A 50,410-nucleotide genomic window follows, 5' to 3' on the forward strand; every position below is an offset into this window, starting at 1 on the left:
GAGCGGAACGACCGGACGGAATAAGACCGGTCGTTCACAGCGTCCTCGCTGTGTAATTGCCCACCGGGTCAGTGACCCCGTGGGACTTTCAAAGGAACCTCCAACCTGCCGAAGCAGGCCGGGGTATCAACATATTTGGCGTTGACTTTTGGCACGCTGTTGAGTTCTCAAGGAACGGACGCTTCCTTTGTACTCACCCTCTCGGGCTTTCCTCCGGGCTTTTCCCTTCGGTCTTGCGTTTCCGACTCTATCAGACTCTTTCGTGTCCGATTCCCGGTCGAAGCGGGTCCTGCTCCGCTTTCCAGTTCTTCGCTTTCGCGTTTCCCTTTCCGGCACTTCCAATCTTACCAGACTCATTTTCGTTCCGTTTCCGGTCCGAATTTGAATTCCGGTGGCCTTTGGATTGGCCTTGCCTTTCGGCGGACCCGACTTTATCAGAAGTTCTGAGTCGGAATTCCCGCCCCGTCGGGAGGCTCACTGCACACAGGTGTGCGCGGTGCTTCCCGGTCAGGCGGAGCCGTAAACGTACTGGAGCGGGGCGCCCCAATGCAAATCGGGGGCCCCGCTCCTCAGTTCACACCGGACGGCGTCAGACCTCGACGACGACCGGAAGGATCATCGGGCGCCGACGGTAGGTGTCGGAGACCCACTTGCCCACCGTGCGGCGGACCAGCTGCTGGAGCTGGTGGGGCTCCAGCACACCGTCCTGGGCGGACTTGTTGATCGCGTCCTCGATCTTCGGCACGACGGCGCCGAATGCCGAGTCGTCGATGCCGGAGCCACGGGCGTGGATGTCCGGGCCGCCCACGATCTTGCCGGTGGAGCTGTCGACCACGATGAAGACCGAGATGATGCCTTCGTCACCGAGGATGCGGCGGTCCTTGAGCGAGGTCTCGGTGACATCGCCGACCGAGAGGCCGTCGACGTACACATAGCCCGCCTGGACCTTGCCGACGATCTTGGCCTTGCCGTCGATGAGGTCGACGACGACGCCGTCCTCGGCGATGACGATGTGGTCCTTGGGTACGCCGGTGAGCGCGCCCAGTTCGGCGTTGGCCCGCAGGTGGCGCCATTCGCCGTGGACCGGCATCAGGTTCTTCGGCTTGCAGATGTTGTAGAAGTACAGCAGCTCGCCGGCCGAGGCGTGGCCCGAGACATGGACCTTGGCGTTGCCCTTGTGGACGACGTTGGCGCCCCAGCGGGTCAGGCCGTTGATCACTCGGTAGACCGCGTTCTCGTTGCCCGGGATCAGGGACGACGCGAGGATCACCGTGTCGCCCTGGACGATCCGGATCTGGTGGTCGCGGTTGGCCATCCGGGACAGCGCGGCCATCGGCTCGCCCTGGGATCCCGTACAGACCAGCACGACCTCGTCGTCCGGCAGGTCGTCGAGGGTCTTCACGTCGACGACCAGGCCCGCGGGGACCTTCAGATAGCCGAGGTCACGGGCGATGCCCATGTTGCGGACCATCGAGCGGCCGACGAAGGCGACCCTGCGGCCGTACTCGTGTGCCGCGTCGAGGATCTGCTGGATGCGGTGGACGTGGCTGGCGAAGCTCGCCACGATGATGCGCTTCTGGGCGTTGGCGAAGACCGTGCGCAGGACGTTGGAGATGTCCCGCTCGGGCGGTACGAAGCCGGGGACCTCGGCGTTCGTCGAGTCGGAGAGGAGGAGGTCGATGCCTTCCTCGCTCAGCCGGGCGAAGGCGTGCAGGTCGGTGAGCCGGCCGTCCAGCGGGAGCTGGTCCATCTTGAAGTCGCCGGTCGCAACGGCCATGCCCGCGGGCGTGCGGATGGCCACCGCGAGGGCGTCCGGGATGGAGTGGTTGACCGCGACGAACTCGCAGTCGAACACGCCGATGCGCTCGCGCTGGCCCTCCGCCACTTCGAGGGTGTACGGACGGATGCGGTGCTCCTGGAGCTTCGCCTCGATCAGCGCGAGGGTCAGCTTGGAGCCGATGAGGGGGATGTCCGGCTTCAGGCGCAGCAGATACGGGACACCACCGATGTGGTCCTCGTGGCCGTGCGTGAGGACGATGCCATCGATGTCGTCGAGACGGTCCCGGATGGTGGTGAAGTCCGGCAGGATCAGGTCGATTCCGGGCTGCTCCTCCTCGGGGAAGAGGACGCCGCAGTCGACGATGAGCAGGCGGCCGCCGTACTCGAAGACCGTCATGTTGCGGCCGATTTCGCCGAGGCCGCCGAGCGGGGTGACGCGGAGGCCGCCCTTCGGGAGCTTCGGCGGGGTGCCGAGTTCGGGATGCGGATGACTCAAAAGACTCTCCTTACCACGCACGCCACGTACCGCTTGGGCACGTGGCGCGCATGTCATTCGTGCACTTGCTGTTGTCTGTGATGTCGCTCTTGCGAATGTTCTTCGCTTATTCAGTTGTGAAGTCTGTGGTTACAGCTCTACCCCGCCGGCCGCGAGATCGATCTTGAGCTGTGCCGTCTCCTGAGCGGTGAGTTCCACCAGGGGGAGGCGCAGCGGGCCCGCGGGGAGGCCCTGCAGGGCCAGTGCGGCCTTGGTGGTGATCACGCCCTGGGTGCGGAACATGCCGGTGAAGACCGGCAGGAGCTTCTGGTGGATCTCCGTGGCCTTCTGGACGTCTCCGCCGGTGTACGCCTCGATGAGGGCGCGCAGGTCGGGAGTGACGACATGGCCGACGACGGAGACGAATCCGATGGCACCGACCGAGAGCAGCGGAAGGTTCAGCATGTCGTCGCCGGAGTACCAGGCGAGGCCGGAGCGGGCGATGGCCCAGCTGGCGCGGCCGAGGTCGCCCTTGGCGTCCTTGTTGGCGACGATGCGCGGGTGCTCGGCAAGCCGGACCAGCGTCTCCGTGTCGATCGGCACACCGCTGCGGCCGGGGATGTCGTAGAGCATCACCGGCAGACCGGTGGCGTCGGCGATGGCCGAGAAGTGGCGGAAGAGGCCTTCCTGCGGCGGCTTGTTGTAGTACGGCGTCACCGCGAGGAGTCCGTGGGCACCGGAGCGTTCGGCCGTACGGGCGAGCTCGATGCTGTGACGGGTGTCATTGGTGCCGATGCCTGCGACGACGTGGGCCCGGTCCCCCACGGCTTCCAGTACCGCCCTTACGAGCTGGTCTTTCTCCGCGTCGCTGGTGGTCGGGGACTCGCCGGTGGTGCCGTTGACGACCAGGCCGTCATTGCCAGCGTCCACGAGATGGGCGGCGAGCCGCTGGGCACCGTCGAGGTCGAGTGCGCCGTCCGCCGTGAAGGGCGTGACCATAGCGGTGAGGACCCGCCCGAAGGGGGTCTGCGGAGTGGAGATCGGAGCCATGGGTAACACGCTACTCGCTGCTCAGCGCCCAATGCCCCCTCGGGGGGACAAGCGATAGGAGCCCGGCACTGCCTGCTCGGGGGTTCAAGCAGTGCCGGGTCCGTTTGATCAGCCTAGATGAACTTCACGAAAGGCTGCAATACGGACACCGCTTACGGGGCTACGCGTCCGTTTTTGTTGAAGGCTGCATGGGTGAGCGGCATGAGCCGGGCCCAGTGCTCCTCCATCTGCTGGCCGACCATCTCGATCTCGCGCTGCGGGAACGACGGCACCTTCGCCAGCTCGTGCTGGGTACGCAGGCCGAGGAAGTGCATCAGCGAGCGGGCGTTGCACGTGGCGTACATCGAGGAGAAGAGGCCTACGGGGAGCACGGCGCGGGCGACCTCGCGGGCCACTCCCGCGGCGAGCATCTCCTGGTACGCCTCGTACGCCTGGCGGTAGGAGTCCTCCATGACGCGGCCGGTGAGCTCCTGCTGGGCCTGGGTGCCCTCGACGAACTCGTACTTGCCGGGCCGACCCTGCTGGACGAGCTTGCGGGACGCGTCGGGGACGTAGAAGACCGGCTCCAGCTCCCGGTAGCGGCCCGATTCCTCGTTGTACGACCAGCCGACGCGGTGCCGCATGAACTCGCGGAACACGAAGATCGGGGCACTGATGAAGAAGGTCATCGAGTTGTGCTCGAACGGGCTGCCGTGGCGGTCGCGCATCAGGAAGTTGATCAGTCCCTTGGAGCGCTCGGGGTCCTTGGTGACCTCCTCCAGGGACTGCTCACCGGCCGTGGAGACGCGGGCCGCGAACAGGACGTCGGAGTCGCCCGCGGCGTGTTTCACCAGCTCAACGGTTACATCGCTGCGGAAGCTGGGCTTTGCGGGCTCGGGGGTCTCGGTCACCGGCGGGGTCCTTCCAGTTGCGTCGCTCGGGCGGCGTCCACTCTACGGGCCGCCACTGACAACCGGGTCCGGAAGGGCCTTCCAGGGATTTCTTCGACGAATTCGGCGATTCGGGGCACCTAACGGGCCTGTTGTGCGTCTGACTCATTAGCAGCATCCGAAACAGAGTTCAAGGAGACCTTCCTCATGTTCCGCCGGCGTGAAGCCGTCCCGTTCTCGTTCGTGGCCGAGAGCGACCGATTCCGCAGCAACGTCACGCCGCCCCCGCGGGAGCGCGCCAGCGTCTCCCAGCTGGCCGGCCGTTCCCTCGTCGGGCTGACGATCGTCGCCGGCCTCGTCGGGTCGCTGATCCTCGGCCTGCCGGCGCTCAGCCCCGCCCAGAGCTCCTCGCACGCCGAGCAGACCGAGGCCGCCCACGGGCACTGACTCGTACGGGCCCCCTGGGGTGGTCGGGTCGGTGATCTCCTCGGTAGCCTCACCGGGCACAGCAATCGAGCGTGTTTGTGAGTGAGGATCAGTCGTGCCCCTGCCCTTTCTGACGGCCGACCGCGCGTTTGACGCGAGCGCCGAGGACATCGCGCTGCCGTTCGACGACCACGACAGCTGGCGGCGTCCGTACCGTCCCGGCCCCTGGCGGGTCGCGGCTGCGGCCTTCCTGCTGCTGCTCGCGTCCTTCGTCCTGCTCGCGGGAATGGTCATCGCGTTCGCCGGGGCGTTGCCGGGCGCGGTCGTATGCCTGGCGGTCGCCGCCGTGGTCATCGTCTGCGCACTGCGGCTGCTGCGGGTCGGTACCTGGGTCAGCCAGCACGGCGTACGCCGGGTGGGCTTCTTCACGACGAAGACCGTGCCGTGGAACCAGGTCACGGCCGTCCGCACGGTGCAGCAGCCCGTGAAGTGGCTCGGGTTCCCCCGCACCGTGCAGGGACAGGCGCTGATCGTCGTACGCCAGGGTGGCCAGGCGATTCCGCCGCTGCTCACCGACAGCAACGCCGACTTCCTGACGCGGGCCGAGGCCTTCGACCGCGCGGCCGACACGGTGGAGGCGTGGGGGGACGAGTACCGGCGGGTCTGAGCCCCCTTCGAACGACCGGGACGCCCGGTCCGGCACGCCCGTTCAGGACGTGCTGGGCCGGGCGTCCTTCATGTGCAGGGCGATGGCCCGCTGCATGGCCTTCCGGGCCCGCGGGGTGTCCCTGGCGTCCTGGTAGGCGACCGCGAGGCGGAACCAGCAGCGCCAGTCGTCCGGGGAGTCCTCGGTCTCCTCGCGGCGGCGGGCGAACACCGCGTCGGCCGAGTCGCGGTCGATGCGGCCGGACGGGGTGCGGACCAGTTCGTCGACCGGCAGACCGCCCTCCGCGTCGAGTTCCGCGGCCAGCGCGTTCGCCCGCGACACGAACTGGGTGTTCTTCCAGAGGAACCAGACGCCGATCACCGGCAGGATCAGCACCGCGACCCCGAAGGTGACCGTCAGCAGTGTGCCGTGCCGGATGAGCAGCACGCCACGGCTGCCGACCAGGACGAAGTAGAAGACCAGGACGGCGGCGGTGACGAAGTAAGTGATCTTTGCGCGCATGGCAGGGCTCAGTCAGTTCAGGTCGAGGAAGTGTTCCAGGCCGAACGTGAGGCCGGGAGTGGTCACCACACGGCGTGCGCCGAGCAGGATGCCCGGCATGAAGCTGCTGTGGTGCAGGGAGTCGTGGCGGATGGTGAGGGTCTCGCCCTCGCCGCCGAGCAGCACTTCCTGGTGGGCGAGGAGGCCGCGGAGCCGGATCGCGTGGACCGGGACCCCGTCGACGTCCGCGCCGCGGGCGCCGTCCAGGGCCGTGGTGGTGGCGTCCGGCTGCGGGGCGCAGCCGGCCTTCCTGCGGGCCTCGGCGATCAGCTGGGCGGTGCGGGTGGCGGTGCCCGACGGGGCGTCGGCCTTGTTGGGGTGGTGCAGTTCGACGACCTCGACGGACTCGAAGTAGCGGGCGGCCTGCTCCGCGAACTTCATCGTGAGCACGGCGCCGATGGAGAAGTTCGGCGCGATGAGCACACCGGTCTCCGGGGAGTCGGCGAGCCAGGTGTTCAGCTGCGCGAGCCGTTCCTCGGACCAGCCCGTCGTACCGACCACGGCGTGGATGCCGTGCCGGACACAGAAGTCGAGGTTGTCCATCACGGACGCGGGGGTGGTGAGCTCGACGACGACCTGGGCGCCGGATTCCGTGAGGGTCTCCAGCTTGTCGCCGCGGCCCAGCGCGGCCACCAGCTCCATGTCGTCGGCGGCCTCGACGGCTCGTACCGCCTCGGATCCGATCCGGCCCTTGGCGCCGAGAACGGCCACGCGCAGCTTGCTCATTGCTCTGCTTCCTTAACGGTGGGGTTAGGAGACCGCTTCTTCGAGGCGGTCGGCCTGCTTGTCCTTGAGCGGGCCGATGACGGAGAGGGAGGGACGGTGTCCGAGGACCTCGTCCGCGACGGCGCGGACGTCGTCGGGGGTGACCTGTGCCATCCGGGCCAGCATGTCGTCGACCGACATCTGGTCGCCCCAGCACAGCTCGCTCTTGCCGATGCGGTTCATCAGCGCGCCGGTGTCCTCCAGGCCGAGGACCGTGGAGCCGCAGAGCTGCCCGATCGCGCGGCCGATCTCCTCGTCGTTCAGTCCCTCGGACGCCACCCGGTCGAGTTCGTCCCGGCAGATCTTGAGGACGTCGTGGACCTGGCTGGGCCGGCAGCCGGCGTACACCCCGAAAAGTCCGCAGTCGGCGAAGCCCGAGGTGTACGAGTACACGCTGTAGGCGAGGCCGCGCTTCTCCCGTACCTCCTGGAAGAGACGTGAGCTCATGCCGCCGCCGAGGGCGGCGTTGAGGACGCCCAGCGCCCAGCGGCGCTCGTCGGTGCGGGCCAGGCCGGGCACGCCGAGGACGACGTGGGCCTGCTCGGTCTTGCGGTTCAGGAGCTCCACGCGGCCCGCGGTGCGCAGCTTGCGGGAGCCGTGGCGCGGGGCGACCGGGACGGCGTCGGTGCGGGACAGGGCGTCCGCCCGCTCGAACGCCTTGCGGACCTGGCGTACGACCGTGGCGTGGTCGATGTTGCCGGCGGCGGCGACGACCAGGTGCGTGGGGTCGTAGTGCTTCTTGTAGAAGCGGGCGATCCGGCCGCGGTCGAGCGCGTTGATGGTGTCGACGGTGCCGAGGACCGGGCGGCCGAGGGGGGTGTCGCCGAGCATGGTGTGCGCGAACAGGTCGTGCACGCAGTCGCCCGGGTCGTCCTCGGTCATCGCGATCTCTTCGAGGATGACGCCGCGCTCGGCGTCGACGTCCTCGGCGGTGATCAGCGAGCCGGTCAGCATGTCGCAGACGACATCGATGGCCAGCGGCAGGTCGGTGTCGAGGACCCGCGCGTAGTAGCAGGTGTACTCCTTCGCCGTGAAGGCGTTCATCTCGCCGCCGACCGCGTCGATCGCGGCGGAGATGTCGAGGGCGCTGCGCTTGGCGGTGCCCTTGAAGAGGAGGTGTTCGAGGTAGTGCGTCGCGCCGTTCAGCGTGGGGGTCTCGTCGCGTGATCCGACGTTGGCCCAGATGCCGAAGGTGGCGGAGCGTACGGAGGGCAGGGTCTCGGTGACGACCCGGAGGCCGCCGGGCAGGACGGTGCGGCGGACCGTACCGATGCCGTTGGTGCCCTTGAGAAGCGTTTGGGTACGGGCGACGGCCCGCGCCTCGGAGGAGGCGCGGGCCGTCGTCACGGAACTACGGGACGTCACTTGGCGGCGTCGTCCTTCTTCTCGTCTTCTTCACCCTCGATGACCGGGATCAGGGAGAGCTTGCCGCGGGAGTCGATCTCGGCGATCTCGACCTGGACCTTGGCACCGACACCGAGCACGTCCTCGACGTTCTCCACGCGCTTGCCACCGGCGAGCTTGCGGATCTGCGAGATGTGCAGCAGGCCGTCCTTGCCCGGCATCAGGGACACGAACGCACCGAAGGTGGTGGTCTTGACGACCGTACCCAGGTAGCGCTCGCCGACCTCCGGCATGGTCGGGTTGGCGATCGAGTTGATCGTGGCGCGGGCGGCCTCGGCGGCCGGTCCGTCGGCGGCACCGATGTAGATGGTGCCGTCGTCCTCGATCGTGATGTCGGCGCCGGTGTCCTCCTGGATCTGGTTGATCATCTTGCCCTTGGGGCCGATGACCTCACCGATCTTGTCCACCGGGATCTTGACGGTGATGATCCGCGGGGCGTTCGGGGACATCTCGTCCGGGACGTCGATGGCCTCGTTCATCACGTCGAGGATGTGGAGGCGGGCGTCGCGGGCCTGCTTCAGCGCGGCGGCCAGGACCGAGGCGGGGATGCCGTCGAGCTTGGTGTCGAGCTGGAGCGCGGTGACGAACTGCTTCGTACCGGCGACCTTGAAGTCCATGTCACCGAAGGCGTCCTCCGCACCGAGGATGTCGGTGAGGGCGACGTAGTGGGTCTTGCCGTCGATCTCCTGGGAGATCAGGCCCATGGCGATACCGGCGACGGCGGCCTTGAGCGGCACACCGGCGTTCAGCAGCGACATGGTGGAGGCGCAGACCGAGCCCATGGACGTCGAGCCGTTGGAGCCCAGCGCCTCGGAGACCTGGCGGATCGCGTAGGGGAACTCCTCGCGCGTCGGCAGCACCGGCACGATGGCGCGCTCGGCGAGCGCTCCGTGGCCGATCTCGCGGCGCTTGGGCGAGCCCACGCGGCCGGTCTCACCGACGGAGTACGGCGGGAAGTTGTAGTTGTGCATGTAGCGCTTGCGGGTCACCGGGGAGAGGGTGTCCAGCTGCTGCTCCATGCGGAGCATGTTGAGGGTGGTGACGCCCAGGATCTGGGTCTCGCCACGCTCGAACAGCGCCGAGCCGTGCACCCGCGGGATGGCCTCGACCTCGGCGGCGAGCGTACGGATGTCCGTGACGCCGCGGCCGTCGATGCGGACCTTGTCCTTGATGACGCGCTCGCGGACCAGCTTCTTGGTCAGCGCGCGGTACGCGGCGGAGATCTCCTTCTCGCGGCCCTCGAAGGCCGGGAGGAGCTTCTCGGCGGCGATCTCCTTGACGCGGTCCAGCTCGGCCTCGCGGTCCTGCTTGCCGGCGATGGTGAGCGCCTGGGCCAGCTCGGACGTCACGGCGGCGGCGAGCGCCTCGAAGACGTCGTCCTGGTAGTCCAGGAAGACCGGGAAGTCGCCGGTGGGCTTGGCGGCCTTGGCGGCGAGGTCCGACTGGGCCTTGCAGAGGACCTTGATGAAGGGCTTCGCGGCTTCCAGACCGGCGGCGACGACCTCCTCGGTGGGGGCCTCGGCGCCGTCCTTGACGAGCTGGATGGTCTTCTCGGTGGCCTCGGCCTCGACCATCATGATCGCGACGTCGCCGTCCTCCAGGACGCGACCGGCGACGACCATGTCGAAGACGGCGTCCTCGAGCTCGGTGTGCGTCGGGAAGGCGACCCACTGGCCCTTGATCAGGGCGACACGGGTGCCGCCGACCGGGCCGGAGAAGGGCAGGCCGGCCAGCTGCGTGGAGCAGGAGGCGGCGTTGATCGCGACCACGTCGTACAGGTGGTCGGGGTTGAGCGCCATGATCGTCTCGACGATCTGGATCTCGTTGCGCAGGCCCTTCTTGAAGGAGGGGCGCAGCGGGCGGTCGATCAGGCGGCAGGTGAGGATCGCGTCCTCGGAGGGCCGGCCCTCACGACGGAAGAAGGAGCCGGGGATCTTGCCGGCGGCGTACTGCCGCTCCTCGACGTCCACCGTGAGGGGGAAGAAGTCGAGCTGGTCCTTGGGCTTCTTGGAAGCGGTGGTGGCCGACAGCACCATGGTGTCGTCGTCCAGGTACGCAACGGCGGAGCCGGCGGCCTGCTTGGCCAGGCGGCCCGTCTCGAAGCGGATGGTGCGGGTGCCGAAGGTTCCGTTGTCGATAACGGCCTCGGCGTAGTGGGTCTCGTTCTCCACTAGCGTTTTCTCCGATACATAGCGTCTTCGCGCCCCCACGCCCGTGTGGCGGGGGACGGTAGCGGAGAAGCCCTCCATCGGCGGGCCGGTCTTCGATCGAAGCACCCGGGTCGATGAGTCCGGGGGCCACTACCGAGGACCGGCGGCGGGGAGGTCTGCTTCTCGCTCGTCTGTCGGTCGTTCTCCGACCAGGTTACTGAGATTCGGTTCTGCTTGGCATTCCGGCCGTGCGGGCGGGCCCGTCACATCCCGTACATGCGCGCGTACGCACCATCGTACGTACAGCAAAGGGAGCGGCCCCCCTCAGTGGTGGGAACCGCTCCCTTCACGGCGAACTACTTGGCGCCGCCGGCCGCACCGCGGCGGATGCCGAGGCGGTCGACCAGGGCACGGAAGCGCTGGATGTCCTTCTTGGCCAGGTACTGAAGGAGGCGGCGACGCTGGCCGACCAGGATCAGCAGACCACGACGGGAGTGGTGGTCGTGCTTGTGCGTCTTGAGGTGCTCCGTCAGGTCCGAGATCCGGCGGGAGAGCATCGCGACCTGGACCTCGGGGGATCCGGTGTCACCCTCCTTCTGGGCGAACTCGGACATGATCTGCTTCTTCGTAGCGGCGTCGAGCGGCACGCGTACTCCTCTTGATGTTCGATGCGCCCACGAGTGCCCCTGGTCTGGATCGCAGGGGAGCTTCCATGACTCGGAGGCGAAGGTCCGATGAGCGCAGCTCCCAGAATGATCCGGGAGGGCGTACACAAACGGCCGTCACACAGCGTACCAGCCCCCGCGGCTCAGCTCGTCAGGGCCCTTGCCCTGGTGAAGACGTCCAGTACCGCCAGGCAGAGCGGGACCAGCGAGAGCAGGACGGCACTCTCGGTCAGGTCGAGCAGCCGGCCCCAGAACGGGGAGAGGCCCTTGCGCGGAATGATCAGGCCGATCGCGGTGAGCAGCGCGGCCCCGGCGGCGACGGCCGCGGAGAGCCAGATCGTCCGGATGTCCAGGGAGCTGCGGTCCCCGTACCTGACCAGGTCGAAGAGCAGGTCGGTCGGCGGGTTCAGGGAGAGGCCGAGGACCAGCAGGGCGACTGTGCCGATGCCCGCCACCAGTACGCAGGCGACCTGCGAGGTGTACCGGAACAGGCGGGCGCGCAGCAGCATCGCGAGTCCGGCGGCCAGGGCCAGGAGCTGGCCCCAGACGTTGTCCGAGAAGCCGAGCACGGCCCCGCACCCGACGACGACCGCCGCGCAGCCCCCGACCAGGCCGAGCAGCATCTCGTGGCCCCGGCGGGCCTGGGCCGCGATGCGCTCGGCGTCGACGGGGGTGCCCTGGGCGGAGGGCTCGGCGTACGGGTCGGCGAGGCTGTCGTCGTAGCCGCCGGGGGCGGTGCGCGGCGACGCGTAGCCGATGGGCAGCCGGGCGAAGCGGGCGGAGAGGCCGGGCAGGAAGGCGACCAGGCCGAGGGCGACCGGGGCGCAGACGGCGGCCGTCTGCGTGGCCGACGCCTCGGTGAGGATGGCGACGAAGGTGGCCAGGGTGCCGACGGTGGCGAGGAAGGTGGCCGCGACGAACGGGGCGTCGCCGCTCGGGGTGAGGGCGACCAGGGCGACCGAGGCGATCAGGACGACGACGCACCCGAGCAGGAACTGGAGCCTGCCGGGGCCCTGGCCGGCGTCCGGGCCGATGATGCCGGAGCCGGCGATGAGTACGAGGGGCAGTGCGCCGAGGCCGAGGGCGACGGCGGTGGAGCGGTCGGCGTAGACCCGGGCGCGCACCCCCGCGAACGCGGTCAGCAGCAGCCCGGCGGAGCCCGCGATGATGCCGGGCAGGCTGTGCATGTCGTGCCTGACCGGGTCGGCGAACCAGAGCACGAAGCCCATCAGCACGAGCAGCAGCACACCGCCGACCAGGCCCGCGCCGCGCAGCAGTTCGTCGCTCCACAGGTGGCGGTCGCGGGTGACGGCCGAGGCGACGGCGTCGGAGACGTCGTCGAAGACGGCGGGCGGCAGGGACTGGGCGAAGGGGCGCAGGCTGAGGAGTTCGCCGTCGAGGACCTGCTGGGCGGCGAGGGTGCGCGCCCCGTCGAGGACCGTGCCGTCACGTCGTACGAGGTGGTATCCGGTGGGGGTTCCGGCTGCCTGGGTCTGGCCGGTGAGACGGAGGATCTCCGGGTAGACGTCCGCGACGGCGATGTCCTCCGGCAGGGCCACATCGATCCGGCTGTCGGGCGCCACCACGGTCACCCGGCAGAAGCCCGTCGCTGCAGTCGAACTCACGTGTCTGGTCCCCCTGATTCGCGGTTGCGCACGGTGCGCGCGCCACCCTACCGGGAGGGGGGCAGGTCATCTGCAAGTAGGATCGCCGTCGCGCGGAGTGACGTCCGCGAGCAATGGCAGCCACGGGGGCTTCGGTGCGCATTCGGCCGGTCTTGTGCCCGTCCGTACCGAGGGATTGGTGTTTCGGTGAGCCAGATCGTCGTGAAGCGACCTCCGAGGGCACTGCCACCGGAAGTCCCCGCTGACGAGTTGACGTTGGAGTCCCCTCCGGAACTGCCCCGCGGGCAGCAGGAGGGCATGCTGATGCAGATCCTGCCGGTGCTCGGCATGGGGTCGTCGGTGGTCTTCTTCTTCTCGCCGCAGGCACCTCCGTTCATGCGGATCATGGGTGTGCTGATGCTGGTCTCGACCGTCGGGATGGTGGTCGCGCAGCTGGTCCGCTACCGCCGCGGTACGCAGGGGCAAATGGCCGATGTCCGGCGCGACTACCTCAAGTACCTGGCGCAGACCCGGCGTACGGTGCGCCGGACGGCGCGTACCCAGCGGGATGTGCAGCTGTATCTGCAGCCGGCCCCGGAGCAGTTGTGGTCGGTGGTCGCCGAGGGCAGCCGGGTGTGGGAACGGCGCGTCGGTGACAAGGACTTCGGGCAGGTCCGGGTGGGACTCGGGGCGCAGCAGCTGGCTACTCCGCTGATCGCTCCCGACACCGCTCCGGTGGACGAACTGGAGCCGATGTGCGCGGGTGCGATGCAGCGGTTCCTCGCCGTGCACGGGTCGTTGGACGGGCTGCCGATGGCCGTGTCGATGCGGGCGTTCTACCACGTGACGGTCTCCGGCCGGCCGGAGGAGGTGCAGTCGGCCGCGCGGGCGCTGGTCGCCCAGCTCGTGACGCTGCACTCCCCCGAGGACCTGATGGTCGCCGTGGTGGCGGCGCGGGGTGCGGTGGAACGCTGGGACTGGACGAAGTGGCTGCCGCATATGCAGCTGCCGGGTCAGGTCGACGGGGCCGGTACGAAGCGGCTGTTCGGGGACGACCTGGGGGAGCTGGAGCAGTTGCTGGCGGGCCGGCTGGAGGGGCGGCCGCGGTTCGGCCGGGAGAGCCAGCCGCTGCTGGACCAGCCGCACATCGTGGTGGTGCTGGACGGTGGGATGGTGCCGCCCGACTCGCTGTTCGCGGCGGCCGAGGGCATCCAGGGCGTGACGATCGTCGAGGTGGTGCCGGGCGAGCTCGACGAGCCGCGCGGCTCCCTGTCGGTGGTGGTGCGGCCGGGGCTGCTGCGGCTGGAGTCGGGTGCGGGGATGGCGTACGAGGGTGTGCCGGACGGGATGTCGCTGCCCGCGGCCGAGGCGCTGGCGCGGCAGCTGGCACCGCTCCGGATGGGCGGGGGCGACGACGACGAGCCGCTGCTGGCAAATCTGGACTTCACGGATCTGCTGAATCTGGGCGACGCGGCCTCGGTGGATGTGGCGCGGACCTGGCGGCCGCGGTCGGTCTCCGAGCGGCTGCGGGTGCCGATCGGGATCGGCGAGGACGGTCAGCCGGTGATGCTGGACTTGAAGGAGGCCGCGCAGGACGGCATGGGTCCGCACGGGCTGTGTGTCGGTGCCACGGGTTCCGGCAAGTCCGAGCTGCTGCGGACGCTGGTGCTGGGGCTCGCGGTCACGCACTCCTCGGAGACGCTGAACTTCGTGCTCGCGGACTTCAAGGGCGGGGCGACCTTCGCCGGGATGTCGCACATGCCGCATGTCGCGGCCGTCATCACCAACCTCGCGGACGACCTGACACTGGTCGACCGCATGGGGGACGCGATCCGCGGTGAGCTCCAGCGCCGGCAGGAGCTGCTGCGCTCGGCCGGGAACTACGCCAACATCCACGACTACGAGAAGGCACGGGCGGCGGGTGCGGCGCTGGAGCCGCTGGCCTCGCTGGTTCTGGTCATCGACGAGTTCTCCGAACTCCTCACCGCCAAGCCCGACTTCATCGACATGTTCATCCAGATCGGCCGGATCGGGCGTTCGCTGGGTGTGCATCTGCTGCTGGCCTCGCAGCGTCTGGAGGAGGGCAAGCTGCGCGGTCTCGACACCTATCTCTCGTACCGGATCGGGCTGCGGACCTTCTCCGCCGCCGAGTCGCGTACGGCGCTCGGTGTGCCGGACGCGTACCACCTGCCATCGGTGCCCGGTTCCGGCTATCTGAAGTTCGGTACGGACGAGATGACCCGGTTCAAGGCGGCCTATGTGTCGGGGACGTACCGTACGGGCGGCCCGGAACTGCCGGTGGGGGCGCTGCCGATCGAGCGGCGTCCCGCGCTGTTCAGCGCCCTTGAGGTGCCGGTGGTGTACGCGGCGCCCGACCCGGCGCATCTGGTGGCCGCCCGGGCCGGCGCGGACGACGACGCGCTCGCCGACACGGTGCTCGATGTGATCGTGCGCCGGCTGGAGGGGCAGGGGGTGCCCGCCCATCAGGTGTGGCTGCCGCCGCTGGACCGGGCGCCGACGCTGGACCAGCTGCTGCCGGGGCTGGCGCCGACCGCCGAGCGGGGCTTCACGGCGACGGAGTACACCCGTCCGGGCGGACTGACCGTGCCGCTCGGGCTGATCGACAAGCCCTTCGAGCAGCGGCGCGAGGTGCTGTACCGGGACTTCTCGGGCGCGGCGGGCCACATGATGGTCGTCGGCGGTCCGCAGTCCGGCAAGTCGACGCTGGTGCGTACGCTCATCTCGTCGTTCGCCCTCACCCACACCCCGCACGAAGTGCAGTTCTACGGGCTGGACTTCGGCGGTGGCGGTCTGGTCTCGCTGGCGGATCTGCCGCATGTCGGCGGGATGGCCTCGCGGCTGGACCCGGAGCGGGTGCGGCGTACGGTCGCCGAGGTCGCGGGAGTGCTGAACCGGCGTGAGGAGTTCTTCCGCGCCCACTCCATCGATTCCATCGCCACCTACCGGCGCAGGCGCGCCCTGGGCGATCTGCCCGGCGAGCCCTGGGGCGATGTCTTCCTGGTGGTGGACGGCTGGGGCGGTTTCCGGTCCGAGTACGAGATGCTGGAGCAGGTCGTCACCGACATCGCCGCGCGCGGGCTCGGTTACGGCATCCATGTCGTGATCACGGCCGCCCGTTACATGGAGGTGCGGGCCGCGCTGAAGGACCAGATGCTGGGCCGTCTTGAGCTGCGGCTCGGCGATGTCATGGACTCCGAGTTCGACCGGAAGGTCGCGGCCAATGTGCCGGCCGGTGTCCCCGGCCGGGGTCAAGTGGCGCAGAAACTGCACTTCATGGGCGCGCTGCCGCGTATCGACGGTTCCAGCAGCGCCACGGATCTCTCCGACGGCACGGCCGCGTTCGTCGCGGCGGTGAAGGCGAACTGGGCGGGGCCCGCCGCGCCGCCCGTGCGGCTGCTGCCGCGCAAGCTGCCGGCCGATCAGCTGCCGAAGGGCTTCGAGTTCCCGCAGCGGGGCATCGCGATCGGCATCGACGAGACCGATCTGGAGCCGGTGTTCGTCGACTTCGAGACCGATCCGTTCTTCCTGGTCTTCGGGGAGAGCGAGTCGGGCAAGACCAATCTGCTGCGGCTGATCGCGAAGCAGATCTCGGAGCGCTACTCCCCCGACGAGGCGAAGCTCGTCGTCGGTGACTACCGGCGGGGGCTGCTTGGTGCGCTGCCGGAGGGCCATCTGCTGGAGTACGCGCCGATGGCGAGCTCGATGCAGATGCACATGGAGGCACTGGCGGGTGTCTTCGCGCGCCGGCAGCCGCCGACCGATGTCACTCCGCAGCAGCTGCGCGACCGCAGTTGGTGGACCGGGCCGCAGATCTTCATCATCGTCGACGACTACGACCTGGTGGCGACGAACGCGGGCAATCCGCTGGCCCCGCTGGCGGAGTACCTGCCGTTCGCCCGGGACACCGGGGTCCGCTTCGTCATCGCGCGGAACTCCGCCGGGGCCTCGCGGTCGATGTACGAGGCGTTCATGCAGCGCATCAAGGAGCTGGGCGCGCAGGGGGTCGTCCTTTCCGGTGACCCGGGCGAGGGCGATCTGATCGGTACGGTGCGCGGGCACGCGATGCCGCCGGGGCGCGGGTACTTCGCCTCGCGGCGCCGGGGGAACCCGCTGGTGCAGATCGGGCGGCTGCCGGAGCAGCGCTGATCCGGTGCGGTAGCACATGAGCGGCTGTCCGTACACCGGGACGGTGGGCGGCAGATAGTCTGCTGAAGGATCCGAGAAGCGTTCCGCCGCAGGAGAAGGAAGGCGCCCGATGGGTACTCAGCAGGAGAAGGACGAGCTGTACGCACTCGACATCTCGGGGGTGGAGTGGCTGAGCGCGCCCGGCACCGAAGAGGCGGAGGAGCGCGTCGAGATCGCTCATCTGCCGGGCGGTGCGGTGGCGATGCGGTCCTCGCTGGATCCCGGGACGGTGCTGCGGTACACCGAGGCCGAGTGGCGGGCCTTCGTCCTGGGCGCGCGGGACGGCGAGTTCGACCTGAAGTAGACGGTGCACATGAGGAAGGAGGGGCACGCTCGGGCGAGCGTGCCCCTCCTTGCCGTATGCGTGGCCGCGGTCAGTACGCCTCGGTGAAGCCGAGCGAGGCCTTGTGGTCGGTGGCGCGGTAGCTGTCCTTGCCGTTCTCGACGATCCTCGCGACCTGCTCCAGGCGGTCCTTCATGTGTTCCGCCCGGCCCTTGTATTTGCCCTGCAGGCTCACGTACTTACCGTGGGCCTCACCGTCCCAGGTGTCGGTGACGACCTTGAGGGCGGCGTCCATCTCTTCGAGGTCCTTGACGATGTTCCTGGACACCGCGCGGATGCGGTTGGCCATCTCCTGGACGGTCTCGTACTTGACCTTGGTGTGCGGGTCGTGCCCCATGTGTCTTCTCCTCGGTGCTCGGCGGTGCGGAAGGGGTGGTGCGGCGCCGGTCAGACGTTGTTCAGTCCGGAGGTGTTGGCGTTCGGCGCCGACTCCTTGACCGCGTTGAAGGCCGCACGGACCTCCTCGTCGTTGGCGTTGCTGAGGTTCTTGGTGGCTTCCACCGCGTTGAGCAGGACGTCGAGGAGCCGTCGGATCTGGTCGTGGTCCTCGTTGATCATCAGCTGCGCGGACTTGAACCCCGAGGCACCGACGCCCGTCCATCCGGCGCCGACCGTCTCCAGGATGTCGGCCAGTTCCCTGGACTGACGGGACACCGCGCGGCCCGTCTCGATGATCTTGTTCTTCGCCTGGACGATCGGATCGTCGGCAAGTCCGAAACCGCCTGAGGGGCTGGTCATCCGCAAGTCCTATCTCTCGGTTGCCTGGCCTGTCCGTCCGTCACGGTCAGGATCCTTCCGTTCCCATGTGCTCCGGCAAAGGAATGGGGAAGGTCCAGGCCGGGAAAGCACCGTCTCGGCACTCCCGTGGCTCGAACTCGGCGCAGGCCATTTCTCGTTCCCCCGTCACACACGTGAAGTCTGTTACCACCCTAGCCACTTCACGGTCTCTCCCCAACCGCTCTTCACCAGTGGCCGGCCACATCGCCGGGCGGCCGTGTCATCGTGCGGCGCGCCTTCGGCGGGCGTCCCGGACCACCGTCGCGGCCCCGCCGATCACCCCGACCAGGACGGCTGCCGCGGCCAGCGCGTAGGTGGCGTACCGCTCGCTGCGCTCCTGCGGTGTCTCCGACAGGGAGAGGTGCGCGGGCTCGGGGGCCGGTGCCTTCGGCGGCGCCGGGTCCGGATGCGGGGCGTTCTGCGGGAGGTCGTCCCCGGACAGGGCGCGGACCGGGTCGACGACGCCCCAGCCGACGTAGTCGTCATGGCCGGTGACGGAGCGTTCGGCGGTCTGCTCGATCCGGGCGACGATCTGGGCCGCCGTCCACTTCGGGTACTTGGCCCGCATCAGGGCGGCGACCCCGGCGACGTAGGGGGCGGAGAAGCTGGTGCCGTTGTCGGTGCACTGGCCGTTGCCGGGGACGGTGGAGACGATGTCGACGCCCGGGGCGGCGACCCCGACGAAATCGCCGGCCTGGGAGAACGGGGCGCGCTCGTTGTTGCGGTCGGACGAGGCGACGGCCAGGACTCCGTCGAAGGCGGCGGGGTAGGTGCGTTTCAGCCTGCCGTCCATGCCGTCGTTGCCCGCGGAGGCGACCACGACGATGTTCTTGTCGAGCGCCCTGGCCACCGCCCGGCCCAGTGTGGATGTCTCCTCCAGGGCCTTGGTCGTGTCCTGGGAGATGTTGATGACCTGGGCGCCCTTGGCGATCGCGTGGTCGATCGCGGTGGCCATGGTGGTGTCCTTGCCGCTGTTCTTCTCGTCGTTCTGGCGGATCGGGATGATCGTGGCCTCGGGGGCCAGTCCGACGAATCCGGTGCCCTTGCGGGGGCGGGCGGCGATGATGCCGGCGACCTTGGTGCCGTGGCCGACCTCGTCGACCGTGCCGTCGCTCTTGCCGCCCTTGAGGTAGTCGGCGCCCGCCGATGCGTCGACGGCCGTCCTGAGCTGCAGGTTGTCGTTGTCCACGCCGGTGTCGATGACGGCGACGCGTACGCCCTTGCCCTTGGTGTCCTGCCAGAGTTCGTCCAGCAGGACGCGTTGCAGCGGCCAGGGGCGGCCCTCGTACTGCTGCTTCATCGGGAAGGTGCACTCGCCGCCGCCGTCCAGGCCCACGTCGCCGGGTTCCCCGGTGCCCTCGGCGGCGTACGCGGCCCCCGGCGCCGCCAGTGCGGCGAGTGCGGCGGTGACCGCCATCGTCCGGACCGTCTTCCGGTACCCCATCTGTGTTCCTCCCCCGGGCCGTACTCTGCCCGCCGTCTTCCGCAACGTCATGAACCCTGGGGCTGGCGGGCGCTGTTGGTGTCCAGCCTGGGGCCCTTGGACAGGAAGTCCGACCATTCGATCGGTACGAGGGCGGGCGTCACCTTCTCGTATCCGAGCCTGCTCTGCGCCTGGCTGGGCTCGGGGCGGCCGTCCGACTGCTTCTGCTGGTCGCCGGTGCCGATGTCGGAGCGCCTGGCGTCGCTGTCACCGTTCGCCTGGACCGCGTAGCGCAGTCCGGTGTCGGTCACCAGGAAGAGTGATCCGTCGGGCCTGGTCTGCCGGCCCCGGACCTGGGTGAAGAGCAGGCCGCTGCCGGGGGTGACATAGGTGCTGGTGCCGCCGGCGGCGATGGAGGCGGGATACGCGGTGCCCGCCCAGGTGCTCAGGGTGGTCCGGCCCGAGCCGTCGACGTTGCGCAGCACGCTGCAGATGGTGTCGCGGCCGCTGCTGCCGCTCTCGGCGGAGTTGACCTGCTGGGTCCGGTGGGCAGGCCAGTGCGCGGCCTGGCCGGCGAAGGCCGCGGTGTCGGGCACGAAGTCCTGGAGGCCGACGGCGCGGGCCTCGCCTTCCAGGTTCAGCTCGGCCGTCTGCGGTGAGCTGATCAGCAGCCAGGCGGTGAACTCGGAGACGCGCTGGACCTTTCCTTCGAGCACCACGTAGTAACTGGTGCCTTCTCCGGTCCTGGTCCGCAGGACCGTGCCGACCTTGTTCTCCTCGGCGGAGAGCTGCCCCGCGACGTGTGCCGGGGCGCCGACGTTGCCGGGGATCACCGGGAAGACGATCGGACTGCCGTCGTGCAGGGTGGCCAGCCAGTCGTCGGTGACGGACTGCGGCTGCCTGCTCCCGACCAGGGCGTTGGTCAGATGGCCGCTGTCGGCGGCGGTCTCGGCGATGCGGTACTTGGTGCCCTTCGCGTCGACGAGGTACCGGGCCCGGTCCTGGCCCTGGACGTAGAGCACCTGGCCGCCGCCGAGCTTCTGCCTGCCCTCGGTCAGCTTGTTGTCGCGTGCGCCGAAGACGAAGGCGGCCTTCTGCACGGTGTTGCCCTTGCCGCCGGGCTGTACGCAGACGGCCCACCGCTTCGCCGTCCCGGCGTCCACGGCCTCGGGCAGCCGGTCGGGGGCGTACGGAATGCCGAGGATCGGCCCGCGCGGGGGCTTGCCCGCGTCCAGGACGTCGTCCGCGACCTGGATGACGTCGTACTCGGCCGGGTTGAGCAGCAGCCGGGCCGAGGCGAGGTTGAGCACGGGGTGCAACAGGGTCTTTTTCTTCTTGCCCTTGCCGGTGGTGAGCACGACGTAGCGGGTGGTGGACTTCTTGCCGACGATCACCTTGGTGGCGGGCTTGTCCCAGTTCTTGGGAGCGGTGGGCTTGAACATGCCGACGGCACCGAAGCCCGCGAGGATCAGGGCCCCGACGACCACGCTCGGCAGGACCGCGCGCAGCGGGCGCGGAGCGCCCTCCTCGGTGCCGTTGGACGAGGGTTGGAGGAATGCCGCCACCGTGCGTTTCTTCGCGAAGGTGTATGCGTTGAGCTCATCCCGCCGTGATGCCATGAGTCGCTTCGTCTCCCCGTGTCTCCCCGCGCGGCACCGGGAGCGTTCGCGTCGCCGGCCGCCGGGCCGGGCCGCGATGCCGGACCTCGGTGCCGGACCGGCCCCCTACTATGCCTGCTGACCGCGGGCGGTGGTGGGGCGGGTAGGGTGATCCGGCCGCCAGGGCCCCGACCGGGTCGGGCGGCATACGGGTGGAGTTGGGGACCGATGAACGGGGGGAACGCCGGGATGACGGCTTCCGCGACACGGGCACGTCCGGCCGGGAACACAACGGGCCCCGCAGCTCCCGGAGCCGGTGGTCCACCTGCTCCGCACGGCCCCGCGCGGCGTTCCACCGGACCGGCCTCCGGCCGCGCCAACGGGCGGGTCGGGAAGCTCGGTTCATTCCGATTGCAACAACTCGTACTGCTGGAGATCGCGGCCGCGCTGCTGCTCGCGGCGTGGGTGGTCGACCCGCTTCTGCTGGCGCCGGCCGTCGTGATCGCCGCGCTGCTGGTGCTGCTGGCCGTCGTACGCAGACACCGCCGCTCGCTGCCGGAGTTGCTGGGCACCGTCCTCTCGCTGCGCGCTCGTTCCCGCAGGGCCGCCGCGCTGCAGCTGCCTGCGGGCACGGAGCCGGGGATCGCGCCCGCCGTCGAGTGCGATCCGGCGCTGCGTACGTACTCGTTCAGCGACCGTGACCGGCGGCCGGTCGGCATGATCGGTGACGGTACGTTCGTCACGGCCGTCCTCCAGGTGGAGTCGGACGTCTCGGCGCTCAGGCCGGACCGGTCCGCGCAGCCGCTGCCCCTGGCGCTCGTACGGGATGTGCTCGAAGTCGACGGGATCCGGCTGGAGTCGGCGCAGATCGTGCAGCACACCCAGCCCGCGCCCGCCCCCCATCTGCCCCAGCAGTCCATCGCCGCGCGCAACTACGCACCGCTGCAGGCCCAGACGGGTTCGCCCGCCGTCCGGATCACCTGGATCGCGCTCAAGCTGACCCCGGAGCTGTGCCCGGAGGCCGTGCAGGCGCGCGGCGGTGGCATCACGGGGGCGCAGAAGTGCGTGGTGCGCGCGGCCGACCAGCTGTCCAGCCGGCTGACCGGGGCCGGCTTCCGTGCGACGGTGCTGACCGAGCAGGAGCTGACGTCCGCGATCGCGACCTCGGTCTGCGCCAGCGCACCGGCCATGACGCAGGCCGGTCTGAGCGGGACGCCGGCACGCCGTACCGAGGAGACCGCGCGGACCTGGCGCTGCGACGACCGGTGGCACACCACCTACTGGGTGGCCCGCTGGCCGCAGTTCGGCGCCGGCGGTGCCGCGATGCCGCAGCTCGTGGCCCTGCTCACCTCGCTCCCGGCGCTCGCCACGACCTTCAGCCTCACGCTGGGGCACGGCGAGCGGCAGGGCGTCTCGATCACCGGACACATCCGGATCACCGGCCGCAGCGACGAGGAACTGCTGGGCGCCCGCCACGAGTTGGAGCGCACCGCCCGCGGGGTCAGGACCTCGCTGGTACGGCTCGACCGCGAGCAGCTGCCCGGCGTGCTCGCCACACTGCCTCTCGGGGGTACCCGCTGATGTCCGCACCCACGAACGCAGGGAGCCGGCTCGGCTTCGGGCTGATCGGTCCGCGACGGGCACGGCAGTCGGTCTCGCTCGACCAGCTGGCGTCGCTGGCCCTGCCGGTCGGAGACGACGGCGTGGTGATCGGCGTGGACGCCCACGGCCGTCCCGCCGTGCTGGGGGTCAACCGGCCGACTCCGTGCGAGGTCACGCTGATCGGCGGGGTGTGGACGGCACAGGTGCTCGCGCTGCGGGCAGCTGCCACCGGTGCGCGGATCGTCGTGGAGACCGGCCGGGCCCAGACCTGGACGGCCCTCGCGCACGCGGCGGGCGGCGGTCAGCCGTGCATCACGCTGCACGATGTCGGACGGGTGCCGCCGCAGGGGCCGTCGGCCGGTTCGCCGGTGGTCGTGGTGCGGGACTGCGGCATGCGGCCACCGCGCGGGCGGGTGGTGTCCGGGCCGTGGCAGTCGGTGCTGACGCTGCTGCCGTATCTCAGCCCGGTGGCACCGAGGCTGATCGAGAAATCGGCCCTGGTCGGCATTCAACGGGTATCCCCTGACGAAGCGGCACAGATCGGTCGCATACTGCACCTTCCGGCTGCCGAGACCCAGGCGCTGTCCACGCTGGCGGACGGGGTCACGCTCTGGTCCGCGGGGCGCGACCGGCAGTTCGTGATGACCCAGGCGACGGATGCCGAGACCGGACTCCTGGGCGGCGCGCGCAGGATGGACTGACGGGCGCTTGCCCGCTCGCGCCGCCCGTACGGAACGTTCGGCTTTCCGTACGCAGATGTGCATGTTTGACCGCTTCACCCTTCACGCTGTGTCGTACTCGGTCCACTTGAGGGCGGCACGTGATGCACGGGACAGCTCTTGCAGTGCCGTACGGCCTGCCGGAGCGAGCCCCATGACGATTAGGGTGGGTCCGGGCGCGGCAGAAGAACCTGCGGGCAGGCAATGCGTGTCCCAGGGGGAGAGCCGGGCGGTCAGGCAGACGGAAACGGTCGCCCCCCCACCCACTACGGCACAAGGGTGCTCGACCACACCAGGAGGCAAAGTGAACGGCGATCGGGACGAGATCCGCGGGGGCTGGAACAAGCCCGTCGACGAGTCGTCCGACGCGGAGCCCGCCGAGATGACGGGTGAGTTCACCATCGACTACACCCCGCCCGCCTGGTACACGCAGAACGCGCCGGGGGACTCGTCGGGCGGTGCCGGAACGCATCTGGCGCCGCCTCCGCCGCCCACCGGAGCGCCGCTGTCCGTACCCGCGCCCGCGCCGTCGGCCGGGGGCGGTTTCGACTCCGACTGGACTCCGGCACCGCCCGCGCCCGCACCCGCGCCCGTTCCCGCACCCATTCCCGCCCAGTCCGCGGCCGGCGACGCCACGACGGGGGACGCCACACCTGCTCCCGCGGCGAGCGCGGCGGATTCCGGCGGTGCGTCGGACCCGCTCGGGAGTGGGGATGTGGAGAGCGGCACGACCATGCGGTTCTCCCCGGCCTCGCTGAAGCGGCAGATCGCGGAGATCGAGGGGCGTTCGGCGGACGCGGCCGGGGACTACCCGGTGGCGGCTTCGGGCCCGGCTTCGGGCTCAAGTCCCGCACAGGCCGATGCCGGTGACGGTGTCGGCGGTACGGGCGTGGGCGAGGCGCCTGCCTCCGACTCCGCGCAGGCGACGGACACCTCCGCCGGTGAGCCCGACGACGCCGCCGTCCCGGACTCCGCCCCCGAGGCCCGGACGGATGCCCCGGGCAGTGCCGCCGACGGGCCGCAGGACTCCGCCCCCTCCGACGCCGTCCCGGATGCGGCGCCCCGGGACGCGGCACCCGGCCACGCACCGCAGAACGCCCCGGCACCCGCCACACCGAACCCCTGGGCCCCGGCACCGCCGCAAGGCGGCGGGCTGCCGCCGCTGCCGCCCGCCTTCCAGCCCGCCGCGCCGCAGTCGGCTCCGCAGTGGCCCGCGCCCGGCCCGGCCGGACAGGCGCCCGGCGGTTACGGCTTCCCGCAGGCCGGGGCGGCTCAGCCGCAGCAGCCGCAGGCACCCCGGCCGCCCCATGGTGGCTACGGCTTCCCGCAGCAGCCCGCTCCCCCGGCGCAGCAGACACCCGCTCAGGGCGGCTACGGCTTCCCGCAGGCACCTCAGCAGCCTCAGGCGCCCCAGCAGTCCCAGACGCCTCAGTGGCCCGCGCGGCAGGGCGCCCCGCTGCCGCCGCAGGTCCAGGGCGGACCTCAGGCACCGCAGACGCCTCAGCCTCCGGCTCAGGCCGCGCCCAATCTGCCCGCCCAGGTGACCCCGCAGCAGCCCGCCCAGCCCCAGCTTCCCCAGCAACAGCAGCCGCAGCCGCAGCCGCCGCAGGGCCAGCCCGGCCAGCCCGGACAGCTGGGTCAGCCGGGGCAGCTGGGTCAGCCGGGGCAGCTGGACCAGCCCGTCGACCCCCGCACCGGGGGCGCCTGGCCCACCCCCGTCACCCACGACCAGCGCGAGCGCTCCGTGCCCGGCGCCCCGCTCGGGTACACGGCCGCCGTGGAGCTCTCATCCGACCGGCTGGTCCGGGGCAAGCAGAAGGCGAAGAGCAGCCGCAACCCCTCCGGGGCGTCCCGCTTCAAGCTGGGCGGCAAGAAGGAGGAGGCCGAGCGACAGCGCAAGCTCGACCTGATCCGTACGCCCGTGCTGTCCTGCTACCGGATCGCGGTCATCAGCCTCAAGGGCGGTGTCGGCAAGACCACGACGACCACCGCTCTCGGCGCGACCCTGGCCACCGAGCGGCAGGACAAGATCCTCGCCATCGACGCCAACCCGGACGCGGGCACGCTCGGCCGCCGGGTGCGCCGCGAGACCGGTGCCACCATCCGTGACCTGGTCCAGGCGATCCCGTACCTCAACTCGTACATGGACATCCGCCGGTTCACCTCGCAGGCGCCCTCCGGTCTGGAGATCATCGCCAACGACGTGGACCCGGCGGTCTCCACGACGTTCAACGACGAGGACTACCGGCGCGCGATCGACGTGCTGGGCAAGCAGTACCCGATCATCCTCACCGACTCGGGCACCGGCCTGCTCTACAGCGCGATGCGCGGGGTGCTGGACCTCGCCGACCAGCTGATCATCATCTCGACGCCCTCGGTCGACGGCGCGTCCAGCGCGTCCACCACCCTGGACTGGCTCTCGGCGCACGGGTACGCGGAGCTCGTGCAGCGCTCCATCACGGTCATCTCGGGGGTCCGCGAGACCGGCAAGATGATCAAGGTCGACGACATCGTGCAGCACTTCGAGACACGCTGCCGCGGCGTGGTGGTCGTACCGTTCGACGAGCATCTGTCGGCCGGTGCCGAGGTCGACCTCGACATGATGCGTCCCAAGACCCGCGAGGCGTACTTCAACCTCTCCGCGATGGTCGCCGAGGACTTCTCGCGCGCCCAGCAGCAGCAGGGACTCTGGACCTCCAACGGCTCCAACCCGCCGCCGCAGTACGCCCCGCCGATGCCCGGCCAGCAGCCGTACGCCCCGCAGCAGCCGCAGCCGCAGGGGTACCCACAGCATCCGCAGCCGCAGGGGTACCCGCAGCAGCAGCAGCAGCCGTACGGCGGCCAGCAGCCCCCGCAGCCGTACCCACCGCAGCCCGGTCCCGGGGCGCAACAGAACGGCTGGCAGCAGCCGTTGCCCCCGCAGGCCCCGTCCGCCGCGGCTCCGGCCGGCCCGCTCCCGCCCCACCAGCGGCAGCCCGCCCTGCCTGGTCAGCCGGGTCAGCCCGGACAGCCGGTCCCGCCCGAGTTCCAGGGGCCCGTACCGCCCGCGGGATGGCAGCAGCAGCCGCCGTCAGCGCCTCAGCAGTAAGGCGTCAGAGGTCTAAACCAATGAGGGTCCGCACCGTCTCCACGGTGCGGACCCTCTGTGCATTCCCGCAGACCACACGCCGTTTCGATGACCGTTGACGCGGCTCGACCCCCGCTGATAAACCTTCGCTTCACCAGCTGGCGAACCACAGATCAACCCGCCTTCTCCGTGCGAGTCATGACGCGAGGTCCCTGACCATGGTCGAAAGAGTTCCACCACGCTCCGCCCAGCCACGCTCACGTCTGCGTGTCCTCCTGGCCTCCGGTGCCGCCGCACTTGCGCTGGCCGCCGGATCCATCGTCCCGGGTGTGCCGCTCGGCGCCGCGACGCAGCAGGCGCAGGCCGCCGACAGCGGAAAGTCGACACTGACCGTCGCCGTCGCACAGAGCGTCGACTCGCTGAGCCCGTTTCTCGCTCAGCGGCTCATGAGCACCAGCATCTCCCGGCTCATGTACGACTTCCTCACCAACTACGACCCCAAGGACAACCACGCGATCCCCGGCCTCGCCACCAAGTGGGAGCCGTCCGCGGACAAGTTGACCTGGACGTACACCATCCGGTCCGACTCCAAGTGGTCGGACGGGCAGCAGGCCACCGCCGAGGACGCGGCCTGGACGTTCAACAAGATGATGACCGACGAGGCCGCCACGCAGGCCAACGGCAACTTCGTCGCGAACTTCAAGAAGGTGACGGCTCCCAGCCCGACGCAGCTGGTCATCGAGCTCAAGGAGCCGCAGGCCACCATGGCGGCACTCGATGTGCCGATAGTGCCGAAGCACGTCTGGGAGAAGGTCGGTGACTTCTCCAAGTTCAACAACGACAAGACGTTCCCGATCGTCGGCAACGGGCCGTTCATCCTGACCGACTACAAGGTCGACCAGTACGTGAAGCTCAAGGCCAACAAGGACTTCTGGCGTGGCAAGCCGAAGTTCGACGAGCTGGTCTTCAAGACGTACAAGGACCAGGACGCCGCGGTCGCCGCGCTGCGCAAGGGCGAGGTCTCCTTCGTCGCCGGCTCCCCCGCGCTGACGCCCGCTCAGGCCGCGTCCCTCAAGGGCGAGAAGAACGTCAAGGTCAACGAGGGTCCGGGCCGCCGCTTCTTCGCGCTGGCCACCAACCCGGGCGCGCAGACCAAGGACGGCAAGAAGTTCGGCAACGGCAGCAAGGCCCTTCTCGACCAGAAGGTGCGCCAGGCCCTCTTCCTGTCCATCGACCGCAAGACCATCATCGACAAGGTCTTCCAGGGGCACGCCGTCGAGGGCCAGGGCTACATCCCGCCGCGCTTCTCCGCGTACCACTGGCAGCCGACCGCCGAGCAGAGCCTGGCGTACGACCCGGCCAAGGCGGCCAAGCTGCTCGACGAGGCGGGCTACGAGCTCAAGGGCGACCAGCGGGTCGGCAAGGACGGCAAGCCGCTCGACCTGCGCATCCTGTGCCACGCCACGGACCCGAACGACAAGGCGATCGGCAAGTACCTCAAGGAGTGGTGGGGCAAGCTCGGCATCGGCCTGAAGGTCGACTGCCTCGACAACGTCTCGGTGCCCTGGTACGCCGGTGAGTACGACCTCGCCTTCGACGGCTGGTCCGTCAGCCCGGACCCCGACGCCGTCCTCGGCATCCACACCTGCGCCGCGCTGCCGGTCAAGGCCAAGGACAGCGCCGCCACCGACAACTTCATCTGCGACAAGCAGTACGACGAGCTCTACAAGAAGCAGCTCGCCGAGTACGACCCGGCCAAGCGCGCCGGGATCGTCAACCAGATGCAGTCGTGGCTCTACGAATCCGGGTACATGAGCGTCATCGCGTACCCGAACGCGGTCGAGGCGTACCGCACCGACCAGATCAAGTCGATCACGACCATGCCCGAGGCGGCCGGCAACATCTACGGCCAGGACGGTTACTGGAGCTGGTGGTCCGCGGCTCCTGCGTCCGGCGGCAGTTCGGACGGCTCCGGCGGGTCGAGCTCGACCGGCGTCGTCATCGGCATCATCGTGGTGGTCGTGGTGCTCGCCGGTGGCGGGCTGTTCATCGCGATGCGCCGCCGCAACACGGCGGACGACCGCGAGTAACCACTCGGACGGGTCGAGAGAGGGACCGGCCGGTGAACGTGCAGCTCACCGGTCGGCCCCTCCACGTGCAGCACGAGTAACGAGAGTTCCCCATGACAGCTGACAGCACTCCGGCGCTCGTGCAGATCGCGGACGCGGACACCGACGGCCCGGCTCGGTCCGGCCCGTCGGCCGCCCGCGGTCCACGGGCGCGCAACACCAAGGCATACCTCCAATACGTGGCGGCCAAGATCGCGGGAGCGGCGGTCTCGCTCATCGCCGTTCTGGTCACCAGCTTCTTCCTCTTCCGGCTCATTCCCAGCGACCCGGTGAAGCAGATGACGGGCGGCAGGCGCGTCTCCGCCGAACAACTCCAGTCGCTCAGGCATCAGTTCGGCCTCGACCAGCCGATGTGGCAGCAGTTCACGTCGTACGTGGGAGACGCCCTCACGGGCGACTTCGGCACCTCCTTCCAGTTCCACACGCCGGTCATCGACAAGATCACCGAAGCGCTGCCGGCGACCCTGCTGCTCACCGGCACGTCGTACGTCCTCTACACCGCGCTCGGCATCTGGCTCGGCACCCGTACCGCGTGGCGCAACGGCTCCATGAGCGACCGCTTCAACACCGCGTTCGCGCTCACGCTCTACTCGGTGCCGTCGTTCTGGCTGGGCCTGCTCCTGATCATCGTCTTCGCGGTGGGCATCGGCCCGATCCCCGGGATGTTCCCGACGGGCGGTCTGGAGTCGGGCAGCGAGACCGGGTTGGCCTACGTCCTCGACGTGGCGCACCATCTGGTCCTGCCGGTGATCACACTGGTCGCGGTCGGGTACGCGCAGACGCTCCTGGTGATGCGCTCCTCGCTGCTCGACGAGATGGGCAGCGACTATCTGACGACGGCCCGCGCGAAGGGGCTGCGGGACGACGTCGTACGCCGCAAGCACGCCGTGCCGAACGCGATGCTGCCGACCTTCACCCTGATGTTCGTGAACCTCGGGCATGTGGTCGCCGGACAGATCCTGGTCGAGACGGTGTTTTCCTGGCCGGGCCTCGGCGGCCTCTTCTACCAGGCGCTCAGCGTGCCCGATCTCCCGCTCGTGCAAGGGCTGTTCTTCGTCTTCGCCACCGCGGTGATCCTGGCGAACACCCTTGCCGATGTGCTCTATCCGCTGCTCGATCCCCGGGTGGGCCGATGACGACCGAATCCATGCCCACGCCCACGAAGGCGGAGACCGCGCAGACTCCGCGCTCTCTGGCCCGCGCGCGCAAGCGCCGGTCCGTCGCCCGCTTCTGGCGGGAGTACCGGGGCCACCGGAGCGGACTGTGGGGTCTGGCGGCGCTCGCCCTGATCGCGCTGGTCGCCCTGTTCGCGCCGCAGCTCGTCGGGGCCGACTCGCAGAGCGTCACCGGCGCCCCCGGCGGTGCGCTGGAGTCGCCGAGCGGTGAATTCCCTCTCGGCACCGACCAGTTCGGCCGCAGCGTGCTGGCGCTGCTGGTGTGGGGTACCCGGGTGTCACTGACGGTCGGCCTGCTCGCGGCGTTCCTGTGCGTCGCCATCGGTACGGTCGTCGGCATCGTCGCGGGCCACTTCCACGGCTGGTACTCGACGGTCCTGATGCGGATCACCGACTGGTTCCTGGTGATGCCGACGCTGGTCCTCGCCATCGCGCTCGCCACGGTGATGGACCGCTCGATGTGGACGGTCATCATCGCGATCGGGGTCACGACCTGGCCGACCACGGCCCGGCTGGTCCGGGCCCAGACGCTCGCCGTGGAGTCCCGCCCGTACATCGAACGGGCCCGCGCGCTGGGCGGCGGCCACGGGCACATCATGGTCCGGCACGTGCTGCCGAACGTGATGCCGCTGGTGCTCGCGCAGACCACGCTGGTGATCTCCAGCGCGATCCTCACCGAGGCCACCCTGGCCTTCCTCGGTCTCAGCGACCCGACGACCACCTCCTGGGGCGGCATGCTCCAGGACGCCCGCGAGGCGGGCGCGGTCAGCGCGGGCGACTGGTGGTACCTGGCACCGCCCGGCATCGCCATCGCCCTGGTGGCCCTGGCGTTCACGCTGTGCGGCCGCGCCATCGAGTCCGTCCTCAATCCCAAGCTGGGGGTGGCCCGTTGAGCACGACGAGCATCCAGAAGACGCCGCTTCTCGACGTACGGGACCTCACGGTGACGTACGCCGGCGGAGCACAGGCCGTCCGTGGTGTGAACCTCTCGGTCGACGCGGGGCAGAAGCTCGGCATCGCCGGTGAGTCGGGCTGCGGGAAGTCGACGCTGGCGCTCGCGCTGCTGCGGCTGCTGCCCGCCGGTACGAAGGTCTCCGGCGAGATCCTGCTGAACGGCGAGGACGTCCTCACCATGAAGTGGGGCCAGGTCCGGGCGGTGCGCTGGGCGGGCGCGTCGATCGTCTTCCAGGGCGCGATGCACTCGCTCAATGCGGTGCACCGCATCGGGGACCAGATCGCCGAACCGATCCTGCTGCACCGGAAGGCGACGCAGGCCGCGGCGGCGAAGCGGGCGGGCGAGCTGCTGGAGCAGGTGGGGCTGCCCGCCGCCCGCGCCTCCGCCTATCCGCACGAGCTCTCCGGCGGGCAGCGGCAGCGCGTGATGATCGCGATGGCGCTCGCCTGCGACCCGGGTCTGATCATCGCGGACGAGCCGACCACGGCCCTCGATGTGATGATCCAGGCCCAGATCCTGCGGCTGATCGAGCAGCTGGTGTCCGAGCAGGACCTCGGCCTGATCATGATCAGCCATGACCTCGCGGTGCTCTCGGACACCTGCGACCGGCTCGCGGTGATGTACGCGGGCCGGGTCGTCGAGGAGGGCCCGGCGTCCGAGGTCTACGAGAACGCGCACCACCCGTACGGCAGGGCCCTGTCCGGCGCGTTCCCGCGCATCGGCGACCCGGCCTCCCGGTTCGCACCCCGCGGGCTGCCCGGCGATCCGCCCGACCCGTCGGCACTGCCCGGCGGCTGCACCTTCCACCCGCGCTGCCCGGTGGCCCTGGAGTCCTGCACCACCGAGGACCAGGAGCTGCGGGCCGCGGGGCCGGAGCGGCGGGCCGCCTGTGTGCTGGTGGAGCCGGGGGCGGTCGCGGTCCCGGCCCTGCCGGGCGCCGAGGAAGCAAGGAGCACACCATGAGCACCACCACTCCCCTGCTCAGCGCCGAGGCGCTGAAGGTCACCTTCCCCGGCCGGCGCGGGGCCGCCCCGGCGCGGGCCGTGGACAGTGTCGACCTGGACATCCGGCCCGGCGAGATCGTCGCGCTGGTCGGCGAGTCGGGCTGCGGCAAGACGACGCTGGCGCGTTCGCTGCTGGGCCTGGTCCCGCCGACGTCCGGGCAGGTCACCTTCGGGGGCAAGCCGCTCGACTACGCGAGCCGGGCGCTGAAGTCGTACCGCAAGCGGGTCCAGCTGGTGCTCCAGGACCCCAGTGGCTCGCTCAACCCGAGGCACACGGTGTACGACGCCGTCGCCGAGGGGCTGCGGATCCACGGGTACGCCGGGGACGAGCGGGAGGCGGTGGCCGGGGCGCTGTCCCGGGCCGGGCTGCGGCCCCCGGAGCGGTTCTTCCTGCGGTATCCGCACGAGCTGTCCGGCGGTCAGCGCCAGCGGGTCGTGATCGCGGGCGCGCTGGTCCTGGAGCCCGAGCTGATCGTGGCCGACGAGCCGGTGGCCTCTCTGGACGCCTCGGTGCGCGGCGAGATCCTGGCCCTGCTGCTGCGGCTGCGGGACGAGCTGGGCCTGTCCGCGCTGGTGGTCACGCACGACCTCGGGCTGGCGTGGAACATCGCGGACCGGGTCGCGGTGATGTACCTCGGCCGGATCGTGGAGACGGGCAAGGTGGAGGAGATCCTGACGGCTCCTCAGCATCCGTACACCCAGGCGTTGTTGTCGGTGCTGCCGGAGTCCGGTGCGGAGCCGGTGATCCTGACCGGTGAGCCGCCGGACCCGTCCAGGGTGCCTTCCGGCTGCCGGTTCCACGCCCGCTGCCAGGTGCTGGCCTCGGGCGAGGCGGAACGGGCGGGCGTCGCGGAGGCCTGCCGTACGAAGGATCTGCCGGTGCTCGCGGGCGGCGGGCAGACCCAGGTGGCGTGCCACTGGGCGGTCGCGGCCGCGAAGGCCCGCGCGTAGCAGGGCGGCCGGTGCGACGACGCGGGGCCGGAACCGTCGAAACGGTTCCGGCCCCGCGTCGTCCCGTACGGGAAGAGGTTCAGCCGCGCTTGTACGCGGAGATCAGCTCGCTGCACCGCTTCACATCGGCGGCCATCGCCACGAGCAGGTCGTCGATCGAGTCGAACTTCAGCATCCCGCGCACGTACGCCAGGAAGTCCACCGCGACATGGAGCCCGTACAGATCGAGGCCGACGCGGTCGATCGCGTACGCCTCCACCGTCCGCTCCGTGCCGTCGAACTGCGGGTTCGTGCCGACCGAGATCGCGGCGGGCATCGCCTCGCCGTTCACGTTCAGCCAGCCCGCGTAGACGCCGTCGGCGGGGATCGCGGTGTGCGGCAGGGTCTCCACGTTGGCCGTGGGGAAGCCGAGCTCACGGCCGCGCTGCGCGCCGCGGACCACGATGCCCTCGACCCGGTGCGGGCGGCCCAGGATCTCGGCGGCGCCCGCGACATCGCCCTCGGCCACCAGCCGCCGGGTGAGGGTGGAGGAGAACGGCTCGCCGCCGCCCGCCTCGCCGCTCACGTACAGGTCGATGACCTCGACGCGGTAGTCGTAGGTCTCACCGAACTCGGTGAGCAGCTGCACGTTCCCCGCGGCCTTGTGGCCGAAGCGGAAGTTCGGCCCCTCGATGACCAGCTGCGCGTGCAGCTTGTCGACGAGCACCTTCACGATGAAGTCGGTCGGCGCCAGCTTCGAGAACTCGCTGGTGAACGGCAGGATGAGCACCGCGTCCACCCCCAGCTCCGCCATCAGCTCGGCGCGCCGGTGGTGCGGGGCGAGCAGCGGCGGGTGGCTGCCGGGCCGTACGACCTCGCTGGGATGCGGGTCGAAGGTCACCACGACCGACGGCACGCCCAGCTCGCGGGCGCGCTCCACGGCGCGCCCGATGATCAGCTGGTGCCCGCGGTGCACCCCGTCATAGGAGCCGATGGTGACGACGCTGCGTCCCCAGTCCTGGGGGATGTCCTCCAAGCCACGCCAGCGCTGCACTCTGACCGCTCCTCGCCCGAACCTGTGTACGTGGGTTTGTCTCTTACGCAGGTCTAAGACTGCCATGCTCACGCCGCGCGGCCTGCATCGGCATCGCCTTCGCGCTGCCCAGCGCCTCCACCGTCCGCCGCGCGCTCGGGCCGACGAGCACCGCCCATTCCTGCGGGGCGTCGGCCAGCCACCCGGTGATCAGGGCGGCGAAACCGGGTACGTCACGGGCGAGTTCGACCAGCCGGCGGTCGAAGCGGACCGCGCCCTCGGGCGTCCGGACCAGCAGGGTCCCGGTGCGGTGGACCAGGGCGCGGGTGCGGGCGGGGGCGCGGGTGCCGGAGCCGGTCGCGGCGGCCCGCAGCAGCGCGTCGAGCACGGCCGGATCGCGGTGGGCCTCCTGCTCGAAATCCAGCAGGACCTCCAGCAGCTGCTCCCTCAGCGGCCCGGAGGCGGGGCTCCCGGGTGCGGCGAGCACTCCGGCGAGCGCTCCGCGTACCGGCGGCGGGACGGGGCGGTCCCGCAGCAGCCCGGTCACCAGGGGCAGCAGCAGGGCGCGGGCGGCGGGGCCGCGCTCCAGTCTCCGGTCGATGTACGAGGCCGGGTGCACGGAGTCGTCCGGGTGGCTGTCGATGTAGGCGCGCACCAGCCCGGCGGTGTGCAGGGCGAGCGCGGGGGCGTCGATCCCGGCCAGTGAGCACAGCACCTCGCCCGCCCCGCCGTCCGGCCGGGTGAGCCGCTCCCGGAACGCGGCGAGCACCGGCTCCGGGTGGGAGGGCAGCGCGACGGCGAGCGCCTCCGCGGACGGCCCGGACTCCCCCGCGACGAAGGCCCGGAGCGCCTGCGGGAGGTAGCGGTCCCGGGTCCGCGGATCCTGTACGAGGAGGGCGAGCGCGGCCCCGTGCAGGGCGGTGTCCGTCGGGCGGGCCAGCAGGGCCAGGGCGGATCCGCGCAGCAGCCCGCGGTCGGCGTCCAGGGTGGCGTGAGCCGAGGTGACCAGCGCGTACGAGGCGGCGGCGGTGCGGCGGGCGCGCCGGTCCTCGTCGTGGGCCCAGCGGTGGACGGCCCGGCACAGCGCGGAGGGCTCGTCCTCGGCCAGCGCGGCGAGCAGTTCCCCGGCCCTGGGGTGGGGGGTCGAGACGAGCGCGTCGGTCAGCTCGTCGACGGCCAGGTCCCGGCGGGCGTAGAGGAGCGCCTGGGCGGCGGCCGCCACGGTCGGCCGCATCGCGTCCCCGTCCCCGGCGGGGAGCGGGCGCTCGTCGGTGAACCAGCCGCAGAGCAGGGGCTGTACGGTCCGGGGCCGGTCGGCGAGGCGGCGCGCCACGGCGTCCAGGAACCGCTCGCCGCCGTCGGGACACGTGCCTCCGGAGCGGTCGCCCTCGGCACGGGGTTCGCCGGGGGGCGGGCCGTCGGCCGGGACGAGGCGCCGGAACAGGTCGATCCGGTCCTCCTCGGACAGCCTGAGCCGCTGCCAGAACCACGGCCCGAACGCGGCGTACGTCCCCGGGCCCCCCGGCGCGCCCGTGGCCGCCCGGCGCACGACCCGGCCGGCCAGGAGCCGCAGCACGCCGAGGTGCGGCCGGGCGTCGGGCACCCGGAGCAGGGTCTGGGAGAGCAGCCGGACCGCCCACCAGCGGGCGTCGTGGCGCGGTCCCGGATTCGCCACCGCCTCCGCGGACAGCCGGTCCAGCGCCTCGATGAGATCGGCCAGCTGGTGGGAGAGGGCGGCGGGGCCGTACCTGCGGCCCAGGAGGAGCAGGGCCTGGATCACCGGGCCGATGCGGTGGCGCGGTACGGGCAGGGTGCGCGTCCCGGTCGCCGCAGGCGGCTTCCTCGGCTGCGGAACCCGGCCTTCGGCGGCCGCCGCCCCCGGCTCCCGGCCCGGCCCCTCCTGGGCGTGCCAGCGGTGGACCAGCGCGTGCAGCGCCGCGTCCACGTCCAGGTGGGCGCCCTGCACCCAGTCGCCGAGCTCCTCGTGCGCGAAGCGGTAGCCGGCGCCCGCCGGGACGAGCAGGCCTTCGGTGAGGACGGCCGACGCCCAGCCCGTGCGCCAGGGGAAGACCTCCTCGAACGCCGCCCGGTCCAGCTCCCCCTGCCCGGGGCCCAGACAGCGCCGCGCCGCCTCGTGGACCTGCCCCGCCACCCGGGCGGCCAGCCTGCGGACCGCGCCGCCCCCGGGCGCCGGGCCGGACGCGGCGGCGATGCGGACCGCGACGCGCAGGCACATCAGGTCCAGATGGGCGCCGAAGACCTCCTCGGTCCCGGGCTGCCCGGCGACATCCCCCGGCAGCGCGGCGCGCACCTCCGCGAGCAGGCGCAGAGTGAGCGGGTGCCGGTCGTGCCCGGGGGCGAGTGCCTCGGGCGGGATGGCGTACCGCTCCTTGGCCTGTCCGGCCTGGCCCGCGGTGAAGTCGCCCAGGCCGACCGCGGGAGGCAGCCGCCTGGCCGGCCTGGCGGGGCGGTGCAGCGCGCCGGGCGGGCAGAGCGCACCGGCCGTCTCCCAGTGCTCGGGTCCGCAGGCGATCACCAGCCGCGCCCCGTTGCCCCGCAGCCACTCGACGGTGGCGGTGGTCCACCGGGCCGGCTCGTGGGCCAGCGCGGGAGGCATCTCCTCGGGGCCGTCCAGCAGGACCAGCAGGGGGATCCCGGACTCCTCGGCCAGCCGGGCCACCCGCTCGGGGGTGGCCCTTGCCATGTCGCCCCGGGCACCGGCGGCGGTGACGATCCGCCCGGCCCTGCGCAGTGCACGGGCGACGGCGTCGGCGACCGAGGTGTCGTCGGCCAGCAGATCGGCGCCGCGCAGCCAGAGGGTGGGCGCGGGTACCGGGCCGCGTGCCCGGCGTGCGGTGAGCGCGGCCAGTTCGGTGGTGCGGCCGGTGCCCGGCGCTCCGACGAGACCGAGGACGACGGCGGGGCCGTCCGGTGCGGATCCGGCGCGGGCCGGGCCCGCGAAGGCGGTGAACTCCGCGGTGACGTCCGGGCGTTCGACCGGATCGGGGCAGGCGGCCGGCCCGTCCGCCGAGCCGAGCGAGGTCGCGGTGAGGTGCAGGGCGCCCGCGAGGTTCAGATCGCGTCCGTATCCGGGGACGCTCGTGGCGTTGCGCCGCAGCAGGGCGCCGAGCGGGCCCTCGGTGCCCGCCGCCCGGAGCGGCACGGCGAACCCCGCCCCCGTGTGCCCGGCACGCAGCGCACTGCCCAGCACGGCGATGACCGCGCCGCTCTCCGGGTCGAGGACGGGCCCGCCCACGGCCGCGCCGCCGCGCCGCAGGGCGTCCGTGCCGTCCGTGCCGAGCGCCAGCTCCAGCGCCGCGATCCGGTGGGAGCGGCCGTTCGCGGTGTACGTCACGGGGGCGGTGCCGAGCACCCGGGCCTCGCGCCAGCCGTGCGCGGCGATCGTCAGATACGTACCGTCGTCGATCCGGTCCCGCAGGGCGATCGGGACCGGCTCCACGCCCAGCTCGCCCGGCCCCGCTGTGTGCAGCAGGGCAAGATCCAGCTCGGGCAGCGCGGTGATGTCGTCGGCCTCCACCGCGCGGCTGCGGCCGTCCGTTCCGTGCAGGACCAGCCGGGTGGGGCCGTCCACGGCTTCATGGCTGGTCAGTACCGTGCCCCGGTCGTCCGCGACGAATCCGGTACCCCTCGGCCGGCCGGCCGGATCGCAGATACGTACCAGCGCTGCCCGGTGCCCGCTTCCCATGATCCGAACGTTAGGTCCGATGATCAGCGCGTGTACCACTCGGAGTAAAAGCGCCCCCGAATGCACCCCCGATTCACTCCGAGCGCCTGCCCATTGGAGTGAATTAACGGCGTCCGGTGGACAGAACAAGTGGGGGACCGTGGAGCGGGCGCTGGGAGCTGCCCCGCCCGCTCCACGATGAGAATCCCGAAGGACCGGTCCGCCCCCGGAGCCTGTCAGACGAATACGGCGAGGCTCTTGGCCTTGCCCTTCTGCTCCTCGACGAGCACCAGGAAACGCCCGTCGGGCCCGAAGACACCGACCGGTCCCGGCGGGAAGGCCGGCATGTCCAGCCGTACGCCGTTCAGCAGCAGCTTGGCGCGCTTCTCGTCGACGTCCCAGCGGGGGAAGGCAGAGGCGGCGGCCTCGGCCACCGGCATCACGGTCAGCTCCTGCTGGTGCTGGTCGAGCGTCCGCGCCGTGTCGAGGCCGTAGGGCCCGACCCGGGTGCGCCGCAGCGCGGTCAGATGCCCGCCGACGCCGAGCCCGGCGCCGAGGTCCCGGGCGATCGCGCGGATGTATGTGCCCGAGGAGCAGACCACCGAGACGACCAGGTCGACGACCGGCGTACCGTCCTCGGCGACCTCCGGGCGGACGTCGTAGACGTTGAAGGACGAGATCGTCACCGGCCGGGCCGGGATCTCGAACTCCTCGCCGCCGCGCACCCGCGCGTAGGACCGCTTGCCGTCGATCTTGATGGCGCTGACCTTGGACGGCACCTGCATGATCGGTCCGGTCAGGGCCGCGACCCCGGCGTCGATGCCGTCACGGGTCACACCGGAGGCGTCGGTGGACGAGGTGATCTCGCCCTCCGCGTCGTCCGTGACGGTGTTCTGGCCGAGCCGGATCGTGCCGAGGTACTCCTTCTCGGTCAGCGCGAGATGGCCCAGCAGCTTGGTGGCCTTCTCGACGCCGAGCACGAGAACACCCGTCGCCATCGGGTCCAGCGTGCCGGCGTGGCCGACGCGGCGGGTCCGGGCGATGCCGCGCATCTTGGCGACGACGTCGTGCGAAGTGAAGCCGGACGGCTTGTCGACGATGACAAGGCCGTCCGGCGTTTTCTGCGATGTCATTCGGAGGCGGCGTCCTCGTCGTTGTCGTCGTCCGCCTTGCGGTACGGGTCGGCACCACCGGCGTACGTGGCGCCCGAGGCCGCCTCGCGCACCCGTGCGTCCGAGGCACGCGCCCGGTCGAGGAGGTCATCGATCGCCTTGGCGTTGCCCGGCAGGGCGTCCGCCACGAAGGCCAGCGTGGGGGTGAACTTCGTCCCCGCCGCCGCTCCGACCGCCGAGCGCAGGATGCCCTTGGCGCTCTCCAGACCGGCCGCGGCGCTGGCCCGCTCCTCGTCGTCGCCGTAGACCGTGTAGAAGACCGTGGCCTCCCGCAGGTCACCGGTGACCCGGGTGTCCGTGATGGTCACGTGCGTACCCAGACGCGGGTCCTTGATGCCGCGCTGCAGTTTCTCGGCGACCACCTCCTGGATGAGGTCCGCCAGCTTTTTCGCCCGCGCGTTGTCGGCCACTGGTCCGTCTCCTTCTTCGCCTTGCTCAGTCGTCTTCGTCGCTGTGCAGCCGCCGTCGTACGGACAGCAGCTCCACTTCCGGGCGTGCGGCCACCAGCCGCTCGCACCGGTCCAGAACATCTGTGAGGTGTCCGGTGTCCCCGGAGACCACGGCAAGACCGATCTCGGCCCTGCGATGGAGATCCTGACCGCCCACCTCCGCCGCGCTCACCGCGTATTTGCGCTGGAGCTCGGCGACGATCGGACGGACGACGGAGCGCTTCTCCTTCAACGACCGTACGTCGCCGAGAAGCAGATCGAAGGACAGTGTCCCCACATACATGTATGCCCGGATGTCCCGCCGGTTCGGGTTCGCGCCCTGCCAGTGCTTGGCAGGGACACCAGAACCGTACACGGAACGGCCGGGGCCGATCGACGGAAATACGACCCGTCGACCGGCCCCGACTGTTGAGGAGAGGTCCGGGGGTCTCCCCCCGGAATTCCCGTGGATCAGCCTCGCGGCTTCTCGCGCATCTCGTACGTCGCGATGACGTCGTCGATCTTGATGTCGTTGAAGTTTCCGAGGTTGATACCGCCCTCGAAGCCTTCGCGGATCTCGGTGACGTCGTCCTTGAAGCGGCGCAGACCGGAGATGTTGAGGTTCTCCGCGATGACCTTGCCATCGCGCAGCAGGCGCGCCTTGGTGTTGCGCTTGACCTCGCCGGAGCGGACCAGCACACCGGCGATGTTGCCCAGCTTGGACGAGCGGAAGATCTCGCGGATCTCCGCCGTACCGAGCTCGACCTCTTCGTACTCCGGCTTGAGCATGCCCTTGAGGGCCGCCTCGATCTCCTCGATGGCCTGGTAGATCACCGAGTAGTAGCGGACGTCGACGCCCTCGCGCTCCGCCATCTGCTGGGCACGCCCGGCAGCGCGGACGTTGAAGCCGATGACGATGGCGTCGGAGCCGGTCGCCAGGTCGATGTCCGACTCGGTGACCGCACCCACACCGCGGTGCAGGACCCGGATGTCGACCTCGTCGCCGACGTCGAGCTGGAGCAGCGAGGACTCGAGAGCCTCCACCGAACCGGACGCGTCGCCCTTGATGATGAGGTTGAGCTCCTGGACCAGACCGGCCTTGAGCGCCTCGTCCAGGTTCTCCAGGGAGAACCGGACACCCTTGCGGGCGAAGTTGGCGTTGCGCTCGCGGGCGGCACGCTTCTCGGCGATCTGACGGGCCGTACGGTCCTCGTCGACCACCAGGAAGTTGTCGCCGGCACCCGGGACGTTGGTGAGACCGAGCACGAGGACGGGGGTCGACGGACCCGCTTCCTCGACGTTGTTGCCGTTGTCGTCGAGCATCGCCCGGACACGGCCGTACGCGTCGCCGACCACCATCGTGTCGCCGATGCGCAGCGTGCCGCGCTGGACCAGGACGGTCGAAACGGCACCGCGGCCGCGGTCGAGGTGGGACTCGATCGCAATACCCTGCGCGTCCTGCTCGGGGTTGGCCCGCAGGTCGAGCGAGGCGTCGGCGGTGAGGACGACGGCCTCCAGCAGTGCCTCGATGTTGAGGCCCTGCTTGGCGGAGATGTCGACGAACATCGTGTCGCCGCCGTACTCCTCGGCCACCAGACCGAACTCGGTGAGCTGACCGCGCACCTTGGTCGGGTCGGCACCCTCGACGTCGATCTTGTTGACCGCGACCACGATCGGCACCTCGGCCGCCTTGGCGTGGTTCAGCGCCTCGATCGTCTGGGGCATCACACCGTCGTTCGCCGCCACCACGAGGATCGCGATGTCGGTGGACTTCGCACCACGGGCACGCATGGCGGTGAACGCCTCGTGACCCGGGGTGTCGATGAAGGTGATCCGGCGGTCCTCGCCGTTGACCTCGGAGGAGACCTGGTAGGCACCGATGTGCTGCGTGATGCCGCCGGCCTCGCCCGCGACGACGTTCGTCTTGCGGATCGCGTCCAGCAGTCGGGTCTTACCGTGGTCGACGTGACCCATGACGGTCACGACCGGCGGGCGGGAGACCAGGGCCTCTTCGCCGCCCTCGTCCTCGCCGAACTCGATGTCGAAGGACTCGAGCAGCTCGCGGTCCTCCTCCTCGGGGCTGACGATCTCGAGGACGTAGTTCATCTCGTCCGCGAGCAGCTTGAGGGTGTCGTCGGAGACGGACTGCGTCGCCGTGACCATCTCGCCGAGGTTCATCATCACGGCGACGAGCGACGCCGGGTTGGCGTTGATCTTCTCCGCGAAGTCGGTGAGGGAGGCACCGCGCGACAGACGGACGGACTGTCCGTTGCCGCGAGGCAGCATGACGCCGCCCACCGACGGGGCCTGCATGGCCTCGTACTCCTGGCGCCTCTGCCGCTTCGACTTGCGACCACGACGCGCGGGACCGCCGGGACGGCCGAACGCACCCTGTGTGCCACCACGGCCACCGGGGCCGCCGGGACGTCCACCGAAGCCGGGACGACCGCCGAAGCCACCGCCACCGCCACCGGGACGACCCGCACCGCCACCGCCGCCACCGGGACGGCCGGCGAAACCGCCGCCACCGCCACCGGGACCGGCCGGACGGCCTGCGAAGCCACCGCCACCGGGACGGCCTGCGCCGCCGGGACGACCGCCGCCACCGGGACCACGGCCACCGCCGGGGCCACCACCGGGACGCGGGCCGGCAGCGGGACGCTGCGGCATCATGCCCGGGTTCGGACGGTTACCACCGGGGGCACCGCCCGGACGGGGAGCCTGCGGACGGGGCATGCCGCCCGGAGTCGGACGGGCACCGCCCTGACCCTGCGGGCGCGGGGCGCCACCGGGGCCGCCCTGCGGGCGCGGGGCGCCCGGACGGTCCTGGCCGCCACCGGGACGCGGGGCGCCGCCGGGACGGGGCGCCTGCGGACGGGCCATGCCCGTCGAGCCACCGGAGGTGAAGGGGTTGTTGCCCGGACGGGGACCGGCCGGACGGCCGCCGGGGCGCGGTGCGCCCTGGCCCGCGGGACGTGCGGGGCGGTCGCCGCCGCGCTCGCCACCACGGCCGCCGTCGCGCTGGCCACCGTCGCGCTGACCGCCGGCCGGGGCCGGGCGGGCGGGGCGGGGGCCGGGGGTGGCACCCGCGGGACGCGGGGCCTGCTGCTGCGGGGCAGCCTGCTGAGCCGGAGCCGGAGCCGAGAACTCGGCGGCGGGCACCGGGGTCACCGGAGCGGGCTTGGGCGCGGGCTTCGGGCCCGGACGCGGGCCGGGAGCCGGCGCGGAAGGCGCTGCGGGGGTGCTGCTCGCCGGGGCGGCGGGGGCCGGCTTGGGGGCCGGGGCGCCGGGCTTCGGGGCAGCGGGACGTGCCGCAGCGGCCGGGGAGGGCGCTGCGGGCTTTGCGGGCGTCGCCTTGCGGGGCGCGCCAGGCTTTGCAGCGGACTTGCCGGCGTTGCCGCCGGGCCCCTGCAGTGCGTCAGTCAACTTGCGTACAACCGGCGCCTCGATCGTCGAGGACGCCGAACGGACGAATTCACCGAGTTCTTGGAGCTTGGCCATGACGACCTTGCTCTCGACGCCGAACTCCTTGGCGAGTTCGTATACCCGGACCTTAGCCACTTCGCTCCTTTTAGGTCCGGGTTACCGCCGGACCGTCGCTACTTCATGGGCGTACTCATCGCGTACTCATCGAGTGCTCATCGCAATCTCGACCTACTTCCAACTCGCGAGGTACCTGACCGCACGGGGTCCCGTGCCGTTCATTTCTTACGGTGTCACCCGTTCGACGAACCGCTGCACTGCGGCGGGGTCGAACGGCCCCTTGGCCTTGAAGGCCCGAGGGAAGGCCCGGCGGCGAACCGCCAGGTCCAGACAGACGGAGGCGGGGTGTACATAGGCACCCCGGCCGGGCAGCGTACCGCGAGGATCGGGGACGCATGCGTCCCCGTCCGCGACGATGCGCAGCAGCTCGCTCTTGGCCGCCCGCTCCCGGCATCCCACACAGGTTCGCTCAGGGCAAGCGCGGGCGTGCGTCCGGCCAGACACGGCTAAGTCTACCTCCCCGCACCGACCTCACCCCTTTGGGGCAAAAATCGAACGGATGTTGTCGTGATCTCAGCGGCATGCCGCCCAGATGTATTCCCCGCGGGTGCAATTCCCGCGGACCGGTCAGCGGCGCTCGGACCGCTCGCGGGCCCGCTCGGCCCGCTCCCGGTCGGCCACGTCGCGCTCGGCGTCGGTCTCGGTGTCCGGGCGGATGTCGATGCGCCAGCCGGTGAGACGGGCGGCGAGGCGGGCATTCTGCCCCTCCTTGCCGATCGCCAGCGAGAGCTGGTAATCCGGCACGGTGACCCGGGCGGACCGGGCACCGAGGTCGACGACCTCGACCTCGCTCACCCGTGCGGGCGACAGCGCGTTGGCGACCATCTCGGCCGGGTCGTCCGACCAGTCCACGATGTCGATCTTCTCGCCGTGCAGCTCGGCCATGACATTGCGCACCCGGCCGCCCATCGGGCCGATGCAGGCGCCCTTGGCGTTCAGCCCGGAGCGGGTCGAACGGACCGCGATCTTGGTGCGGTGACCGGCCTCGCGGGCGATCGCGCAGATCTCGACGGAACCGTCGGCGATCTCCGGCACCTCCAGCGCGAAGAGCTTCTTCACCAGGTTGGGGTGGGTCCGCGACAGCGTCACGGACGGACCGCGCACGCCCTTGGCGACCCGTACGACGTACGTGCGCAGCCGCAGGCCGTGGGTGTACTCCTCGCCCGGCACCTGCTCCTGCACCGGCAGGATCGCTTCCAGCTTGCCGATGTCGACCAGGACGTTCTTCGGGTCCTTGCCCTGCTGGACGACGCCGGTGACGACATCGCCCTCGTGGCCCGCGTACTCGCCGAACGTCCTGTCGTCCTCGGCGTCCCGCAGGCGCTGCAGGATGACCTGCTTGGCGGTGGTCGCGGCGATCCGGCCGAAACCGGACGGGGTGTCGTCGAACTCCTTGGGCTCCTGGCCCTCTTCCAGGTCGGCCGGGTCCTCCTTCGCCCACACCGTCACATGGCCGCGCTCGTCGAGCTTCACTCGCGCGCGGCGGTGGCTTCCGTCGGTACGGTGGTAGGCGATGAGGAGGGCCGACTCGATCGCCTCGACGAGCACGTCGAAGGGGATCTCCTTGTCCTGTGCCAAGCCCTTCAAGAGCTTCACATCGATGTCCACGGCTACGCCTCCTCTTCCTTCTTGTCCTTGCGGCTGAATTCGATCTCCACGCGCGCCTTGGCGATCTCGTCGAAGGCGACCCGGCGGGACGTCGGCTTGCGGCCCTTGACGCCCGGCACTTCGAGGTCGAGGCCCTCCTCGTCCACGGCGAGGATGCGGGCCACCAGCTCGCCGCCCTCGTGCAGGTGGAGCTTGGCCAGGCGGCCCGTGGCACGTACGTAGTGGCGGTGCTCCGTCAGCGGACGGTCGGCACCGGGGGAACTGACTTCGAGGACGTACTCGCCGTCGCCCATCGCGTCGGTCTCGTCCAGCTTCGCGGAGATCGCGCGGCTCAGCTCGGCGCAGGCGTCCAGCTCGACGCCCTCTTCGGAGTCCACGACGATGCGCAGCACACGGCGGCGGCCGGCCCGGGACACCTCGATCTCTTCGAGGTCCAGCTGTTCGGCGCTGACGAGCGGTTCGAGCAGCCCGCGCAGCCTCTCGCTCTGGGTGGTGCTCATCCGGGTGACTCCTCGGCCGCGTGTGCTGTTGTGGGGATCGTCGCGTGTCAGGTCAAAGGGTATCCGGTCCCGAGGGGTGTTGCCGTCCGCCGGCTCCCCGGCCGCGGGTACGCTCGCCTGCGGTGATCACTTCAGGACAGATCCAGTCAAGTCAGGTCCAGACCCGAAGGAGAACAGGTGCGGCGCACGGGGACGACGCGCAGAGGTGTGTTCACCGCGACGGGAGCGATCGCCCTGGGGGCGGTGCTGGCCGGCTGCGGTGACGGGCCCGGCGGTGGGAAGGACTCCGGCCGGTCCGGGGCGGCGACCGCGGCCGAGCAGGCCTCCGCAGCACGGGCGGAGGAGCGGATCCGGGCGGCCGCCGCGCGGACCAGCCTGGAACTGCTCGGCGGCTACGAGCACGTGATCAGGACCCATCCGGCGACCGCCGCCGGGCTGTCGCCGCTGCGGGACGCCGTACGGGCCCACGCCAAGGCGCTGGTCCCGGCCGGCGGGCAGGCGCTCACCTTCTCGCGGTCGCGGGCGACCGATGCCGGGGCCGCCGTCAGGGAACTGGCCGCGGCGGAGCGCCGCGCCGCGGACACGCGCCTGGCGGCCCTCATGGAGGCCCCGCCGGAGCTGGCCCGGCTGCTGGCGTCGATCGCGGCGGCGGGCGCGGCCCACGCCTATCTGCTGACCGAACTGGCCAAGGAGACCTCGTCATGAGCGCCGGGACACAGAAGGCCGCCCAGGCGGCCCTGGCCGCCGAGCACGCGGCGGTGTACGGGTACGGGGTGGTCGGCGGCCGGGTCGCCGAGGGCCGCCGGGCCGAGGCCGGGGCCGCCTACCACGCGCACCGGGCCCGGCGCGACGCGCTGGTGCGGACGGTGCGCGGGCTGGGCGGTGAGCCGGTGGCGGCGCAGGCCGCGTACGCTCTGCCGTTCGCGGTGCCGGACCCGGCCGCGGCGGCGCGGCTGGCGGCCGTGCTGGAGGACCGGGTCGCGGGCGTGTACTCCGATCTCGTCCGGGCCGCCGAGGGACCGCTCAGGCGGGAGGCCGCCGACGCGCTGCGGGAGGCCGCGGTCCGCGCGGTCCGCTGGCGGGGCAGCGGCGTACCCTTTCCCGGGCTTGCCGAGCGGACCGCCGACGGAACCGGCGCGAAGGCGGGGACCGCCGCGAACGCCGGGTCCGGCGCGAAGAGCGGGGCCGATGTGACGAACGGGTCCGGCGCGACGCACTGAAGAGGCTCTGAAAGGGAACAAAGCACGTATGGGTTTCGAACCGCCGCAGCGTCTGGTGCGGGCGCTGGGCGAGTCGTACGGGGACGCGGCCGCCGCCGACTGGCTGGCGCGGCTTCCCGCACTGACCGAGGAAGCGTTGTCCGCCACCGGAGGGCCGGCCGTGGAGCGGGTCGCCGCCCCGGGGGGCCGCAGCAGTCTGGTCCTGCTGGTGACGTGTTCCGACGGCTCCCCGGCCGCGCTGAAGATCGCACCGCCCGGGGCCGCACCCGAGCTGGAGCGGGCGGCGCTGGCCCACTGGAACGGCTGGGGCGCGGTGCAGCTCGTCGCCGCCGGCCCCGGCGCGCTGCTGCTGGAGCGGCTGCACCCCGAGGTGTCGCTGCGCTCGCTGCCGGAAGCGAAGGCGCTGCTCGAAGCGGCGGGGACGGTGCGCCGGCTGTGGGTCGAGCCGCCGGCCGGGCACGGTTTCGAGACGGTCGCCGAGCGGACCGGGCGCCGCATCGAGCCGATGCGTGCCTGTGCGGCGGCCGACCCGGGCCTGGAGCCGCTGGTCGCCGCGGCGCTCGCGGCGCGCGAGGAGCTGGTCGCCCACTCCCCCGAACTCCTGCTGCTGCACGGCAACTTCCGCCAGAGCAAGGTGCTGGCCGGCGAGCGGGTGCCGTGGCTGACCGTCGGCCCCGAGCCGCTGGTCGGTGAGCGCGCCTACGACCTGGCGCGCCTGGTGCGCGACCGCGTCGAGGACCTGATCGCCTCGCCCGGCGGCCCGGTGACGGCCCGGCGGCGGATCAAGAAGCTCGCCGATTCGCTGGACGTGGACCGGGAGCGGCTGCACGGCTGGACGCTGTTTCGTGCGGTGGAGTCGGGGACCCGGGCGCTGACGGCCGGCCGCCGCCAGGAGGGCGAGCTGTCGCTGGAGCTCGCGAGCTGGCTCTGAGCCTGTCGCTCCAGGCCCGGAAAGCCGCAGGCCCCCGCGCGGCGCGCGGGGGCCTGCGGCTTTCTGCGGTGTCAGGCGGTGAGGCGGGCGATCGCCTCGTCGACGGTGAGCTCCTCGCGCTCGCCGGTGCGGCGGTCCTTCAGCTCCAGGACACCCTCGGCCGAGCGGCGGCCGGCGACCAGGATCTTCGGGACGCCGATGAGCTCGGAGTCGGTGAACTTGACGCCGGGCGAGACTCCCGGGCGGTCGTCGACCAGGACGCGCAGGCCCGCGGCGTTCAGCTTCTCGGAGACATCGAGCGCCAGCTCGGTCTGGAGCGCCTTGCCCGCCGCGACGACGTGCACATCGGCCGGGGCGATCTCGCGGGGCCAGCACAGGCCCTTGTCGTCGGCGGTCTGCTCGGCGAGGGCGGCCACCGCGCGGGAGACGCCGATGCCGTACGAGCCCATCGTGACGCGGACCGGCTTGCCCTGCTGGCCGAGGACATCGAGGGAGAAGATGTCGGCGTACTTGCGGCCGAGCTGGAAGATGTGGCCGATCTCGATGGCGCGGTCCACCTGGAGGCCGGTGCCGCACTCGGGGCAGGGGTCGCCCGCCTCGACGACGACGACGTCGAGGTAGTCGGCGACCTCGAAGTCGCGGCCCGCGACGACATTCTTCGCGTGCTTGCCCTCCTTGTTGGCGCCGGTGATCCAGGCGGTGCCGGGGGCGACGCGCGGGTCGGCGATGTAGCGGACCTTCTCCAGGCCCTGCGGTCCGACGTAGCCGCGTACCAGGTCGGGGCGGCCCTCGAAGTCCTCGGCAGTGACCAGCTCGACGACGGCGGGGGCGAGGTGCTCGCCGAGCTTGCCGAGGTCGACCTCGCGGTCGCCCGGCACGCCCACGGCCACGATCTCGCCGTCGACCTTGACCAGCAGGTTCTTCAGGGTGGCGGAGGCCGGGACGCCGAGGTGCGCGGCGAGTGTCTCGATGGTCGGGGTGTCGGGGGTGTCCAGCTCCTCGACGGGGCCGTGCGCCGATCCGTCCGCGGGGGTGGCCTTGAAGGTCACGGCCTCGGTGTTGGCGGCGTAGTCGCAGGCGGGGCAGTCGACGAAGGTGTCCTCACCGGCCGGGGCGGGCGCGAGGAACTCCTCGGACGCCGAGCCGCCCATGGCGCCGGAGACGGCGGAGACGATGCGGTGGTCGAGGCCGAGCCGCTCGAAGATCCGGATGTAGGCGGCGCGGTGGAGCCGGTACGCCTCGGCGAGACCCTCGTCGGTGGTGTCGAAGGAGTACGAGTCCTTCATCTGGAACTCGCGGCCGCGCAGCACACCGGCCCGGGGGCGGGCCTCGTCGCGGTACTTGGTCTGGATCTGGTACAGGATCACGGGCAGGTCCTTGTAGGACGAGCACATGTCCTTGACGACCTGGGTGAAGATCTCCTCGTGGGTGGGGCCGAGGAGGTAGTCGGCGCCCTTGCGGTCCTTGAGCCGGAACAGCAGGTCGCCGTACTCGTCGTACCGCCCGCTCGCCTCGTACGCCTCCTTGGGCAGCAGCGCGGGGAGCAGCACCTCCTGGCCGCCGATGGCGTCCATTTCCTCGCGGACGACGCGGGTGATGTTCTCCAGGACCTTCTTGCCGAGCGGCAGCCAGGTCCAGATTCCGGCCGCGGTGCGACGTACGTAACCGGCCCGGACGAGCAGCTTGTGGTTGAGCGTCTCGGCGTCGGCCGGGTCGTCGCGCAGTGTCTTGATCATCAATCGGGACATGCGCTGGACCTGGGCCATGATGAACTCCTGCTCGGAAAGGGTGATGTGCAGGAGGTTAGCCGGGCGGCACGGGTGGGCGGAAATCCATTGTCCGCGGTCTCAGCCCCTGCGACGCAGCGGGAGCGGGGCTCCCATCACGGCGTACGGCTTGGGAGCGCTGGGAAAGAGCACCTGACGTGCCAGGTCCTGGTAGCCGAGACTGCGGTACAGGCCACGTGCCGGACTCTCGGTGTCGATGGCGGAGAGGATGGACCGGGGGTGGTCGACGGCGTCGGTGATGGTGGTGATCAGGGTGCGCCCGATGCCCCGGTTCTGGAACCTCGGCAGGACGTGCAGCTCGGTGATGACGAAGGAGTCGTCGAGCCAGTGCACGCAGCCGGTGGCGCGGAGGTAGGGCTCGACGACGGTGGACCACCACTGGCCGCGTTCGTTCGGCATGCCGTAGACGAAGCCGACGAGCCGCTCGTCGGCGGTGGTGGCGCCGAGGGCGCGGGCGTGCGGGTGGTCGAGGTGTCTGAGGACGATGTGGCGCCGTACCTCGATCTCTTCGGGGCCCAGGCCGAAGGCGACGGCCTGCACGGCGAGCGCCTCGTCCACGCGCGCGGCGAGATCGACGGGCCCGATCCGGACGCTGGGAGTGCGGGGGCCGCCCCCGGAAACTGCTGCCATGCGCCGACCCTACTGGCCGGGGCGGGGTACGGGGTACGGGTGGGTGGCGCCGGTGGCCGGAGGGTCAGAACAGCACGCTCATGAACGCGCCGGTCTCCCGGAAGCCGACCCGGGCGTAGGCCCGGCGTGCGGGGGTGTTGTAGTCGTTCACGTAGAGGCTGACGACGGGGGCGACATCGGCCAGTGCGTAGCGCAGGACCGCCGCCATGCCGGTCTCGGAGAGTCCGCGGCCGCGGTGTTCGGGGGCGACCCAGACGCCCTGGATCTGGCAGGCCTGCGGGGTCGCGGCGCCGATCTCCGCCTTGAAGACGACCTTGCCGTCCTCGATCCGGGCGAAGGAGCGGCCGGCTCCGATGAGTTCGGCGACGCGTGCCTGGTAGAGGAGTCCGCCGTCGCCCGCGAGCGGGGAGATGCCGACCTCCTCGGTGAACATCGCCACGCAGGCCGGCATCAGGACGTCCATCTCGTCCTTGCGGATCCGGCGGACCAGCGGGTCGGGGGCGACGTCGGCGGAGGAGCTCTCGGTGACCATCAGCGGCTGGTTGGCCCGGACTTCGCGGGCGGGGCCCCAGCCGGGTTCGAGGAGCCGCCACAGCTGGGCGGTGGGCTCGGCGGGGCCGACGATCGAGGAGCAGCGGCGGCCGGCCCGGCGGGCCCGGTCGGCGAAGGCCCGGACGGCCTCGGGGGTGGCGCAGATGGGGACGAGGTTGGCGCCCGAGTAGCAGAGCGAGCGGAGCCTGCCGTCGGTGTACCAGCCCCACATCTCGCCGCCGAGGCGCCAGGGGTCGAGGCCCGCGATCTGGACCCGGGACGTCACGAAGGCGTTGGCGACGGGCTCGCTCTCCAGGACGGCGAGAGCGGCACCGAGGTCGCCGGGTTCGAGGACCCGGGTGGTGGTCTGCGTCAACACGAGGGGGCCTCACCATACGGTCTGCTGATTTCCGCACTGTAACCGACGCGGCTGATCCGTGCCGCCCGCGCCTGCGAACAGGGTCCGCGGTGCTTCGTGAGGTCGCTCAGGGCAGCGCCCCGCCGGTCGGTGTCCGTCCGGCGGGGCGCTGTGGTGCGGGTCATGGGTTCAGCTGACGGAGACCTCGGGCTCGCCCGAGGCGATGCCGTCCTTCTCCATCTGCTCGGCGATCTTCATGGCCTCTTCGATCAGCGTCTCGACGATCTTCGACTCGGGCACCGTCTTGATGACCTCGCCCTTCACGAAGATCTGCCCCTTGCCGTTGCCGGACGCCACACCCAGGTCCGCCTCACGGGCCTCGCCCGGACCATTGACGACACAGCCCATCACGGCCACCCGCAGCGGAACCTCCATGCCCTCAAGACCCGCCGACACCTGGTCCGCCAGCTTGTACACATCCACCTGCGCCCGCCCGCACGACGGACACGACACGATCTCCAGCCGCCGCTGACGCAGATTCAGCGACTCCAGGATCTGGATCCCGACCTTGACCTCCTCGGCCGGCGGCGCCGACAACGACACCCGGATCGTGTCCCCGATCCCCTCCGACAGCAACGCACCGAACGCCACCGCCGACTTGA

General features: G+C 71.0%; 41 protein-coding genes. 15 read left to right on the forward strand and 26 right to left on the reverse strand.

Going from position 1 to position 50,410, the window contains the following annotated elements; genetic code table 11:
• Positions 1-589: 589 nt before the first annotated feature.
• The 3 genes from BT364_RS35440 to thyX form a co-directional block, all read right to left on the reverse strand.
• Positions 590-2,275, reverse strand: a complete 1,686-nt coding sequence (locus BT364_RS35440; RefSeq protein ID WP_072489297.1) for a ribonuclease J — start codon at positions 2,273-2,275, stop codon at positions 590-592.
• 129 nt (positions 2,276-2,404) lie between these two features.
• Positions 2,405-3,304, reverse strand: a complete 900-nt coding sequence (dapA, locus tag BT364_RS35445) for a 4-hydroxy-tetrahydrodipicolinate synthase (RefSeq protein WP_072489298.1) — start codon at positions 3,302-3,304, stop codon at positions 2,405-2,407.
• 152 nt (positions 3,305-3,456) lie between these two features.
• Positions 3,457-4,194 (reverse strand): FAD-dependent thymidylate synthase, encoded by a 738-nt coding sequence (gene thyX, locus BT364_RS35450; RefSeq protein ID WP_072489299.1) that lies wholly within the window; start codon positions 4,192-4,194, stop codon positions 3,457-3,459.
• 186 nt (positions 4,195-4,380) lie between these two features.
• Between thyX and BT364_RS35455 the strand changes: the two genes are divergently transcribed.
• Both BT364_RS35455 and BT364_RS35460 read left to right on the forward strand, forming a co-directional pair.
• Positions 4,381-4,620: a hypothetical protein gene (locus BT364_RS35455; protein WP_072489300.1), complete on the forward strand. Its 240-nt coding sequence runs from the start codon at positions 4,381-4,383 to the stop codon at positions 4,618-4,620.
• Between the two features lie 94 nt (positions 4,621-4,714).
• Positions 4,715-5,266: a hypothetical protein gene (locus tag BT364_RS35460; protein ID WP_072489301.1), complete on the forward strand. Its 552-nt coding sequence runs from the start codon at positions 4,715-4,717 to the stop codon at positions 5,264-5,266.
• A gap of 42 nt (positions 5,267-5,308) precedes the next feature.
• On the opposite strand, the gene BT364_RS35465 is transcribed toward BT364_RS35460, so the two are convergent.
• From BT364_RS35465 to eccD, 6 genes are all read right to left on the reverse strand, one after another.
• Positions 5,309-5,767 carry a tetratricopeptide repeat protein gene (locus tag BT364_RS35465; RefSeq protein WP_072489302.1) on the reverse strand — a complete coding sequence of 153 codons (459 nt, stop codon included), beginning with the start codon at positions 5,765-5,767 and terminating at the stop codon, positions 5,309-5,311.
• Positions 5,768-5,779: 12 nt separating this feature from the next.
• On the reverse strand, positions 5,780-6,532 hold the full coding sequence (gene dapB, locus BT364_RS35470) for a 4-hydroxy-tetrahydrodipicolinate reductase (RefSeq protein WP_072489303.1): 753 nt from the start codon (positions 6,530-6,532) through the stop codon (positions 5,780-5,782).
• A 24-nt stretch (positions 6,533-6,556) separates the two neighbouring features.
• Positions 6,557-7,936, reverse strand: coding sequence for a M16 family metallopeptidase (locus tag BT364_RS35475; protein WP_072489304.1), 1,380 nt, complete (start codon positions 7,934-7,936; stop codon positions 6,557-6,559).
• Entirely contained in the window at positions 7,933-10,146 is a 2,214-nt protein-coding gene (locus BT364_RS35480) for a polyribonucleotide nucleotidyltransferase (protein ID WP_072489305.1), read from the reverse strand. The genes BT364_RS35475 and BT364_RS35480 overlap by 4 nt, the downstream gene beginning before the upstream one ends.
• 335 nt (positions 10,147-10,481) lie before the next feature.
• A complete protein-coding gene (rpsO, locus tag BT364_RS35485; RefSeq protein WP_003965855.1) occupies positions 10,482-10,772 on the reverse strand; it encodes a 30S ribosomal protein S15 in 291 nt (96 codons plus the stop codon).
• A 161-nt stretch (positions 10,773-10,933) separates the two neighbouring features.
• Positions 10,934-12,415, reverse strand: coding sequence for a type VII secretion integral membrane protein EccD (gene eccD, locus BT364_RS35490; RefSeq protein WP_072489306.1), 1,482 nt, complete (start codon positions 12,413-12,415; stop codon positions 10,934-10,936).
• A 186-nt stretch (positions 12,416-12,601) separates the two neighbouring features.
• Here eccD and eccCa point away from each other — a divergent pair, with 186 nt between their 5' ends.
• Entirely contained in the window at positions 12,602-16,561 is a 3,960-nt protein-coding gene (gene eccCa, locus BT364_RS35495) for a type VII secretion protein EccCa (protein WP_072489307.1), read from the forward strand.
• Between the two features lie 109 nt (positions 16,562-16,670).
• The gene (locus BT364_RS35500) at positions 16,671-16,904 is read left to right on the forward strand and encodes a DUF397 domain-containing protein (protein WP_072489308.1); all 234 of its coding nucleotides are present in this window, start codon (positions 16,671-16,673) and stop codon (positions 16,902-16,904) included.
• 70 nt (positions 16,905-16,974) lie between these two features.
• Here BT364_RS35500 and BT364_RS35505 read toward each other — a convergent pair whose 3' ends face one another.
• The 4 genes from BT364_RS35505 to eccB form a co-directional block, all read right to left on the reverse strand.
• Complete coding sequence (locus BT364_RS35505) at positions 16,975-17,280, reverse strand: WXG100 family type VII secretion target (protein WP_072489309.1); 306 nt, start codon at positions 17,278-17,280, stop codon at positions 16,975-16,977.
• Between the two features lie 50 nt (positions 17,281-17,330).
• The gene (locus BT364_RS35510; protein WP_072489310.1) at positions 17,331-17,681 is read right to left on the reverse strand and encodes a hypothetical protein; all 351 of its coding nucleotides are present in this window, start codon (positions 17,679-17,681) and stop codon (positions 17,331-17,333) included.
• Between the two features lie 259 nt (positions 17,682-17,940).
• Positions 17,941-19,164, reverse strand: coding sequence for a type VII secretion-associated serine protease mycosin (mycP, locus tag BT364_RS35515; protein ID WP_072489311.1), 1,224 nt, complete (start codon positions 19,162-19,164; stop codon positions 17,941-17,943).
• Positions 19,165-19,211: 47 nt separating this feature from the next.
• Positions 19,212-20,762 carry a type VII secretion protein EccB gene (eccB, locus tag BT364_RS35520; protein ID WP_072489312.1) on the reverse strand — a complete coding sequence of 517 codons (1,551 nt, stop codon included), beginning with the start codon at positions 20,760-20,762 and terminating at the stop codon, positions 19,212-19,214.
• A 228-nt stretch (positions 20,763-20,990) separates the two neighbouring features.
• Here eccB and eccE point away from each other — a divergent pair, with 228 nt between their 5' ends.
• From eccE to BT364_RS35560, 8 genes are all read left to right on the forward strand, one after another.
• Positions 20,991-22,322, forward strand: a complete 1,332-nt coding sequence (gene eccE, locus BT364_RS35525; RefSeq protein ID WP_072489335.1) for a type VII secretion protein EccE — start codon at positions 20,991-20,993, stop codon at positions 22,320-22,322.
• Positions 22,322-23,044, forward strand: a complete 723-nt coding sequence (locus BT364_RS35530) for a hypothetical protein (RefSeq protein ID WP_072489313.1) — start codon at positions 22,322-22,324, stop codon at positions 23,042-23,044. The genes eccE and BT364_RS35530 overlap by 1 nt, the downstream gene beginning before the upstream one ends.
• A gap of 322 nt (positions 23,045-23,366) precedes the next feature.
• Positions 23,367-26,150 (forward strand): SCO5717 family growth-regulating ATPase, encoded by a 2,784-nt coding sequence (locus tag BT364_RS35535; RefSeq protein WP_072489314.1) that lies wholly within the window; start codon positions 23,367-23,369, stop codon positions 26,148-26,150.
• A 197-nt stretch (positions 26,151-26,347) separates the two neighbouring features.
• A complete protein-coding gene (locus tag BT364_RS35540) occupies positions 26,348-28,219 on the forward strand; it encodes an ABC transporter substrate-binding protein (protein WP_072489315.1) in 1,872 nt (623 codons plus the stop codon).
• A 92-nt stretch (positions 28,220-28,311) separates the two neighbouring features.
• Positions 28,312-29,394 (forward strand): ABC transporter permease, encoded by a 1,083-nt coding sequence (locus BT364_RS35545; protein ID WP_072489316.1) that lies wholly within the window; start codon positions 28,312-28,314, stop codon positions 29,392-29,394.
• Between the two features lie 11 nt (positions 29,395-29,405).
• Positions 29,406-30,326, forward strand: a complete 921-nt coding sequence (locus BT364_RS35550) for an ABC transporter permease (protein ID WP_256260368.1) — start codon at positions 29,406-29,408, stop codon at positions 30,324-30,326.
• Entirely contained in the window at positions 30,323-31,351 is a 1,029-nt protein-coding gene (locus tag BT364_RS35555) for an ABC transporter ATP-binding protein (RefSeq protein ID WP_072489318.1), read from the forward strand. Before BT364_RS35550 ends, BT364_RS35555 begins: the two co-directional genes overlap by 4 nt.
• Positions 31,348-32,343 carry an oligopeptide/dipeptide ABC transporter ATP-binding protein gene (locus tag BT364_RS35560; protein ID WP_072489319.1) on the forward strand — a complete coding sequence of 332 codons (996 nt, stop codon included), beginning with the start codon at positions 31,348-31,350 and terminating at the stop codon, positions 32,341-32,343. Before BT364_RS35555 ends, BT364_RS35560 begins: the two co-directional genes overlap by 4 nt.
• A gap of 79 nt (positions 32,344-32,422) precedes the next feature.
• Here BT364_RS35560 and BT364_RS35565 read toward each other — a convergent pair whose 3' ends face one another.
• From BT364_RS35565 to rimP, 9 genes are all read right to left on the reverse strand, one after another.
• Positions 32,423-33,376 carry a bifunctional riboflavin kinase/FAD synthetase gene (locus BT364_RS35565; RefSeq protein ID WP_072489320.1) on the reverse strand — a complete coding sequence of 318 codons (954 nt, stop codon included), beginning with the start codon at positions 33,374-33,376 and terminating at the stop codon, positions 32,423-32,425.
• A gap of 43 nt (positions 33,377-33,419) precedes the next feature.
• Positions 33,420-37,061 (reverse strand): S1 family peptidase, encoded by a 3,642-nt coding sequence (locus tag BT364_RS35570; protein WP_072489321.1) that lies wholly within the window; start codon positions 37,059-37,061, stop codon positions 33,420-33,422.
• Between the two features lie 215 nt (positions 37,062-37,276).
• On the reverse strand, positions 37,277-38,173 hold the full coding sequence (truB, locus tag BT364_RS35575; protein ID WP_072489322.1) for a tRNA pseudouridine(55) synthase TruB: 897 nt from the start codon (positions 38,171-38,173) through the stop codon (positions 37,277-37,279).
• Positions 38,170-38,622 (reverse strand): 30S ribosome-binding factor RbfA, encoded by a 453-nt coding sequence (gene rbfA, locus BT364_RS35580; RefSeq protein ID WP_072489323.1) that lies wholly within the window; start codon positions 38,620-38,622, stop codon positions 38,170-38,172. The genes truB and rbfA overlap by 4 nt, the downstream gene beginning before the upstream one ends.
• Before the next feature lie 25 nt (positions 38,623-38,647).
• On the reverse strand, positions 38,648-38,944 hold the full coding sequence (locus tag BT364_RS35585; protein ID WP_072489324.1) for a DUF503 domain-containing protein: 297 nt from the start codon (positions 38,942-38,944) through the stop codon (positions 38,648-38,650).
• Positions 38,945-39,111: 167 nt separating this feature from the next.
• Positions 39,112-42,201, reverse strand: coding sequence for a translation initiation factor IF-2 (infB, locus tag BT364_RS35590; RefSeq protein WP_072489325.1), 3,090 nt, complete (start codon positions 42,199-42,201; stop codon positions 39,112-39,114).
• Between the two features lie 147 nt (positions 42,202-42,348).
• Positions 42,349-42,627: a YlxR family protein gene (locus tag BT364_RS35595; RefSeq protein WP_072489326.1), complete on the reverse strand. Its 279-nt coding sequence runs from the start codon at positions 42,625-42,627 to the stop codon at positions 42,349-42,351.
• Positions 42,628-42,750: 123 nt separating this feature from the next.
• A complete protein-coding gene (gene nusA / locus BT364_RS35600) occupies positions 42,751-43,791 on the reverse strand; it encodes a transcription termination factor NusA (protein ID WP_072489327.1) in 1,041 nt (346 codons plus the stop codon).
• Positions 43,792-43,793: 2 nt separating this feature from the next.
• Positions 43,794-44,291, reverse strand: coding sequence for a ribosome maturation factor RimP (rimP, locus tag BT364_RS35605; RefSeq protein WP_072489328.1), 498 nt, complete (start codon positions 44,289-44,291; stop codon positions 43,794-43,796).
• Positions 44,292-44,468: 177 nt separating this feature from the next.
• Here rimP and BT364_RS35610 point away from each other — a divergent pair, with 177 nt between their 5' ends.
• The 3 genes from BT364_RS35610 to BT364_RS35620 are packed head-to-tail and all read left to right on the forward strand — an operon-like array spanning position 44,469 to position 46,442.
• A complete protein-coding gene (locus BT364_RS35610) occupies positions 44,469-44,996 on the forward strand; it encodes a hypothetical protein (RefSeq protein ID WP_072489329.1) in 528 nt (175 codons plus the stop codon).
• Positions 44,993-45,511: a ferritin-like domain-containing protein gene (locus BT364_RS35615; RefSeq protein WP_072489330.1), complete on the forward strand. Its 519-nt coding sequence runs from the start codon at positions 44,993-44,995 to the stop codon at positions 45,509-45,511. The genes BT364_RS35610 and BT364_RS35615 overlap by 4 nt, the downstream gene beginning before the upstream one ends.
• 28 nt (positions 45,512-45,539) lie before the next feature.
• The gene (locus tag BT364_RS35620; RefSeq protein ID WP_072489331.1) at positions 45,540-46,442 is read left to right on the forward strand and encodes an aminoglycoside phosphotransferase family protein; all 903 of its coding nucleotides are present in this window, start codon (positions 45,540-45,542) and stop codon (positions 46,440-46,442) included.
• Between the two features lie 71 nt (positions 46,443-46,513).
• Here BT364_RS35620 and BT364_RS35625 read toward each other — a convergent pair whose 3' ends face one another.
• From BT364_RS35625 to BT364_RS35640, 4 genes are all read right to left on the reverse strand, one after another.
• Complete coding sequence (locus tag BT364_RS35625) at positions 46,514-48,208, reverse strand: proline--tRNA ligase (RefSeq protein WP_072489332.1); 1,695 nt, start codon at positions 48,206-48,208, stop codon at positions 46,514-46,516.
• Between the two features lie 81 nt (positions 48,209-48,289).
• Positions 48,290-48,859 (reverse strand): GNAT family N-acetyltransferase, encoded by a 570-nt coding sequence (locus tag BT364_RS35630; RefSeq protein WP_072489333.1) that lies wholly within the window; start codon positions 48,857-48,859, stop codon positions 48,290-48,292.
• A 64-nt stretch (positions 48,860-48,923) separates the two neighbouring features.
• A complete protein-coding gene (locus BT364_RS35635; RefSeq protein WP_072489334.1) occupies positions 48,924-49,769 on the reverse strand; it encodes a GNAT family N-acetyltransferase in 846 nt (281 codons plus the stop codon).
• Positions 49,770-49,937: 168 nt separating this feature from the next.
• Positions 49,938-50,410 (reverse strand): flavodoxin-dependent (E)-4-hydroxy-3-methylbut-2-enyl-diphosphate synthase (locus BT364_RS35640; protein ID WP_177328368.1); only part of this gene is annotated, 473 nt, incomplete at its 5' end.

It is taken from the genome of Streptomyces atratus (assembly GCF_900119365.1).
Taxonomy (GTDB): Bacteria; Actinomycetota; Actinomycetes; order Streptomycetales; family Streptomycetaceae; genus Streptomyces; species Streptomyces atratus_B.

Coding starts and splice junctions, on each gene's coding strand:
- dapA (WP_072489298.1), bottom strand. CDS start 3,304: ATGGCTCCGATCTCCACTCCGCAGACCCCCTTCGGGCGGGTCCTCACC.
- BT364_RS35455 (WP_072489300.1), top strand. CDS start 4,381: ATGTTCCGCCGGCGTGAAGCCGTCCCGTTCTCGTTCGTGGCCGAGAGC.
- BT364_RS35465 (WP_072489302.1), bottom strand. CDS start 5,767: ATGCGCGCAAAGATCACTTACTTCGTCACCGCCGCCGTCCTGGTCTTC.
- dapB (WP_072489303.1), bottom strand. CDS start 6,532: ATGAGCAAGCTGCGCGTGGCCGTTCTCGGCGCCAAGGGCCGGATCGGA.
- BT364_RS35500 (WP_072489308.1), top strand. CDS start 16,671: ATGGGTACTCAGCAGGAGAAGGACGAGCTGTACGCACTCGACATCTCG.
- BT364_RS35505 (WP_072489309.1), bottom strand. CDS start 17,280: ATGGGGCACGACCCGCACACCAAGGTCAAGTACGAGACCGTCCAGGAG.
- BT364_RS35510 (WP_072489310.1), bottom strand. CDS start 17,681: ATGACCAGCCCCTCAGGCGGTTTCGGACTTGCCGACGATCCGATCGTC.
- mycP (WP_072489311.1), bottom strand. CDS start 19,164: ATGGGGTACCGGAAGACGGTCCGGACGATGGCGGTCACCGCCGCACTC.
- eccB (WP_072489312.1), bottom strand. CDS start 20,762: ATGGCATCACGGCGGGATGAGCTCAACGCATACACCTTCGCGAAGAAA.
- eccE (WP_072489335.1), top strand. CDS start 20,991: ATGACGGCTTCCGCGACACGGGCACGTCCGGCCGGGAACACAACGGGC.
- BT364_RS35530 (WP_072489313.1), top strand. CDS start 22,322: ATGTCCGCACCCACGAACGCAGGGAGCCGGCTCGGCTTCGGGCTGATC.
- BT364_RS35540 (WP_072489315.1), top strand. CDS start 26,348: ATGGTCGAAAGAGTTCCACCACGCTCCGCCCAGCCACGCTCACGTCTG.
- BT364_RS35545 (WP_072489316.1), top strand. CDS start 28,312: ATGACAGCTGACAGCACTCCGGCGCTCGTGCAGATCGCGGACGCGGAC.
- BT364_RS35550 (WP_256260368.1), top strand. CDS start 29,406: ATGCCCACGCCCACGAAGGCGGAGACCGCGCAGACTCCGCGCTCTCTG.
- BT364_RS35560 (WP_072489319.1), top strand. CDS start 31,348: ATGAGCACCACCACTCCCCTGCTCAGCGCCGAGGCGCTGAAGGTCACC.
- BT364_RS35570 (WP_072489321.1), bottom strand. CDS start 37,061: ATGGGAAGCGGGCACCGGGCAGCGCTGGTACGTATCTGCGATCCGGCC.
- truB (WP_072489322.1), bottom strand. CDS start 38,173: ATGACATCGCAGAAAACGCCGGACGGCCTTGTCATCGTCGACAAGCCG.
- BT364_RS35585 (WP_072489324.1), bottom strand. CDS start 38,944: ATGTATGTGGGGACACTGTCCTTCGATCTGCTTCTCGGCGACGTACGG.
- rimP (WP_072489328.1), bottom strand. CDS start 44,291: ATGAGCACCACCCAGAGCGAGAGGCTGCGCGGGCTGCTCGAACCGCTC.
- BT364_RS35615 (WP_072489330.1), top strand. CDS start 44,993: ATGAGCGCCGGGACACAGAAGGCCGCCCAGGCGGCCCTGGCCGCCGAG.
- BT364_RS35620 (WP_072489331.1), top strand. CDS start 45,540: ATGGGTTTCGAACCGCCGCAGCGTCTGGTGCGGGCGCTGGGCGAGTCG.
- BT364_RS35625 (WP_072489332.1), bottom strand. CDS start 48,208: ATGGCCCAGGTCCAGCGCATGTCCCGATTGATGATCAAGACACTGCGC.
- BT364_RS35630 (WP_072489333.1), bottom strand. CDS start 48,859: ATGGCAGCAGTTTCCGGGGGCGGCCCCCGCACTCCCAGCGTCCGGATC.